Source organism: Saccharibacillus brassicae (assembly GCF_006542275.1).
GTDB classification, from domain to species: domain Bacteria; phylum Bacillota; class Bacilli; order Paenibacillales; family Paenibacillaceae; genus Saccharibacillus; species Saccharibacillus brassicae.
This window is the reverse complement of the sequence record NZ_CP041217.1, coordinates 2013313-2070983: the sequence shown is the minus strand read 5'-3', so window position 1 is coordinate 2070983 and position 57671 is coordinate 2013313. Positions and strand designations below refer to the sequence as shown.

The window sequence follows — 57671 nt, the reverse complement described above, 5'->3', positions numbered from 1 at the left end:
CTTCGTCAGGATCGCCCATCGATTTCGCTTCCGGCACCTTGTCCCACGCTTGGCGCAGTTCGGTCTCGCCGCCTTTTTTCCAAGTGTAGCCTTTGAACGCCGAAGCGTAACCGACGTACGGCTTCTGCTGGTCGGGGTACCGCTTGACCTGAATAATACGGTCTTCGAGCACTTGGCCGGCCCATTCGTTCGGCGAGCAGGCGGTGAGCGCCAGCAGGCAGACGGCCGCGGGCATCCACGCTTTTTTTCTGGACACAGTCTTCCCCTCCTTGTTGATCCGAGGTGTCGGGCAATCCCGGGTATGCAGAGTAGACGTTCGGGCCGGCAAAAAAGTTGGATAAAAAAGGCATTAAATAAAAAAAGGCATTAAATCAAAAAAAGGCCCCGGGTCGTAAAAAGAGGCGGACATAACAAATTAGCCTTCACAAGTCCGGGGGAAGGAGCTTGTGAAGGCTAATTTTCGGGAGTGGTCCATGATATGGCAGCAGGAACAGCTTATGAAGGGGACATCATTTACTGCCTAATTGCCAATGCTTTTTAATACCCCGTAGTCCGCCGCATTGAAACACTGCCGCACCCGATCGGACAAAATATTTTGCGGACAAATTATGCTACAATAAAGGCCGGCAAGAAATTACGATTCGAACACCGAAAGGAGCCGTCCGTCATGAACATGACCGAACGGCCGAGCGGCGTCTTTCCGGCAGTCTGCCCGCTTGACTGCCCGGACGCCTGCGGCCTGCTGCTGCACAAGGAAAACGGCAAAATCGTCAAAGTCACGGGCAATCCCGCGCATCCCGAGACCAAGGGAGCGATCTGCAACAAAGTGAGAAACATGGCCGAGCGGGTGCATCATCCGCAGCGCCTTCTATATCCGATGCGGCGTTCCGGCCCCAAAGGGTCCGGGGAATTTGTCCGCATCTCCTGGCCGGAAGCGATTTCGGAAATCGCGGACCGGTTCCAGGCATTGTCCGCGGAGCACGGACCGCAGAGCATCCTGCCCTACAGTTTCTACGGCAATATGGGCGTGCTCAACGCCGAAGGCATGGACCGCCGCTTTTTCGGGCGCCTCGGCGCTTCGAAGCTCGAGTATACGATCTGCAATTCGGCGGGCAATGCCGGCTGGCGCTACACGATGGGCTTCGGCGGCGGATCAAGCCCGCAGGACACGCTGAACGCGAAGCTGTTCATCGTCTGGGGCGGCAACATCGTCAGCACGAGCATGCACCAGGCCGTGCTTATGGAGCAGGCCCGCAAGAACGGCGCGACCGTCGTCGTGATCGACGTGCACAAGAACCTGACCGGGCGCCGCGCGGACTGGTTCGTTCCGCTGCATCCGGGCACCGATACGGCGCTCGCGCTCGGCTTGATGCACGTGCTGTTCGAACGCGGGCTGACCGACGTGGATTTCCTGCGGGAGCATACGGTCGGGCACGCGGAACTGCGCGAGCACGTGCGGGCGTATACGCCGGAGCGGGTCTCGCGCATTACGGGCGTGCCGGCCGAAGACATCGTCCGGCTCGCGCTGATGTACGGCGAGACCTCCCCGAGCCATATCCATATCGGCAACGGGCTTCAGCACCACGACAACGGCGGCATGGCCGTGCGGACCGTATCCTGCCTGCCGGCGCTGACCGGCCAGTGGAGCCGGGGCGGCGGCGCGTTCAAGTCCAACGGCGCCTATGCGTCGCTGAACGACGACGCGCTTCAGCGGCCCGATCTGCGCCCCGATCCGGGCGTGCGGAAGATCAATATGAACGCTCTGGCCGACGCGCTGCTCACGCTTGAGCCCAAAGTGCGCGGACTGTTCGTGTTCGGCAGCAATCCGGCCGTCGTGGCGCCCGAATCGGGCCGCGTGCGCGAAGGGCTCCGGCGCGAAGATCTGTTCACGGTCGTGCACGAGCTGTTCCTGACCGATACGGCCAAATATGCCGATATCGTGCTGCCGGCCACGTCGAGCTTCGAGAATACCGATCTGTACACCTCGTATTGGCACCATTACGTCCAGCTTCAGCAGCCGGTAATCGAGCCGGCCGGCGAGAGCAAAAGCAATTTCGATACGTTCAAGCTGCTCGCCGAAGCGATGGGCTTCGAAGAAGAAGCGTTCCGCGAGAGCGAAGAGGCGGTCATCGCGGCCGCGCTGGACAATCCGGACAATCCGTACCTGAACGGGGTCACGCTGGAACGTCTCGAACAGGAACGGTTCGTCGAACTCGATATGGCGCCCAAAGCCGATTACCTCAAGCGCCTGACGACGCCTTCGGGCAAGATCGAGCTGTATTCGCGGCAGCTTCAAGACCTCGGCCTGCCGGCGCTGCCGACGTACCTGCCGCTTGAAGAAGGCTTCGACGGCGAGAACAGACCGGAGCGGCAGGGCCGTTATCCGCTCATGTTCATCAGTCCGCCCAACCATAACTTCCTCAACTCTACGTTCGCGAACGTCGGCAAGCATCAGGCGATGGAAAAGGAGCCTCTGCTCCAGATCCATCCCGTCGACGCCGAGCGGCGCGGGATCGAAGACGGCGAGGTCGTCGAAGCGTATAACGACCGCGGCGTCTACCGGCTCAAAGCGGTCGTGACCGACCTCATGCTGCCGGGCACGGTCGTCAGCCAGGGGCTGTGGTGGGCCGGGCCGGACAGCCCGGGCGCAGCCGGACATTCGAAACGGCTGGCCAATGCGCTGACCTCTTCGCGGATCGCCGACATGGGCGGCGGCGCGACGTTCTTCTCGACGACGGTCGAGATCAGGCGGGCCGAAGCGGCAGCCGATTCAACATCCCCGACCGGGGCAACGAAAGAAGGATAAGGAACCTCATGAGTTGGCTTCACAGATATCCCAAAGAAATCCAGGCGCTGCTGCTGGCGAGTCTCATCAACTCGACCGGCAGCGCGCTCATGTGGCCGCTGACGACGATGTACGTCTTCGGCGAACTCGGCCGCAGCATGCAGGATGCCGGTCTGGTCATCCTGCTGCAATCGCTCGGCGGCATCGGCGGACAGCTGGTCGGCGGGGCGATGTATCACCGCATCGGCGTCAAAAAGCTGCTGGTCGGCTCGCTGCTGATCAATGCGCTGTCGCTGTTCGCGCTGCCGGTCGTCAGCTCGCACTGGCATCTCTACATGCTGACGATGCTCGTCGTCGGCTTCAGCAACGCCATGACGCTGCCGGCGATCCAGGCGTTTATCGGCTTCCGCTTCGCGGCAAGGCGCGGCGAGATCTTCAATACGATCTACGTCGGCAACAATATCGGCGTGGCGCTCGGGACGGCGATCAGCGGACCGCTGGCGGATCTGTCGTTTCCGCTGACGTTCGTGCTGAACGGCGTAACCTGCCTGCTGTTCGCCGGATACTTCTTCGTCTACCTGAACCGGGTAGACCGCTCCGGCGGCCTGCAGATCGAAGCGAAGACGTCGAAGCGGCAGCAGAAGGCGCTGCCGCTGCTTCTGAATACGCGCGTGTATCTCTACATGGGCCTCGGCGCGCTGTTTCTGTGGCTGGGCAACTGCATCTGGAACGGGGGCGTCTCGCCGTCCATTTTGTCGGAAGGCCAGCCGGCTTCGCATTACAGCATTTTGTGGACGATGAACGGCGTCCTGATCTTCGCGCTGCAGCCGCTCATCTCGTGGATGAAGCGGACGTTCGCCCGCAAGCCGGAGACGCAGATGACGGCGGGCAGCCTGTTCTATCTGGCGGGGTACACCGTGATTCTGCTGTTCCCGCAGTACGGGGCGATGGTCGCGGCGATGTTTCTGGCGACGATCGGCGAAATTTTGTTCCAGCCGGCGATGCCGGCTTTCATCTCCGAGCGGACGAGCGCCAACGCGCCGTTCTATCTCGGGGTATCGGGCGGGATCGGGCAGGGCGGACGGGTGATCGGACCTTATATCATGGGCATTTTGTACGACCGCGGCGGCCTTGAGCCGGTCGCGTGGCTTGCGGTGGCGGCGGCCGTCCTGTCGTTCGGGTTCTTCGCTCTCAATCACCGGCTCCAGCGTTCTCGCAACGCCGGAGACGGAGCGGCGGGCGAAGCGTAGACCGGCAGGGCGATCGCGCGAAAAAGAACGACGGGCCGAGGAGGAGCGAGAATGAAGCGGGTGATCGAAAACGAAGTGGTGATTCGGGAATCGCAGATCAAAGATGCCAAGCCGCTCATGAAGATCGACAAACTGGTCTGGAACGCGCGCAACTCGCCGCAGATTCCGGTCTGGAAATCACGCACGCATTATTTGCGCAGCTGTCCGCCGGACAACCAGCTCGTGGCCGAATGCGACGGGATCGTCGTCGGCTGCGTCGGTTGGCGTCCGCCGACGATGATGTTCGCGAACGCGCACGCGGCCGAGATCTACGTCGCCGTGCACCCGGCCTACCAGGGGCTCGGCGTCGGCCGCAAGTTGATCGAGAGCGTCAAGCTGCATACGCGGCGCCGGGGGATCAAAAAGCTGCGGCTGCGCGTGCTGTCGACCAACGAGCGGGCGATCGCTTTCTATGTGCGCTGCGGCTTCAAGCAGGAAGGCTGCCTGGAGCGCGAGTATTATATCGAAGACCGCTACGTCGACGATATTCTGATGGGCTTCTGGCTGCTGTAGCCGCGCAGGCGCGTGGACGCGCAAGGAGTCTACAGCAGCGGCCGCTTGGCGCTCCATTCTTCCGAGAGCATGCCGTAGACGGCATGGTCGACGTAGCCGTCGTCCAGCTTCTCGGCCTGCCTCAGCACGCCTTCGAGTACGAAGCCCATCCGCTCCGGCACGGCGCGGCTGCGGCGGTTCGGGGTAGCGCAGCGGATCTCGATGCGGTTGAGATCCAGTTCGATGAAGGCATAGTCGACGAAAGCCCGAACGGCGAGCGACATGATGCCCCGGCCTTCAAAAGACGCGCCGAGCCAGTAGCCGATCTGCGCGGAGCGGCTGCGCCAGTTGATCTCGTGGAAGCCGATAACGCCGGCGAGCCGTTCGCCTTCCCACAGACCGGCGGTGACGGCGTCGTTGTCGGCGTACAGCCGGGCGGCCGTGGCGATGAATTCCTCGGCGTCGGCCGTGCTTTGCATCTGCGCGGTCCAGGGCATCCACGGGCGCAGGGTCGGGCGCGAATGTTCGATCAGCTCGAACAATTCCGGGGCATGGCCGCTGCGCAGCGGTTTCAGGATGAGGGAGTCTTTTAACGGGAAAACGAACATGGGGACACGCTCCTTTTTCGGCGGGATGATGGACTTTATGCTACCCGATCGCAGGCAGGCCGTCAAAAGGCGGATAAGACGCCTTGGATGCGCGCCGGCAGAGCCGTTTCGATTGAACGGTTGTGCCGCTTGCGTTATATTTAGAAGCAGAAGGTTTGACGAGGAACGACGCTTTTGGAATGCGAATCACAGAATCTGGGAATAACGAAAGGTTGATATCCGTGGACAATGCCAAGACCCCACCGAATTTTATCAAAACGATTATTGAAGAAGACCTCAAGAGCGGCAAAGTCAAAGAGGTCGTCACGCGCTTCCCTCCGGAGCCGAACGGCTATATGCATATCGGCCACGTGCGCGCGATCTTTATCGATTTCGCGCTGGCGGACGAATTCGGCGGACGCACCAACCTGCGCTTCGACGACACGAACCCGGTGAAGGAAGACGTCGAATACGTCAACTCGATCAAGGAAGACATCAAATGGCTCGGCTTCGAATGGGACAACCAATATTACGCTTCGGATTATTTCGACGAAATGTATAACCGCGCCGTGCTGCTCATCAACAAAGGTCTCGCGTACGTCGACGACCAATCGGCCGACGAGATTCGCGAGAACCGCGGCACGCTGACGGAACCCGGCCATAACAGCCCGTACCGCGACCGTTCCGTCGAAGAAAATCTCGATTTGTTCACGCGTATGAGAGACGGCGAGTTCAAGAACGGCGAACGCGTGCTGCGCGCGAAGATCGACATGGCTTCGCCCAACATCAATCTGCGCGATCCGGTTATCTACCGTATTTCGCATACGACGCACCACAACACGGGCGACAAATGGTGCATCTACCCGATGTACACGTTCGCGCATCCGCTCGAAGACGCCATCGAAGGCGTGACCCACTCCCTCTGCTCGCTGGAGTTCGAAGATCAGCGTCCGTTCTACGACTGGGTCGTCAGCCAATGCGAGATGGAGGCACAGCCGCGCCAGTACGAATTCGGCCGCCTGAACGTGTCCACGATGGTGACGAGCAAGCGCAAACTGCGCAAGCTGGTCGAAGAGAATCTGGTCGACGGCTGGGACGATCCCCGCATGCCGACGATTTCCGGACTGCGCCGCCGCGGCTATACGCCGGACGCGATCAAGGATTTCATCTATGAGACGGGCATTTCGAGAAGCCAGGGGCTGGTCGATATCCAGACGCTGGAGCATTTCGTCCGCGAAGACCTGAAGATGAAAGCGATGAGAACGATGGCCGTGCTGCGTCCGCTCAAAGTCGTCATCACGAACTACCCGGAAGGCGAGAGCGAGCTGCTGCCGGCCGAGAACAATACGGAGAACGAAGAAATGGGCGTTCGCCAAATTCCGTTCTCGCGCGAGATCTACATCGAGCAGGACGATTTCATGGAAGAGCCGGTCAGCAAATATTTCCGCCTGTTCCCGGGCAACGAAGTGCGTCTGAAGCACGCGTATTTCATCAAGTGCCATGACTTCATCAAGGACGAGAACGGCGAAGTGGTCGAGATCCACTGCACGTACGATCCGGAGACGAAGAGCGGCAGCGACTTCAACGCCCGCAAAGTCAAAGGCACGATTCACTGGGTGGACGCTTCCGCCGCCGTGCCGGCCGAATTCCGTCTGTACGAGCCGCTGCTCGGCGAAGACGAAGAATCGGAAGAACTGGCGACCGACGAGACGAACGACGTCTCCGCGGACGAAGTGGACGATTTCCTCAAGAAGGTCAACAAAGATTCGCTGGAGATCGTGCAGGGCTTCGTGGAACCGCAGATGAAAGACGCCGCGGCGCAGGACAAATTCCAATTTTTCCGTCACGGGTACTTCAACGTCGATCCGCAGCTGTCGGAGCCGGGCAAGCCGGTATTCGGCCGCATCGTGTCGATGAAGAGTTCGTTCAAAATGCCGAAAAAATAAAACAGGGGCGAATCCCAGCCTCGTTAGCCGACAAACCGCTTCGTTTCGAAGCGGTTTTTTGGTGCGTTCAAACGGCATAAGGAGGGGCTTTTTACCGGGTCAAGACAGGGATTTACAAGGCGAAGATGAGGCAGCCAAGCAGCAAGAAAAAGGAATTTAAGGGGTGTTTAAAACGAAAATAAGAGGTTAAAAATAAAGCGTGGAGAGAGGCGAACCTGACATGCGACGCTATGCAGCGGCGCGAGCAGATCGGAATTTTCGCTTCTCGTCCGAACGTGCGGCAGCGATTTTACTGTGTCTATAAATGGTTTTAGAATCCTTTTTAAGAAATGTTTAACTATTGTCGGATCGGGTAAAATAAAGCTGTAACGCACAGATTTCTCAAAAATATCAGAGGAGTGATTAATCATGGCAAGCAACAATGACAACCAGAACAACAACGGCAAAATGTCCCGCGAAGAAGCTGGTCGAATGGGCGGCGAAGCCACCTCGAACAATCACGACAAAGAATTTTATCAGGAAATCGGCAAAAAAGGCGGCGAAGCGCGCGGCGGTTCGGACTCCGACGACAGCAGCGACGGCAAGATGAGCCGCGAAGAAGCGGGCCGCAAAGGCGGACAAGCCCGCAAAAACGACTAACGAATCGCTCAACGCACGAATGAGCTAACGAACCACCTAAAGAACTGCCTAAAGAACCCTCGGACGCGATTCCGTTTCCCGGCGAATTTTGCGGTTTGCCGAAGCAAGAGCGCGATGAGCATTTGTTGTTCTGAAGCGAATCCACCTGCACAAATACCCCCGATTCTCCGCAGCGTGCGGAGGAACGGGGGTGTTTTTAATATTCGCGCAATGTTCCCTGAGAGCCGGCCGCATAAGATCGGGTCAGGAAACGGCACGCTACGATTTGCCCTGTACCGGGACCGGATCGGGCTGGCGGCTGCGATAAAGCGTATAACCCATCGCGGCGAAGCCGACCGTTCCGATCACCGACAGCGCCGCACCGCTCTGGTACATCATCGGGGCGCCGAAGTTGTCGAACATCCAGCCGCCGACGATGCCCGCGAAGACGCCGGACAAGCCGCTCCAGGAGAGTGTGAACAGCGCCTGTCCCGTGCCGCGGTACGCGTCCGGCACGAACATGCTGGTCATCTGGGTGCCGACGTAGAAGTAGCCCGCGTACGTGACGCTGTGCAGCATCTGGATGTAGACGATATGCATCGGGTCGCTCACGACCGACATCAGGTACCAGCGCAGCGCGAACAGCGCGCTTACGGCGGTCAGGCAGATCATCATGAATCCGAGCCGGCGGCGGAAAAAGCGGTCGAAGATCAGGAAGAAAACGGCTTCGAGAATCGACGCGGAGAAAACCGCCCAACCGACCAGCTCGCGGGAGCCGCCGAGATCCGTAATATACAGCGTCATGAACGTGCCGTTCATCGCGTTCGGGATCGAGACGAGCACGCCGAGCAGCAGAAAAGCGGAGAATGTCGGGTTCGTCAGCACTTTGCGGAAGCCGCCCGGCGCCACGATCGACGTGGCGGTCGCCCGGCGCAGCGAAGGCAGGGCGATCGCACACAGCAGCGTCAGGCCGAGCAGGCCGGTGAACAGCCACGGGACACCCGGCGAAGTGCCGGTACGGTCGATCACGAAGCCGGCCGCGGCCGCCGTCAACGCCCAGCCGAGCGAGCCCCAGAGACGGAATCCGCCGAATTTGCGGCCGCTGCCGTCGATATAGCCGAGAATCATCGTATTGCTCTGCGCGAACATCGGACTCTGGAAAAAGAAAAAGGCGATCATCGCCACATAGATCATGGCGTACGACTGCACGTGGAAAACGAACTGTGCCAGTACCAGCGTACCGGCCAGCATCAGGATCAGCATGCGCCGCGTATTTTCGAGCCGGTCGCCGAGGTACCCCCAGAACGGATTCGCGATCAGCGAAACGAACGGACCGATAGCCATCAACGTTCCGATCGTCAGCTTGTTCATGCCGGCGTCCTGCAAATACAGCGGGAAAAAGCTGGCAAACACCGCGATGGCGCCGTACAGGAAAAAATTGAAGGCTTTGAGCGGGAAGAAGGCTGCGCGGTTCGTATCGGAGGATAACGATTGCGATGGATTGGATGGTCGGTCGGACAATTCGGGCACACCCCTTGCGAGTAGTCGGTCTTTTTTGAAGTAAGGGCTTTCATCTTGTGTGAGATTCTGGCCTTGAAGCCAGCCGGACAGTAGGGTCCTTAATCGACAATATAGTCCTTCCCAAGACAGATTACAACAAAATAATGCACCGCGTTCACGGTAAAAAGAGGAAAAGCGTCTTAAAAGGCTCCTGATCCAAAGGACCCACGAACTGCAACCATTTTGTCACATCGTCCTCCGCAGCGGAGCGGAAACGGCGGTATACTTAGGTTGTAAGCGTAAGCAATCCTGCCGGATGACCCATGGACTTGAGTTGCATCTTTTTCGGCGGCCGGTTTCTCCGTTCGGACGGAACTTCCCGGGCGCCCATTTCCGCAAGGAGGTTCAAGCTGATGACGACCGCGATGATGGAGAAGCAAGGATCGGCCGTGCACGGAGACGAGCACTGGGCGCAGACCCGATTGACGCTGTACCAACTGCTGAGCGAATTTATCATTTATAAACCGAGCGTGCATTTGACGATGAAATGGCGCCGGAAATTGGAACATACCCTTTGGAACGACGGCGCGTTCCTGCGCTTCCGTTCGATCCTTGCGGAACTGGAACCGTCTTCGCTGCGGCCGTACTGCACGGCGCAGGCCCGCGAATACGAGCGTCTAATCTGCCGCCGCCGGGGCAGCGGTATCCCGCTGCGCGAATCGGGCTATGTGCGCGTCGAAGCCGGTCTCGCGGCCTGCCGCGCCGGTGCGGCGTACGACCGGGCGGGCGTCACGCTGAACCGGACGTCCGGGGAAAAAGACGACGAGTTGAGCGTGGAGCTGGAATTCATGGCCGTGCTGGCCGAGCGGATGATCGAAGGCGTGCGCTCCCGCGGGGAACGCGAGCGGCTGGCGCGGATGCAGCTGGAATTCGTGCAGCGGCATCTGCTGACGTGGATTCCTTCGTTCTGCGAAGAAATGCGCGCCGGCACGGTCAGTCCGCTGTACCTGAACCTGTGCGCCATGCTGGAAGCGGTGCTTCTGTTCGACCGCGCGTGGCTGTCGGCCCGGGTCGGGGATTGATTGTTAAGATGAAGCCGGATGCGGATCGAAGCCTCTGTGCATGCCGACGCAAGGGGAAGACCGTATGCCGAGCCGAGCGAAAAAAAGTGAACCGCCGAACCTGTTTTTCCGAGCCGGAAAAACGCGATCGGCTTTTTTTGTTTCGTTTGCCTGCCGACTGTCCAAAAGGGCATAGACCGGGCAAGCTTCGTGTAACGGGGCCCCTGTCCCGAGAGCCGGGCGCAAAGCGAAGGAGGATGCCTTAATGGGACTGTATATCGGACTCGATATCGGCACGACCAGCACCAAAGCCTTTTTATACGATGAAAAAGGACAGATCCGCGGAGGCTCGCAGGCGGCGTACGCGCTGCTGGTGCCGGAAGCGGGCCGGGCCGAACAGCGTCCGGAAGAGCTGATGGACGCGGTGGCGGACGCGATCCGCGGCGCGATGAAGGAAGCGAACGCGCAGGCCGGAGACATCTCGGCCGTCGGGATCAGCGCGGCGATGCACAGCCTGATGGCGGTAGACGGCGAAGGCAAGCCGCTGACGGCCGTCATGACGTGGGCGGACAACCGGAGCATCGGGCAGTCGAACGAACTGCATCGAACCGGCGAAGCGCGGAGGCTGTATGCGGCCACCGGCACGCCCGTGCATCCGATGTCGCCGCTGACGAAGCTGCTCTGGCTCGCCGAGCGCCAGCCGGAGCTGTTCAAGCGGGCGGCCAAGTTCGTCTCGTTCAAGGAATATTTGCTGCACCGGCTGTTCGGCCGCTACGCGATCGACGTCTCGCTCGCTTCGGCGACGGGGATGCTCGATCTGCATACGCTGGACTGGAACGAGTCGGCGCTGCGTTTGATCGGCCTGTCTCCCGATCGGCTCGGCGAGATCGTGCCGATCACCGAGCGCTTCAGCGGCATGGACCGCACGCTTGCGGAGCGGATGGGACTGCATCCCGATACGCCGTGGATCGCGGGCGCAAGCGACGGCGCGCTCGCAAACGTCGGCGTGGGCGCGCTCGAACGCGGCGAGACGGCCGTGACGATCGGCACGAGCGGCGCAGTGCGTTCTTTTGCCGAGGAGCCGAGTACGGACAAAGCGGGCCGGACGTTCTGCTACGCGTTCGAACCGAAGCGCTGGCTGATCGGCGGGCCGACGAATAACGGCGGCATCGCGCTGCGCTGGTATTTGGAGAAGTTCGTGATCGGCGAAGGCGAAAGCGCGGATCTCAAAGAAAAAGAGGCGCTGGACCGCATCATGCAGTTGGCCGATTCGGTGCCGCCGGGTTCGGAAGGCCTGCTGTTCCTGCCGTATCTGAGCGGGGAGCGGGCGCCGTACTGGAACGCGGACGCCCGCGGCACGTACTTCGGGGCGACGCTGCATCACGGGCGGGAGCATTTTGGCCGCGCCACGATGGAAGGCGTGCTGTTCGCCATACGCACGGTGTCGGACGCCTTGACGCAGATCGGCGGCCCGAGCCGTTCGCTGCTGGCGTCGGGTGGATTCGCCAAAAGCGAAATCTGGACGCAGATGCTGGCCGATCTCTCCGGCACGCAGGTCGTCGTGCCCGATACGTACGAAGCGTCCGCTTTCGGCGCGGCCTCTGTCGCCATGCTGGCGACCGGCGCGATCGGCGATCTGGGCGAAGTCAAAGACGCGATCGGTATTCTGCGCACGCACGAACCGGATGCCGGACGCTTCCATACGTACGAACGTTATTATTCGCTGTTCAAGCGGGTGTACGACCAGCTGGAGCCGGTCTTCCCCGAGATCGCGCAGCTTCAGCGCGGAACGGGCATCAACCACGAAGACGAGAGCAAAGAAGGCGAAGCGAAGCCGGAATCGCAAGGGTCTTCGGCTTGAGCGGGGATTTTGACGAATCCGTATCACGCGATTTGCGCTCCAGCACGCTTTTTCGCCTATTAACGAATCGTCAGCACGCTATTTGCTCCAAAATGGCCTCAAACGTCCCAATTCGGCCGGATAAGGCTACGACGATTGGTTAGTTTGCCGAAAAGGCCAAATAGGGGAGAATAGCGATACCAGGGTTCGTTAGACGTGCGGTTAGAAGGGTGAGATTTTTGCAAAAGCTGGGTGGCGAACGAAAAAGTCCTGTACCCTACACAAAAAAGCCGCTCCCCCAAGGGGAGCGGCTTTTTTCCATACTTAGGCCGCAGCAGCGACCGGGCCGCACGGGCGGCCCGATTCTGCCTAGCATGACAGGCTGCGCGGGATTAATCCAGCGGGGTTTCCAGCTTTTCCATTTCGGCGCGGCGGGCGCGCGATTTGGAACTGATCTTCATCAGGAACTCGTACACGACCGGCACGATGACGAGCGTGAGCAGCGTGGAGCTGATCAGGCCGCCGATAACGGTGATGCCGAGACCTTTGGAGATGATGCCGGCGCCGCCTTCCCAGCCCGCGACGAGCGGGATCAGGGCGCCGATTGTCGCAAGCGCCGTCATCAGGATCGGACGCAGACGGGTCGAACCGGCTTCCAGCAGCGCTTCGCGGGTCGACAGTCCTTCGCGCTCTTTGTGAATAACGCGGTCGATGAGGACGATCGCGTTGGTGACGACGATGCCGATCAGCATCAGCACGCCCATGAGCGCCGAGACGCTGAGCGATTCGCCGCCGATCAGCAGGCCGATCAAGGCGCCGATCGCGATAAACGGCAGCGAGAACAGGATGGCGAACGGCGCGAGGCCGCCGCCGAACGTCACGACGAGCACGAAGTAGACGATGGCGATCGCAGCGAGCATCGCAAGGCCGAGCTGCGAGAACGTATCGTTGATCTGCTCGGTCACGCCGCCGAATTCGACGGTGATGCCGTCCGGCAGGTCCAGCGCGTTGATCTTGTCTTCAAGCGTCGTCGAAGCGCCGCCCACGTCGGACGAGACGATATTGGCCGACAGCTGGGCGACGGTCTTGCCGTCCGAACGGGAGATCGTGTCCGGCGCGATGCCTTCCTGCACTTCGACCACGTCCGAGATCGGAACCTGGATGCCGAGCGGCGACGTCAGCTCGGTGTCTTCGATCTCCGACAAAGCGGTGAACGTCTTGCTTTCCGTTTCGATATAGACCTTATGGCTTTGGCCGTCAAGATCGACTTCGGTCAATACCGGACGCTGCGTGACCGGCGCAAGCGCCATCGCGATCTGTCCGGCGGTCAGGCCGTAGGAGCTGAGTTTCTGCTGGTCGGCGACCAGCGTGTACTGGCTGTAGCCTTCTTCGAGGCCGCTCTCGGCTTCCTCGAAGTTCGGGTCGGCCTGGATCAGCTTGAGGATCTGGTCGGCGACCGGCTTCAGGTCTTCGGTGCTGTCGCCGTAGACGCTGACGCTCAGCTGGCTTCCGCCCAGGCCGCCGCCGATGTCCATCTGGCTCCATTCGCCTTCCGGCACGCGTTCCTGGAGACCGGCGAGCAGGTCTTCCTTGACCGTGTCGAAGTTTTCCGTGTCACTGTTGAACTCCGTGTAGAACAGGGCGGAGTTCGCCGAACCGAACCCGAGCGGATTCGATCCGCCGATCGAATACTGCATATTCGTCAGGTTCGGCTGTTCGCGGACGAATTTCTCCGCTTCGAGCATGCGATCCTGCGCCTGCTCGTCGGTGGCGCCGGCTTCCGGCGCGTACGTGAACGTAAACGTTTTGTCTTCCTGCTCCGGCAGGAAGCTCGTTCCCACATAAGGAATCGTGAACAGACTTCCGACAAGCAGGAAGACGGCGATCAGGAACGTGATCAGCTTATGCGACAGCGACCAGTTCAGGATGCGCTTGTACCCTTCGGACATGCGGCCCGGCTTGTCGTGCGACGTTTTCTTCTTGAGGCCGCCGCGGAACAGCGTATGCGCCAGCATCGGCACGATCGTAATCGCGATCAGCAGCGAGGCCAGCAGCGCGAACACCATCGTCAGCGCGAACGGCATGAACAGTTCGCCGACCATGCCGCTGACGAAAGCGAGCGGGACGAATACGGCGAGCGTGACGATCGTCGAAGACATGATCGGCAGGAACATCTCGCGCGTGGCCGCGCTGATCAGCTGGCGGCCGCGCAGCTTCTCGGTATCGAGCGACATGCGCCGGTAGATGTTCTCGATGACGACGATCGAGTCGTCGACGACCCGGCCGATCGCGACGGTCATCGCGCCGAGCGTCATCATGTTCAAGGTGACGTTCATCTGCTTGAGCAGCAGCACCGCGATCAGCAGCGACAGCGGAATCGAGATGATCGAGATGATCGTCGAGCGGAAATCGCGCAGGAACAGCAGGATGATCAGGACGGCGAACAGCGCGCCGAAGATCGCTTTTTCCAGCATGGTCCGGACCGAATCTTCGATCGGCTTGCCCTGGTCGAGCATGACGGTCAGGTTAAGACCGGAATATTGGTCTTCCAGTTCGGCGATGCGGTCTTTGACCGCGTTGACGACGTCGACCGTGTTGGCGTCGTTCGTCTTGACGATCTGGATACCGATCGACTCCAGGCCGTTCGTGCGCGAGACGGACTCGGAGCTGCCGACGACTTCGATCTTGGCGATGTCGCTCAGCTTCACCGTCGGCAGGCCGGCTGCGGCAGCCGCAGCCGCGGCGCCCTCCGTGCCCTGCGCGCCGGCCGCTGCCGCGCCCTGCGCTTCGGCGGCGGACTCGGCGCTGCCTTGCGCGCCTTCGGCATCGGCGGAACCCGCCGCTGCCGCGTCCTGGCCGGCGGCCGTACCGCCGGCCGCCGGCGCTTCCGCGGCTGCGCCCGGCGCTCCGCCCGGCGCATCTGCCGCGCCACCGCCTTCCATGCCGGCACCCGCCGCGCCGGCGCCTGCGGCCGTGCCGCTCTGCGCGGGCACGACCGGGATCTCAAGCGCTTCGAGATCTTCGAGCGTCGTGACGTTGCCGTCCACGACGACCGCGGACTGCGAATCGTCCAGCGTGAACAAGCCGAGCGGCGCGCGAACGGCCGAAGCGTTCACGATGTTCTGCACCGTCTCCTGCGTCAGGCCGGACTGTGCCATCTTCTCCGCGTCGAAGGTCAGCTGTACTTCGCGGACGTATTGGCCGGACAGCTGGACGGAGGCGATGCCTTCGATCTTCTCAAGCTCCGGCAGCACCTGTTCCTGGGCGATCCGGGACAGCTCTTCGAGATCGTCCGTGCCTTCTTTGGCGGACGCGCTCAGCGAGATGACCGGGAACGAGTTCAGGCTGAAGCGGGTAATCTGCGGCCGCTCGACGCCTTCCGGCAGCGTGACCTGGTTCAGGCCTTCGCGAATCTGCGCGGTCGCTTCGTCCAGATTGGCGCCGAAGTCGAGTTCGACGGCGATCGAGGCGACGTTCTCCATCGACGTGGACGTGACGTTCTGCACGCCGGCCACGTTGCGGAGCATCTGCTCCAGCGGAATGGCGACTTCGTTCATGACCGTCTCGGGAGCGGCGCCCGGATCGACGGCGGTGATGCTCAGAAACGGGACGTTGATATCGGGAATCGTTTCCTGCTTCATGGTAAGGCCGGCGTAGATGCCGGCCGCGGTAATGACGATCGTCAGGAACCAGATGGCGAGCTTGTTCCGCAGGGAAAAGCCGATGATACTTTTCATAAAAAGATTCTCCACTCCTCTAAATGGGATAGATCCGTCCGGCGCATCGGCCGCGTTCGGCAGCCTGAACTTTCATGCGGCCCACGCGCGGCGGACTTTCCTTGTCTCTGTAACGGCGATCTGTAACGGCGGGTTGAAGGATTCGGAAAAATAAAGCGTTCGATCGCGTAACCGCTCGGCCGCGCAGCGTTTGGCGCCGGGCGTACGGGCGGCTTCCGTTTCCGCTTCGGCTTATCGGCGGGAATGAAGTTCGTCCAGCCGGTACAGCACGAGCGGGGACAGCTGTTCCAGCGCCCCGTGCAGCACATGCACGTCTTTGAGATTGCCCAGCATGCCCCGGACGACGGAGCGGCGCGGCGCTTCGGCGGACAGTTCTTCTTCCAGCACGTCGAGCGTCTCCAGGGCGTCTTCGCGTTCGCTGCGCCCGATCGGGCTCCAGGCGAGCGTGTCGCGCATTTGGCGCATCAGGATGAACGGGCGCTTGGACGCGGACGGATCTTCCGGAGCGTCTTCGACCCAGGTCGTCCACAGCGCCGGCGCGATCAGCGGTTCGGGCTTGCGATCCAGCACCCGTTCGGCGGTCGCGTCGAGCATCAGTTCGAGATGGCGCAGCGCTTGCGGAATCGGAATCTCCGGCATGCCCCAATCGGTCAGCTGCAAATACGAGAAGACGAGGCCGCCGACGACGATCGCGAAATCGCCGGAATACGGATCGATCTCTGGTCCGTAGATCCCGATCAGGCTGCGGCGGATCTGGACGAACGCCGAAGACAGGATCGGATGGTGTCCCGCGGGCCCGCAGGCCGGGTCTCCGCGGCCGTCGGTGCGTTCTTCGCCGATGCCGCTGAATTCGCGTTCGCGGATCTGCATCATCATGAACGCCTTGAATTCGATCAGCGAGTGCAGCAGCACTTCGATCTGGGCATAGAACGCTTCGCGCGCCGGAAGATTGGCCGAAGCGGCAAGCTCCAGCTTCTCGTGCAGCGTACCGAGCGCATACTGGTGAATCGCGCCGATCAGTTCTTCTTTGGAACGAAAATGCTGGTACAGCGTCCCTTTGGAAAAGCCGCAGCGTTCCGCGATGTCCTGCATGGACGTTTCTTGAATGCCCCGTTCCGAAAACAAACCGAGAGCGACCGTGAAAATGGTTTGTCTGCGTTCCGCGGATTTATCGATCAGCAAGCGAAATCCCCTTTCTTTTTTGACCATTGGGTTCCGTAATCGACTGTAGAGTCAAACGTAGTATAAACGAAAAAAACGGCCGCCTCAACTTTACCGGAAAACCGGGGTCGAAAGCGTCCGTTCGGTGGAGAAAAAGGGTCGAAAAAAGCAGTTGCTTTAGGAAATCAGCTTGAGTCCGACCGCAGCGGCCAAAATCATCGAGATGAAGAGAATGCGCCGGGTCTCTTTCGGCTCGCCGTACAGGAACATGCCGACGAGCGCGCCGCCGACCGTGCCGATGCCGGTCCAGATCGCGTAAGCTGTGCCCATCGGGATATGCTGCATCGCGTAGGTAAGCAGCGAGAAGCTGCCCGCGAAAGCGGCGATCAGCAGAGCGTAGGCCGGCAGTCCTTTGCGCAGCGAGACCTGCTTCAAGCCGATGACGCCGAACACTTCGCAGCATCCGGCCAGAACGAGAGCGATCCACGGCATATTACACCGCCCCCTTTCCATCGATAGCCGGCGGCGTTTCCGCCGGCGAAGCGTCGGTCACGAGCTTCAGGCCGACAACGCCCGACAGCAGCAGCAGAATGAGCAGCGTCTTGGCCAGGCTGAACGGCTCGCCGAACAGCAGCGTCTCGGCCACGACAGTGCCCGCCGTGCCGAGGCCGGTGAAGACGGCGTAGACGCTGCCGATCGGCAGCACTTTCGAAGCGCCGATCATCAGCCGGAAGCTGATGGCGATGCCCATTACCGTCAGCAGCCATTCCCAAATATTCGAGGAGTGCTTGAGCCCGGATACCCAGGCCACTTCGAACACTCCTCCGATCAATACGTACAGCCATCCGCGATTCGTGCGGCTCATGGCGTTCACTCTCCTTGTGTGTGAATCGGTTTGTCCGGCCTCACCGGACGAAGTACGCCGCGGCAGTAGACCGGCCAGACGGCTTCGAAGCGCCGCGCCGCGTTGGCGCGGCTGCTGTAGATCGCTTCGGCGAGCACGCCGTCGAGGATCGTCAGATAGGCAAGTGCCGCTTCGCGTGCGCCGTCCGGATACAGGCGCTCGGCGCTGCCCGGCCGCCGCAGCAGCCGGGTCAGCCCGCGTTCGCCCTGTTCGAAAAACGGATTGACGAGGTCCATCACCCGGTCGTGCAGCGAACTCGGCGGGAAATACGACATGCGCAGCAGGAAACGCGTCTCCGCGTCCTGTTCGTAATCGTCCATCAATCGTTCGGCCAGCCCGCGCAGCACGTCGTCGAACGGATCGGACCGCCGTTCGCCCACGAAGCGAAACAGCGCCCGCTTCTTGCGGCGCAGCGCCTGTTCGAATACGGACAGGAACAGTTCTTCTTTGCTGCGGAAATGGGCATAGATCGAAGGCTTGCGAATACCGACTTCGTCCGCGATCCGGCCGAGCGAAGCGCCTTCGAAGCCTTCGCTTGCGAACAGGTCCAGCGCGATATCTTCAATAGCCGGTTTGCGTGTCATTCGGGGGCCTCCTCTGGCGTGCTCGGTCGATTCGTCGTTTTCATATAAGGAAAAACTAACGATCGGTAGGTTAAAACCTAACATGAAGAGTTCGGAATGTCAATTGCAGGGAGAAGCAGAGCGGAGTACGCCGCGGATTTGCGCAGGAATGAAACCGCGGCGCGCGCGTCGCGTAATGACCGTAACGACAAAGACCGTATGGATGGGCACTTTCGGGTATCCACCCGCATTCCGTCCGGCATTTCGCCGCAAGAGGGGGTTTTGATATGAGACGCGGGTTGATCGTATTTTTGCTCGCCGCACTGCTGTTCGTCTTCTATTATTTCGGCGTCGATTTGTTTGGCACGACCGCCGCCGCTGTCATGAGCATTTTTTCCACCCTGACCGTCGTCTCGATCGCGTTCGTCATCTTTATGGACAACCGCAATCCGTCGAGCACGCTGTCATGGATTCTGGTGCTCGGCCTGCTGCCGGTCGTCGGGCTGATCTTCTATTTCCTGTTCGGGCAAAATTATTTCCGCCGCCGCAAGTACGACAAAAAAGCCCAGTGGGACCGCCGCATCTACGAATGGAGCGAAAAAGACACGCTGGCCGGCATCGAGAACACGGCGCATTTCAGCGACGAACAGCAGCGTATCCTGCGCTTGTCGCGCCGTTTGTCGCTGACGCCGGTCTCGTATTCGAGCCCGACCGCGGTCCTGACGAACGGAGGCAGCACGTTCTCGGCGCTGCTCGACGCGATGCGCGCAGCGCGCCACCATATCCATATGGAATACTACATTTACCGCGCGGACGAGATCGGCACGCAGATCCAGAAGCTGCTGATCCAAAAAGCGCGCGAAGGCGTGGAAGTCCGCTTCATGGTCGACGCCGTCGGCAGCATCCAGCTCCCGCGCAAATTTCTGGACGAGATGCGGGCGGCGGGCGTGAAGGTGGCGCTGTTCGGCGCGACGAAGTTCCTGCTCGCGACGAGCCGGGTCAATTACCGCAACCACCGCAAGATCGTCGTCATCGACAAAAGTATCGGGTTCATCGGCGGGCTGAACGTAGGCGACGAATACCTCAGCCGCAGCAAGACGTACGGGTTCTGGCGCGATACGCATATGCGGATCGAAGGCGACGCGGTCAGCACGCTGCAGCGTATTTTCCTGCGGGACTGGCGGCATATGACGAACGAGCAGCCGACGGGACCGGGTTATTTTCAATCCAAAAGCAAACCCGACCCCGAACTCGGCGCCGTGCAGATCATCGCAAGCGGCCCCGACAACGATCGCCGGACGCTCAAGCATATCTTTTTCACGATGATCACGACGGCCAAACGTTCGGTCTGGATCGCGACGCCGTATTTTATCCCGGACGAAGACATTTTGACCGCGCTGCGCACCGCCGCCTTGTCGGGGCTGGACGTGCGGCTGCTGTTCCCGGCGAAGCCCGACAAAAAGCTGCCGTTTTGGGCGTCGCATTCGTATTTTCCGATCCTGCTCGATGCCGGGGTGAAGATTTACGAATACGAAAAAGGATTCCTGCACTCCAAGCTGCTGATCGTGGACGGGGAGACGGCGAGCATCGGAACGGCGAACATGGACATGCGCAGCTTCCACCTCAACTTCGAAGTCAACGCGCTGCTGATGAACAATGCCAGCGTGGCGCGGATTACGGCCGATTTCGAGCGCGATCTGCTGAACACGACGATGATCGATCCGGCCGCGTTCGGCAGCAAACGAATCGCTTTGCGTTTTATGGAATCGGCCGCGCGTTTGCTGTCTCCCCTGCTGTAAATGGGAGACCTGGCATATCACCGGAAAAAAATTGCAGCTCTCAAAAAGAAGAGGAAGTGCCGCCGCGGCGCGTTCTTTTCTTTTTGCATGCCGGAAAGCCCCGAAAAGACGTTTGTGGGATGATGGTTGCTGTGATAGGCTAAAGAGAGAATCTTAGGCTTTGAAAATTAAAATTTGATACAAAAAGATCGCGTTCGCACCGATTTTACACAATACGCCATTCGCAAAGCGAGAAATTCGGCCGGTTGTTGGGTAATAAAAGACGATGGGGCAAGTCTGAAATGAGGAAAGGTGAATCGGCATGGGGCGAAATGAAAACAGCAAGACCGCAGTGATCGTAGGCGCGGGACCCGGAGGATTGGCCGCGGCGATGCTGCTTGGCGCGAAGGGGTACGAAGTCGACGTGTACGAAAAACAGCCCGTCCCCGGCGGACGTTCCGGCAGGCTGAAGCTCGGCGACTACACGTTTGATCGGGGCGCGACTTTCCTGATGATGCCGCAGCTGCTGGAGGAATTGTTCGAGCAGGCGGGACGTTCCGTGCATAATTACGTGGAACTTCACAAGCTTGACCCGCTGTACGGACTGTACTTCGACCAAGGACGCACCGTGCTGATGCCTTCGAGCGACAACGAAGAGACGGCCAGACGCATCCAGGCGCTGTTCCCGGGAGAAGAAGCCGGATTTTACCGATTTATGACCGATGAGTCAGTCAAGTACGCGCATGTGGAACCGCTGCTGCGCCGGCCTTTCGGCGGCTTCGGCGATTACATGAAAGCGGACGCGATCAAAGCGCTGCCTCACCTGAAAATAACCGATACCGTCTACGGCCAATTGTCCCGTTACTTCAAGGACGAGCGGCTTAAATATGCTTTTACGTTCCAGTCGAAATATTTGGGCATGTCGGCCTGGGAATGTCCGGGTACGTTTACCATTCTCTCGTTCATGGAGCACCGTTACGGCCTGCTGCATCCGAAGGGTGGCATCTCCGCGCTGTGGGACGCGATGGTCCGGGTCGCGGAAGAACACGGCGTGCGCTTCCATCTCGGCACTCCGGTAGAACGCATCCTGACGGAAAAAGGGCGCGCCGTCGGCGTGAGCGTCCAGGGCGGCGAGCGGCGGACGGCCGACCATGTCGTGATCGGGGCGGACTTCGCTACGGCGATGAACGGGCTGTTCGAACCGGGCGTGCTCAAAAAGTATACGCCGGAAAAGCTTGAAGCGAAAAAATATTCGTGCTCGACGGCCATGCTGTATCTGGGCATCGACGGCGAGATCGATCTTCCGCACCACTCGGTCCATTTCGCGAACGACTATCCCAAAAACGTCGAAGAGATCACCGGCAGCCAGAAGCTGTCGGAAGACCCTTCCATCTATGTGCATAACCCGTCCAAGCTCGATCCGACGCTCGCGCCGGCCGGGAAATCGGCGATTTACGTGCTGATGCCGGTGCCGAATCTCAAAGGCGACGCCGATTGGAGCGGCCGCCGCGAGGAACTCAAAGAGTGGATGCTCGACCGGGTAGAGGCGATCGACCAGCTCAAAGGGCTGCGCGGACGCATCGAACAGGAAGCGTTCTTCACGCCGCTGGATTGGCAGGATTCGCTCGACGTCTACCGCGGAGCGACATTCAACCTGTCGCATAACCTCGGGCAGATGATGGCGTTCCGTCCGCACAACAAGTTCGAGGAAGTCGATCGCGTCTGGCTGGTGGGCGGCGGCACGCATCCGGGCAGCGGCCTGCCGACCATTTTCGAATCGGCGCGCATCAGCGTGGACCTGATCGAAAAAACCGATCGCGCCAAGCAGGCCCGACCTGCACCGCAGCCGCTGGGCGCCGCGGGAGGAAGCGAATGAGCCGCGGACCGAAAGTCGCCATCGTGGGCGGCGGCATCGGCGGGCTGACGGCCGCGCTGCTGCTCAGCCGCCAGGGCGCGCAGGTCACGCTGATCGAAGGCCGCGACCGGCTCGGAGGCCGGATCGCGTTCGAGCGCAACGAAGAAGACGGCCGCCGGATCGATCAGGGGCCGACAATCGTGCTGCTGCCGGAGATGCTGCTGTCGATTCTCGAAGAAGGCGGCGTCGAGCGCGAGCGGATCAAGCTGATCGAAGCCGACCCGCTGTACCGGATTCATTATTCGGACGGCCGGACGATGACGAAGCGCCGCAAGCCGGAAGATCAGGCCAAAGAAATCGAACGGCTGTTTCCCGGGGAGTCGGAAGGGTATATCCGGTATATGAACCAAATGCGGGAAATGTATCCGGGCGCCAAAGCTTCGGTGCTGGAGCGGACGTTTCCCCGCAAGCGCGATTTCTTCGCGCCGCGCCAGGTGCGCATGCTCGGCAGGCTGCAGGCGCATCGCAGCGTGCGCGCGGCGGCTTCGCGTTATTTCAAGCACGAAGATTTGATCGACGCGTATTCGCTGCAATCGCTCTATATCGGCGGCCAGCCCGCGGGAACGCCGGGCGTCTATTCGATCCTGCCGTACGCGGAGCACGATTTCGGCATCTGGATGATCGAGGGCGGCTATGCCCGCCTGCCGGTCATCCTGGAACAGGAGCTGCGTTCGCGCGGCATCGAGATCCGCTTGAACACGCGGGTCGAACGTCTGACGGTCGAGCAGGGACGCTGCCGGGGAATCGTGACGGGCGGCATGCCCGAGACGTACGACGCGGTACTGTTCAACGGCGACTTCCCGAACCTGCTGCCGCTGCTCGAAGGACAGCCGGAAGCGAAACGCAAAAATCCGTACCGTCCTTCGTCGGGCTGCGTGATGGTGTATCTCGGCACGTCCAAGCGCTGGACCGATACGGCGGCGCATCAATTCTTTTTGCCGGACAGCCTGACCGACAGCCTGAAGACCGTGTTCGAGCGGGGGATGATTCCCGCCAATCCGTCCTTCTACGTGTTTAACCCGATCGAGCTTGATCCGCAGGCCGCTCCCGAAGGGGAGAGCGTGCTGTATTTCCTTATTCCGGCGCCCGACGCTTCGAGCACGGCCTGGTCCAAGGAAGGCCGCCGGCTGGCGCGCAAAGTGCTTCAGGCCGCCGAACGCCGGGGCTTCCCGGGACTGCGGGAATCGATCAAATGGATCAAGCTTCGAACGCCCGAAGACTCGCGCCAAGACGGCAATTACGTCGGGGGCAGCTTCGGCATCGCGCCGATCCTGACGCAGTCCGGTCCGTACCGGCCGCAGCCGAAGCCGTTCAAAAGTATCGACGGATTGTATGCGGCGGGCGCTTCGGTGCATCCGGGCGGCGGGGTGCCGATCGTGATGCAGGGGGCGAGAATGGCCGTAAATCAGCTTTTGAAGGAGTGGAATCCATGAACGAACATATCATGCAGCAGTGCGAGGATTCGATGCGACGGGGCTCGTCCTCGTTTTACCACGCCTTCCGGGATCTGCCGGAGCCGAGGCGTCACGCGGTCTACGTCATCTACGCGTTCTGCCGGTTGATCGACGACAGCGTCGACGAGCCGGACACGTCGCCGTTCACCATTCACGAGCTGCGCGAGCGCTTCGTCGATCTGGATCGGGCCGACGGCCATTTTATCTGGCCCGCCCTGCGCTGGCTGTTCGACGGCTTCCCGAACCTGGACCGGCAGCCGTTTCTCAACCAGATGGACGGCCAGCTGTCCGATCTGACCCTGCTGCACTACGATACGATGGAGCAGCTTGAGCGGTACTGCTATCTCGTGGCCGGCACGGTCGGCGAGATGCTGCTGCCCGTTCTGCGCGACGACCTGCACGCCGAAGCGGCCGAAGCCGGCATCGCTCTCGGCAAGGGGATGCAGATCGTCAATATCATCCGCGACGTCGGCGAAGACCTGGGCCGGGGCCGCCGGTACATTCCGGCGGAACTGATGCTGCGCCACGGCTATACGGACGAAGATCTGTCCCGCGGCGTCATCGACGCGCGGTTCGTCGCGATGATCGACGAACTGCACGCGCAGGCCGCGATCTGGCTGGAGCAGGGCTTGTCGAATCTCGACAGCTACCCGAAGCGCAGCGGGTTGTCGGTCGCGCTTGCCGCGGCGTTCTACGGCGCGATCTTCGATCAGGTGCGCCGCAACGGCTACGACGTGTTCGGCCGCCGCGCGATCGTGCCGGACGAAGAAAAAGGCGTGCTGCTGCGGCACGTGCTGGCTCAATTCGGCGCGCCGGGCGACTCGGCGGACAACGCCGCCGTGTCTTAACCGGCCCGGCCGGCGCTCCCGGGCAGAGGCTGCGCACGGAATTTTGCTTCTGCGTACGGAACTTTGCTTTAATGAACATACACTTAACAATAGGCTGAAGAATACGATCCGATTCGTCGAAAAGGGAGGACGGCACGTTGATTCTGACTTGGATCTTGACGACCGTCTGCGTGCTGCTCGCCGCGCAGTTGGTCTTCGCGCTGATGAACGGACGCTCGCTGCCGGTCCCCGGCCGGCGCACGCGCACGATCGAGAATCGTCCGCTGGTATCGGTGCTCATTCCGGCCCGCGACGAAGAGCGCAATATCGCGGACTGTCTGCGGCATGTGCTGGACTCCGACGATTCGGAATACCGGCTTGAGGTCATCGTCTACGACGACGATTCAAGCGACGATACCGGCGGCATCGTGCGCCGGATGGCGATGGAAGACCATCGCATCCGGCTGATGCACGGCGACGAACTGCCCGAAGGGTGGCAGGGCAAATGCTACGCCTGCCACCGTCTGGCCGAACAGGCTAACGGCAGCTGGTATCTGATGCTCGATGCCGACGTCAAGCTCGGTAGACTGGCGATTCGCGACACGCTGCGTTCCGCGATGAAGAAAAAGGTCGGCCTGCTGACCGGATTTCCGAAGCAGGTGACCGTGACGTGGATGGAGAAGCTGGTCGTGCCGATGATGGAATTCGCCATCTTGTGCCACGTGCCGATTCCGCTCGTGTATCGCGCGCGCAAAAGCATGTTCGTCACGGCGCACGGCGCCTATATGCTGATCAAGCGTTCCGCCTACGAATCCGTCGGCGGCTACGAAGCGGTCAAAAACGAGATGGTGGACGATATCGCGATGGCCCGCGCGGTCAAAAAAGCCGGCTACAAAATGATGCTGGCCGATATGAGCAAACATGCCGAAATGCGGATGTACCACGGCACCCGCGAAGTGTGGGAAGGCTTCAGCAAGAACCTGTTCGCAGGGCTCGGCCGCAATTACGCGCTGCTGCTGTTGCTGCTGGCGTGGTATACGGCGCTGTACGTGCTGCCGCCGATCGCGCTGCTGATCGGGCTATTCGGCGGCAATCCGCATCTGGCGGCGTTCAGCGCTCTGGCGATGCTGATCGGCATGGCTATTAAAGCGGTCTGCGGAGCCAGAGGCGGCCAGCCGGCCTGGCACGGCGTGTTCGTGTTCGCGACGATCGTCTGCACGATCGCGATCGCGCTGTCCAGCGCGTTCGGCAGTCTGAGCGGCAAAGGCTCGGCCTGGAAAGGCCGGCATTACGGGTAAAGAAATCAAGATGCAGCCGCCGAAGCCGCCGGAATTCGCCGCCTAAAGAGCGGGGCTCGGGGGCAAGCTGAAGCGCGTGGGCAAATCGCGCTATCGGTCTGATCGCAGACCGGGCGCGATCGCGGGGCTCCATGCGTTCCGGCGTGCATTCGAGGGCGCAAGCAGTTTGAAGGAGAAGAGGGGAGCGGCCATGACGGAACAAATCAAACGGCCCGGTCCGTCGACCGGAGACCGCAAAAGCGAGCATGTCCGCCTGTGTCTCGAAGAGCAGGTGGCGGGGGTAGGCGTCACGACCGGATTCGAACGGTACGCGTTCCGCCACAACGCGCTGCCGGAAATCGATTTTGAACAGATCGAGCTGGGCACGTCTTTTCTCGGGCGGGCGCTGCGGGCGCCGCTGCTGATCAGCTCGATGACCGGCGGCAGCGCCGGCACGGGCCGGATCAATGAACGTCTGGCCGAAGCGGCGCAGGCGCGCGGCTGGGCGATGGGGCTCGGTTCGGTCCGCGCCGCTGTCGAGCGGGGGGAACTGGCGGAGACGTTCAAAGTCCGGCACAAGGCGCCGGACATTCCGGTTATCGCCAATCTGGGTGCGGTCCAGCTGAACTACGGGTTCGGCGCGGACGAGTGCCGGCGCGCGGTGGACATCGCGGAAGCCGACGCGCTGGTGCTGCACCTGAACAGCCTGCAGGAAGTGTTCCAGCCCGAAGGCAACACGAACTTTGCCGGCCTGCTGCCGAAGATCGCGCGGCTGTGCCGCGATCTGGACGTGCCGGTCGGGGTGAAGGAAGTCGGCTGGGGCATCGACGGCGAGACGGCGGCGCGGCTTGCGGACGCCGGCATCGCGTTTATCGACGCGGCGGGCGCGGGCGGCACGTCGTGGAGCCAGGTCGAGAAGTTCCGCAGCTCGGACGCCATGCGCCGGGCGGCGGCCGAAGCGTTCGCCGGCTGGGGCACCGGCACGGCGGACTGCATCGCGGAGATCCGCCGCGAACTGCCGGACCTGCCGCTGATCGGCAGCGGCGGCCTGACCGGCGGCGTCGACGCGGCCAAAGCGATCGCGCTGGGCGCGGACCTGGCCGGCTTCGGCCGCGCGCTGCTGGGCCCGGCCGTCGATTCGGCCGAAAGCGCGGCGCAGGCCATGGAACAGGCCGAGTTCGAACTGCGCACGGTCATGTTCGGGATCGGCGTCGGCAGCTTGGGGGAACTTCAGGGTACGGAGCGTTTGGTTCGCCGATAGGCGGGCTGGACGCTTTTTTTGTTTGCAAATCAAGCGGGAAGGTTTAGAATAAGTTTAGTATAAGTTCAAAAAAGGTTGTTGAAATAATCAAAAAAGGAAGAGGTGACGTCATGATTTCTCAACAACTCGAAAAACAGCTCAGGGAAATCGCGGAAGGTCCGGCGGAAGCCGCTGCCGAAAAGTTGAAAGCTTTGTTGGACGAACAAGGGAGTACAGCAGGCGGAAAATGGGAAGATTCTATCCATGTTCGGATTTCGCTTGCGGCATCCCCGCGTTTTTCGAACGCGTTTCGGCGCGGCACGCCGATCATCTCCCGCCGCCTTTCGGCGACGGCAAGCGCGCAGAGCCGCTTGTCTCGAAAAGACGTTCGATACGAGCTGCCGCGGGACGAAGCTTATTATACGATCAAGGAAGTGTCCGAACTTTTTCATGTAACGCCACAGGCGGTTCACAAGTGGATTGATGCGGGCAAAATCGAATATGTGTCTCCCGAACAAGGCAGACGCAAAGGCTACCTCATTCCCAAAGCACAATTCAAGCCTAAAACGAATCAAATTGAAGCGTTTTTGGAGCGCCGGACCACGTTGTTTGGCAAAGATAGGCTTGAGTTGGAAAACTCTACTGAAGTGTTTCGGGATGGGGAACACGATTGAAGAAGAGTACGGATGGACAGATGCGGGGCGGGCTTACATGGAAAATCGTTTATTGCATTCGCCCGAAACGCTGGGGCTGCGCGACGAAGATGATTTTCCCATTATGGCGGCCGCTCTTGTTCACGGTATCGACCTTCTTATTACGAATAATATGAAAGACTTCATCGACCCGCTTGGAAAAATTCGTGTCTTAAGTCTGGAATCCGCTGCCGTGTTCGATCATTTTTCGCTGCATTTTCCTTACTCCATCTGGGATGATGCTATCGATTGAACGCTGCATAAAGAGTTCCCCGGCCTCCCGTATCGCTCCCGATGATTTCCTGTTATAATATGCGGTGATGCTTATTTTAAGGGAGTCATCTCCTTCTTTTTTCGTACGGACACGTTATTTTAAGATCAAACTCAGAGGAGTTGTGTATTCATATGGCATTGAAAGCCGGTATCGTAGGACTGCCGAACGTCGGCAAGTCCACGTTGTTCAACGCAATCACGCAGGCGGGCGCGGAGTCCGCCAACTATCCGTTTTGTACGATCGACCCGAACGTCGGGATCGTCGAAGTACCGGACGAGCGCCTCGATAAGCTGACCGAAATGGTCGTGCCGAAGAAGACCGTACCGACGGCATTCGAATTCGTCGATATTGCCGGTCTCGTGCGCGGCGCGAGCAAAGGCGAAGGTCTGGGCAACAAATTCCTGGCGCATATCCGCGAAGTGGACGCGATCGTGCACGTCGTTCGCTGCTTCGTCGACGAGAACATTACGCACGTCGACGGCAAGATCGATCCCGTGAGCGATATCCAGACGATCAACCTGGAGCTGATTCTCGCCGACATCGAGAGCGTCGACAAAAGAATCGAACGCTCCAAGAAGAATCTCAAAGGCGGCAACAAACAGTCCGCGCAGGAAGTCGAAGTGCTGGAGAAGGTCAAGGAAGCGCTGTACAACGACCAACCTGCCCGCAGCATCGACCTGACGGAAGACGAGCTTCAGATCATCCGCGAACTGCATCTGCTGACGCTGAAGCCTGTACTGTACGCGGCCAACGTGGCCGAACACGAGATCGCCGACGTGGCGAACAACGCTTACGTACAGCAGGTACGCGATTTCGCGGCGGCCGAGAATGCGGAAGTCGTTCCGGTCAGCGCAAAAGTCGAAGAAGAAATCGCGGAGCTTGAAGGCGAAGACAAGCAGATGTTCCTCGAAGAACTGGGCATCGAAGAGTCGGGCCTCAACCTGCTGATCAAAGCGGCTTACAAGCTGCTCGGCCTGTACACGTACTTCACGGCCGGCGTGCAGGAAGTGCGCGCCTGGACGATTCGCAGAGGCACCAAGGCGCCGGGCGCCGCAGGCGTGATCCACTCCGACTTCGAACGCGGCTTTATCCGCGCCGAAGTGGTGGGCTACGACGACCTCGTGAACGCGGGTTCGATGAACGGAGCCAAAGAGCGCGGCCAACTGCGCCTCGAAGGCAAAGAATACCTCGTGCAGGACGGCGACGTCATGCATTTCCGTTTCAACGTCTAAAAGCTTTCTTCGCATAAAAAAATCGCCGCCGGCACACGTCGCTTCGGCAGCCCGCATCCGGCCTGCCGAACGCGATCCGCGTTCCGTGCGCCTATAAGCAAGACCCCGATTCCGCCTGGGCGGAATCGGGGTCTTTTTGCTGCGGGAGCGTCGTCAACGCACCGGCTTTCAGCGTAACCGTCGGCCGTCTTGTCGGCCGTTATTGACTCGGCGGGCGATTGTAGCCGCGCTCTCCGTAAGGCCGCAGCTCGGCCAGCCATCTCGATTCCAGTTCGGCGAGCTGCTCCTTGAGCGTCACGTAGACGTTCTCGGACGGTTCCAGCACTTCAAGCACTTCGAATTCGAAAGCGTCCTCGCCGTATTCGTTCCAATCCTGCTGCAGGCCGGAATTGCGGAAGCTGCCGTTGTTCAGCTCGAAGCGCCGTCCGCTGATCGATTTGAGATTGGGCAGCGCGGCGACGTAACATTTGCCGCTGCGCGTGTGGACGATGCGATATACGCCGGCTTCCGGCTTGATTTCTTTGTACATCTGCTGCAGTTCTTTTTTTCGGTTCACGGGAAGATCCTCCTGTTCGGGATTGGGCTCGCGCTTGCGTTCCGCCGTCGGTCGTCCGCCGCGCGTCGTCCAGTAGGCGCTGCCGCCGGGTTCGCGGTCCAGAAAACCGTATTCGATCAGGAAACGGCGCAGGATCGCGTAATCGGCATAGATCGGTTCGAGCTTGGCGTTGACTTCTTTTTCGCTGTACAGGATTCCGTCCCCGAAACGGCGCACGATCTGCCGCAGAACGGCGAGCCGCTGCTTTTCCCGCAGGTCGAACGTCTTCAGCGGGCCGTCCGGACCGTCCGGGAACACGTGGCGCACGATCGCTGCTTCTTCCTCCGCCGTCATGTTGTAGCGATCGTCGACCAGGCGGGCCTGCGGATGCGGATCGATCACGGCCGGCGCCCGCGTATCCTGCTCTTTCAGCAGTTCCATCAGCGCGAGGAAGATCCGGGCCTGCCGCTCTTTTTCCTTGAGGGCGAAGCGGTGGTTGCGAATCGTCGAAGCGCTGCCGATACCGAGTTCATCCTTGATCTGCGTATCGCTTTTGTGCGCATAAAAAAGCCGCAGCAGCGCGTTCTGGTGATCGGTCAGGCCGGTCGCCTTCTTGCCGAGAGCGATCAACGCGCCGAACGGCGAAGCGTGCGACGCTTCGATATGGCGCTGCATGAACTTGCGCGCTTCGTAAAACACGCCGTCTTCCGCATACACGATGCCCGTCTCCGCCGAAGTTCCACAGAACAGGCAGGTCAATATTTCATTTTGTTCGATATAGCCCCGCTTCAGTTCTTCGACCGAAGCGGTCGCCAAGAGATCAGTCCAGCTCATGAATAGACACTTCCTTCTTTTGTTTGCTTGCGCACAGACAAGATGATTTTTATCTATATATAAACACATCACACTTTTGTTTGTCAAAAGCTAAACGATATTGTATTTTGTTTGTTTGGCGGAAAAGCGGATATGCAAAAAGCCCCCTGCCCGCACGAAGGCGGTCAGGAGGCGGGAAGCGCGAGAAGAAGGACAAGCGAAGAACGGCCCGCGAACGGTACCGCTCTCGGCGGTATTCGGAAAAGCTTACTTGTTAAGTGTGTTCATCCCGGATTCCGGATAGCGCAGGCCGGCGGCCGAGCCCTGCGGCGCGGCTTCGTCGATCCGCCGAAGGTCTTCCGCGGTCAGCGAGACGTCCAACGCTCCGACGTTTTCCAGCAGGTATTTGATTTTCTTCGTCCCGGGAATCGGCACGATATCGTCGCCCTGGGCGAGCAGCCAGGATAGCGCGAGCTGGGACGGCGCGCAGTTCTTCTCGCCGGCGATCTGCTTGATCCGCTCGACGAGTTCAAGGTTCCTGGCGAAGTTCTCGCCCTGAAAGCGCGGGGAGTGGCGGCGGAAGTCGTCCGCGGCGAAATCTTCCGGCGATTGGATCTGTCCGGTCAGGAAGCCGCGTCCGAGCGGGCTGTACGGAACGAAGCCGATACCGAGTTCCCGGCAGATCGGCAGAATCCCGTCTTCGACGTCGCGGCTCCAGAGCGAATATTCGGTCTGAAGCGCCGAGATCGGATGGACGGCGTACGCGCGGCGGATCGTCTCCGGCGCCGCTTCGGACAGGCCGAGGTAGCGGACTTTGCCTTCTTCGACGAGCCGGCTCATGGCGCCGACCGTTTCTTCGATCGGCGTATCGGGATCGACCCTGTGCTGGTAATACAGGTCGATCGTCTCCACGCCGAGGCGGCGCAGACTGTTCTCGCACGCTTCGCGCACGTATTCCGGGCGTCCGCTGATGCCGAGGTATTCTCCGTTCGGACCGCGGCGGTTGCCAAATTTGGTAGCGAGCACCACTTGATCCCGGTTTTTTTGCACAAAAGGCCCGATCAGTTCTTCGTTGCGCCCGCTGCCGTACATGTCCGCCGTGTCGTAGAACGTGATGCCGCTCTCCAGCGCCCGGTCCAGCACGCGCCGCGATTCCTGTTCGTCGGTCTCGCCGTAGAATTCGGACATGCCCATGCAGCCCAGGCCGAGCGCCGATACTTCAAGTCCCTGCGTTCCCAGCTTGCGGTTTGCCATTTGCGGAAGCCTCCTCGTCGTTTGCGTTTCACCGCTTAATACCCGATTTCGCCCTGGCTCTAACCGGCTCCGTCGAAAGGGCCACGTCCCGCGCCGCTCGCGGAATTCGGGATATGAAAAAGTGGGAATTCATGCTATAATTATGAGTCGTCACCACAGTCTTGTGTGAACGGCTTTTTGATCTAGACCAAGGGTTCCTATTCTTCTTCAGACAAACACTATTATCGATAAAGAGGTGAACGGCCTTGTTGGATAAATTGCAAGCCCTGGTAGACCGTTACGACAAACTGAGCGAACTGCTGTGCGACCCCGACGTAGCCAGCGACTCCAAGAAGCTGCGCGACTACTCCAAAGAGCAGTCCGATCTGCAGCCGTCGTACGAAGCCTACACCGAATACAAACGAGTCGTCGCAGACCTCGAAGCCGCCAAGGAAATGCAGGGCGAAAAGCTGGACGACGAGATGCGCGAAATGGTCAAAATGGAAATCGACGAACTGTCGACGCGCCGCAACGAGCTGGAAGAGATGATTCGCGTCCTGCTGCTGCCGAAAGATCCGAACGACGAGAAGAACGTCATCGTCGAGATCCGCGGCGCGGCCGGCGGCGACGAAGCGGCGCTGTTCGCGGCGGACCTGTACCGCATGTACAGCCGCTATGCCGACACGCAGGGCTGGAAAGTCGAGCTGATGGACGTGAACGAAAGCGATCTGGGCGGCTTCAAGGAAGTCATCTTCATGATCAACGGACGCGGCGCCTACAGCAAAATGAAATACGAGAGCGGCGCGCACCGCGTCCAGCGGATTCCGGCGACGGAATCGGGCGGCCGTATCCATACGTCGACCTCGACGGTAGCCGTGCTGCCGGAAGTCGAAGCGGTAGACATCATCATCAGCGACAAAGACATCCGCGTCGATACGTTCTGCTCCAGCGGAGCGGGCGGCCAGTCCGTCAACACGACCAAATCGGCCGTGCGCGTCACGCACGTGCCGACCGGCATCGTGGCGACGTGCCAGGACGGCAAATCGCAGAACTCAAACAAGGAAAAAGCGCTTCAGGTGCTTCGCTCGCGGATCTACGACGTGATGCGCCAGGAAGAAGAAGCGAAATATGCCGGCGAACGCAAAAGCAAAGTCGGAACGGGCGACCGCAGCGAACGCATCCGGACCTATAACTTCCCGCAAAGCCGCGTCACCGACCACCGCATCGGCCTGACCATGCACAAGCTCGACCAGATCATGAACGGCGACATCCAGGAGATCGTATCCGCGCTGACGATCGCCGAACAGACCGACCTGATCGACGAAAAGGGAGTTTGATTCTGTTGAACAGGGTACGTTCGGGCCGGGGCGGCTTTCATTTGCGCGAAGGCTTGACGCTCCGGGAAGCCTTTGCGGGGGCTTCTTCTTTTTTGCGGGAACGGGGCGTGGAAGAAGCCGACGACAATACGCGGCTGCTGTTGAAGGAAATATTGGGCCTGTCGGGCGCGCAGTACGTCATGGCGCTGCGCGATCCGTTCCCGTACGAATTCGGGGAACGCTGCGAGAACGCGATTACCCGCAAAGGCGACGGCGAGCCGGCGCAGTACATTTTGGGCGATCAGGAATTTTACGGCTTTACGTTCGAAGTGACGCCGGAAGTGCTTATTCCGCGCCCGGAAACGGAATTGCTCGTCGAAGCGGTGCTGACCCGGGCCAAGGCGCTGTGGCCGCAAGGTTCGCCTGCGGTGCTCGACGTCGGCACGGGCAGCGGCGCGATCGCAATCAGCCTGAAGCTGCTGCGGCCGGAGCTCGTCGTCACGGCGAGCGATATTTCCGAAGGGGCGCTGGGCGTGGCGCAGCGCAACGCCCAGCGGCTGGGCGCGGACGTGGAATTCCGCGAAGGCAGCCTGCTGGAGCCGTTCGCGGGCCGGGCTTTCGATATTCTGGTGTCGAATCCGCCGTACATTCCGGCGGCCGACATCGAGGAACTTCAGCCGGAAGTGCGGGACTTCGAACCGCGCGGCGCGCTGGACGGCGGTCCGGACGGACTGTGGCCGTACCGCGAGATCATGAAGCAGCTCGGCCTGCTGGAGCGCGATCCGAAGCTGATCGCGTTTGAGCTGGGCATGGGCCAGGCGGACGCTGTCGAAGAGATGCTGCGATCGCGCGGCAGCTGGCGTACGATCGAGACCGTGTTCGATCTGGCCGGTATCGGCCGGCACGTGATCGGGATCGCCTGACGCCAGGGACGCCGTCCGGGAGCGGCTGGGCCAAGAGGGCGAGGAACGCGAACGGAATGCTTCCGCCGCGCCTCGCCTTCTTGCTGCCGCCGCAGGGGTCGGCAGGCGGGACTTCGTCCACATGACAAGGGGTTTATTATCGCCTACAATATAGAGAAGAATAGAGAAGACGCATATCCATGCGCCGACAGAGGGAATAACCGGCCTTGAACAGGCTTTTCGGAGGAAACGCAAAGCATGCTGACGAAATGGAAACACACCGATTGGACCCTCGTTATCATCTTGATGATGATGATGGGCATCTGCATTCCCGTCGTGCACAGCGCGGTCTCGAACGGCGACAAGTTCGCGGGGCTGGATACGCAGATGATCTTTTATTACATTCTCGGCTTCGGCGTCGTCTTCCTGATGACGCTGGTCGACTACCGCCTCTACACCAAATATTTCTGGGCGGTCTACGCGCTCGGCATGCTGCTGCTTCTGCTGACGCTGACCCCGCTGGGCCAGACGCAGAACGGCGCGCAGGGCTGGCTGAAGCTCGGCCCGGTCGGCATGCAGCCGGCGGAGCTGTTCAAGCTGGCGCTCGTGATTACGATCGCTTCGCTGCTGGCCCGCAAGAACAAAGACAAACTGGGCTTTTTTGCCGACGTCGTCCCGATCGGGCTCGTCGCGTTTGTCCCGTTCGCGGTCGTCATGGCGCAGAACGATCTGGGCAACGCGCTCAGCTACGTCCTGATCCTGCTCGGCCTGCTGTGGATCGGCAACCTGAAGTTCCTGCACGCGTTCATCATCTTCGTGCTCGGCGCGGGTCTGTTGTTCGGCGGCATCAAAGGGTATGTCACCTACCATGACGAAGTCTCGGACTTCATGACGAATACGCTGGACCGTGCCCACTGGCTCGACCGGATCGATCCGTGGCTGATGCCCGAAGAGGCAAGCCGCGACGCTTCGTGGCAGACCAAGAACGGCAAATACGCGATTGCGGGCGGAGGCATGACCGGGCAGGGCTTCAAGCAGGGCGAAATGGTGCAGAACCCGAACGGGTCGCTCGTGCCGTATACGTATTCGGACTCCATCATCGTCGTGATCGGCGAGGAATTCGGCTTCGTCGGCATCTCGCTGCTGCTCGTCCTGTACTTTATTATGATCCATCGGATGATCGTCATCGCGCTGGAATGCCGGAACCGGGTCGGGTCGTACATTATCGTGGGCATCGTGGCGATGTTCATGTACCAGATTTTCGAAAATATCGGCATGTTTATCGGCCTGATGCCGCTGACGGGAATCACGCTGCCGTTTATCAGCTACGGCGGCACGTCGCTGCTGATCAATATGGCGAGCATCGGCGTCGTTATGAGCATCCGGGCGTGCACGCGGGAAGACGCCGCCAAGGACGAGTTCTCGGACATCAAAGATTCCAAAAACGACGACGGCGGCGGCATGCAGGCCATGCGCGGCGCGCTGTCGAGAATGGGACGTTCGGGCAAAGCGTAAGCGCGAAGTCCGCATGACGTGAACGTGCAAGGCGATCAACGGTTCTGAAATCTACCGACACGCGGCGCCCCAACCGGCCCGGGCGTGTTAACGGGGAGGCTGCGGCAATGCTGGGCAAGATCAAAAACATCGATTGGACGATCATCGTCATTCTGCTGATGTTCGCGGGCATTTCGATTGCGGTCATTCACAGTGCGGTCGTGGACTCGTCCGATGCCAATATCGTCAATTCCGCCACCAAAATGGTTCCGTACTACGTGCTAGGCTTCCTGCTCGTGGTCGCGATGACTTTTTTCAATTACCGTCTGTTGATCAAGTACGCGCCTTATTTGTACGTGTTCGGGATTGGCATGCTGATGCTCGTCTGGTCGCCGCTCGGCGTCGTCATCAACGGAGCGCGCGGCTGGATCAACGTCGGGGTCAGCATCCAGCCGGCCGAAGTGTTCAAGCTCGTCCTCATTATCGGTATCGGCGCTTTTCTCGTCCGCAAACAGCGGGAGAAGCTGCGCTTTTGGAAAGACGTCGTGCCGATCGGGCTGGTCGCGCTCATTCCGTTCATGATCGTCATCGTGCAAAACGACCTCGGCAACGCCCTCTGCTACGCGATCATCGTGGCGGCGCTGCTGTGGATCGGCAACGTGAAGTATACGCATGCGCTGATCTTTATCGTGCTGGCCGGAGGCGGTCTGTACGGAGGGACGACGGCGTATCAGACGTACCATGCGGACATCGTGACTTTTATGGAGAAAAACATGCCGGAGCAGAGTCACTACCTGACGCGTCTCGATCCGATTCTGCTGCCCGACGCGGCCGAAGACAGCTACCATGCCAAAAACGCGCTTGAAGCGATTGCGAGCGGAGGCATGCTGGGCAAAGGGTATATGAACGGCGATCTGTCGAAAAAAGTGCCGTATACGTATGCCGATTCCATCATCACGGTGGTCGGCGAAGAGTTCGGCTTTGTCGGCATGGCGTTTCTGCTGCTGCTGTACTTCATCTTGATTCACCGCATGATCGTGATCGCCCTGGAATGCCGCGACCGCGCCGGTCCGTTCATTATCGTGGGCATCGTGGCGATGTTCCTGTATCAGATTTTCGAAAATGTGGGCATGAACATCGGCATCATGCCGATCACCGGTATCACGCTGCCGTTTATCAGCTACGGAGGCACGTCCCTGCTGATCAATATGGCCAGCATGGGCATCGTTATGAGCATTCACGTGCACAACCAGGAAGTGATCGAGATGGAAGACCGGCTGCAGACCGACCATTTGGACGAAGCCGACAAAAAAGCGGGCCGCAAAGAGCGGGGCTTCAAGCTTCCGTCTTTTGGCGCCAACCGTACGAGAGCTTCGCGCGGGGAAAGCGAATAACGCGTTGCGATCCCGATAAGGGCGAGCCGGAGCGAAAATAAAAGCAAAAATAAAAGCAAGGGCCGTCTCCGAAAGGTGCCGGCTTTTGCCTGTTCGAAACGGTTGATTCAAGCGGAAGAAAGAGGTTAAAACATGAACGCAGGCGTTGAAGGACAAGCATATACACGTATTTGGACCGTCGGGCCGGCCGGGCACGGTTCCACGGGGAACAATTCGGCGCAGGAGCAGGCCAGCATCGCGGAAGCCGCGCAGCTGCTGTCAGACGGAGCCCTGATCGCTTTTCCGACCGAGACCGTGTACGGCCTCGGCGCGGACGCCCGGAACACGGCGGCGGTCGAAGGCATCTTCGCCGCCAAAGGGCGCCCGTCGGACAATCCGCTGATCGTGCATATCGCCGACCGCGCGGAACTGGACGCGCTCGTGCTTGAAGTGACCGCAGCGGACTCGAAGCTGATGGACGCGTTCTGGCCGGGGGCGCTGACGCTCGTCCTGCCGGTACGGCCGGGCGCTTTGTCGCCGAAAGTGACGGCGGGGCTCGACACGGTAGCGGTTCGCATGCCGGACCACGGCATCGCCCTGGCGCTGATCCGAGCGTCGGGCTGTCCGCTCGCGGCGCCCAGCGCGAACCGGTCGGGACGCCCGAGCCCGACTCTCGCGAGCCACGTGCGGGAAGATCTGGACGGCCGGATCGACGGCATCGTCGACGGCGGGCCGGCCGGCGTGGGCGTCGAGTCGACCGTCGTGCGGACGAACGCCGCAGGCGGGGCGACCGTGCTGCGCCCGGGCGGCATCCCGGCCGAGGCACTCGGCCGGGTACTCGGCGCGGAAGTGCGCGCCGTGTCCGCGGCCGAAGGCGCGGACATTGACCCGGCGGCTGCGGCCGGGGAGCGTTCCGCCGCGATGGGGCGGGGCGGCGGCGGCGCGGGCGAAAGCGGCGTAGGGCCGGGCGGAGCTGGCGCTGCCGGGAGCGAAGGCGGCGTAGGGCCGGGTCGGGCCGGCGGCGGGAGCGAAGGCAGTGCGGGCGAAAGCGGCGTAGAGCCGGGCGGAGCTGGAGCTGCCGGGCGCGAAGGCAGCGCGGGGCCGGGCGACACGGGAGCCGAAGCGGCGCTCGGCGCCGGGCCGGCGGACCCGTCTGCGGCCGCTTCCGCTGCCGAAGGCGCGGACGAAGCGCCGCGTTCGCCGGGTATGAAGTACGCGCACTACGCGCCGAGCGGCCGGCTCGAACTGGTGCTCGGCGCCGAAAGCGCGGTCGCGGACAAGATCCGCGAGCTACTCGCCGCCGCGCAGGCCCGCGGCGAGCGGACCGGCGTGCTCGTGTTCGACGAGCATCTGGAGCACGTCCGCGACTTCGCGGACGTCGCGCTGACGCTCGGCAGCCGCAGCGACCTGCGGCAGGCCGCCGCGCGGCTGTACGCGGCGCTGCGGCGTTTCGACGACGAAGGCACGACGTACATGCTGGCCGAAGGCTGCGGCGAGGAAGGGATCGGCGCGGCCGTCATGAACCGCATGGAGAAAGCCGCCGGCGGCCGGATTCACCGACTTTAGATTTAGACGTATGCGCCAAACGGCTTGCACTCGATCGAATTTCATTTTCAGGCAAAGGAGACGGTTCCCATGACACATATTTTATTCGTATGCACGGGCAATACGTGCCGCAGTCCGATGGCCGAAGCGCTGCTGCGGCAGATGGCGCGGCAGCGCGGGGTGACAGTCGAAGTGCGTTCGGCGGGCGTGGCCGCCTCGCGGGGCGTTCCGATCTCCCGTCAGGCCGAAGCGGTGCTGCGCGACCACAGTATCGACGACCGGTTGACTTCTTCTCCGCTCGACGCGGATCTGGTGGAGTGGGCCGATCTTATTCTCACGCTGACCGGTTCGCACAAGAGTCACGTACTGCGCCATTTTCCGCACGCGTTCGAACGCACGTTCACGCTCAAAGAATACGTGGAAGACGATCCCAACGTGTTGGGCGATCTCGAAGAGTTCGACAGCCTGACGGCGTCCGCCGAACTGTCCCGTGCGCTCGGGGAAGCTCCGGAAGCTTCGGCGCGCCAGCGGATGATCGAGCTGCGCCAGCGCATTCCGCAGTTCGATATCTCCGATCCGTTCGGCGGCTCACGCGACGAGTACGAATCGACGGCCGCCGAGATCCGCGCGGCGCTCGACCGCCTGCTCGACAAGCTGCAAAACGAAAGCAGGCCGTAACGCGGCAGCCGCCAACCGGCAATCACCAAATGCTAACTGCTAATCGCCGAACGGACAGCCACCAACTGCTTCCTCCAAAGTTCGAGGCGGTCCAACCCGCTCCGACGCCTCCAACAGTACGCCGACAAATCCTAACGAACCCTCAGCGCGCTATTTGAGGGTTTTTGGCGTTTTTCCGATTTTAACGAATCCTAGTCACGCTATTTGGGCGCAAAACAGGTTTTTGCAGCCGATAACGCCGAATAACAGTCTGACGATTCGTTAGAAATCGAGAAGAGCGAAAAACGACCCTTTAGCGTGCTGACGATTCGTTAGCTTTAGGGAAATCAGGTTTCGCCCCGCCCCTCGGGCCCGCGGCTTCTCGCGCTCTGCCCGCGGCTCCCCCAACGCCCGGCCGCCGCGCTCCCCGCTGCGCCGCCCTTCGCGCTCTCCCTTCCGCGCTTCGCCCGCCCCTCGGACCCGCCGCTCTCTCGCGCTCCCTCTAACGCTCACCCCACTCCCGAACACCCCCGCGCCTCCGGCGTTTTTCGTCCGGGTTTCGCGCAAGTTTAAGTTGATTTTTGCCGGTTGTTGCCTTATGATGAATTTAAATTTACAGATCCGGTGTAACTGGCGACAAATGTGGGTTCAACCACGATGGAGCACCGGAGTTATCGGCCGGTCGCCTGGGCAAAGAGCAGCTTCGCGTTTTTCGCGCGAGGTCGCTCTTTTTGTTTTTTTGCCGGCTTTCCTTTGTTTCCGTTCGGCGTTATGATCGTTAGAGGAACGCCGATATTGCGGCGAACGAGACTCAGCGAAGGAGAGTGGGCAGAATGGAACGTGCAGATCAGATTCAAGAGCAGGCGGAGCAGGCGATCAGGGAACTGGCGCAGACGGCAGGGCTGAAGGCCGGCAAAGTGCTGGTCGTTGGCACGAGCACCAGCGAAGTGGCCGGCCGCCATATCGGGACGTCGGGCGCGCTGGACGTCGCGCAGTCGCTGCTCGCCGGCATCCGCAGCGTGCAGCGGGAGTTCGGCTTCGACGTCGCTTACCAGTGCTGCGAGCACCTCAACCGTGCGCTCGTGCTGGAACGGACAGTGCTCGAACGGTTGAACCTGCGCGAAGTATCGGCGGTGCCGGTACCGAAAGCGGGCGGCTCGATGGCTTCCGCCGCGTACCGCGGCATGGACGAACCGGCGCTGGCCGAGACTATCGAGGCGCATGCCGGAATCGATATCGGGGAGACGCTGATCGGCATGCATCTGCGCCGCGTCGCGGTTCCGCTGCGGCTGTCCGTGCGCCAGATCGGCGAAGCGCGCGTCAATGCCGCTTTGACCCGTCCGCCGCTGATCGGCGGGGAACGGGCGCAATACCGTATCGCGGAAGAAGAAGATTCGACGTTTTGCGAGTAGTCGAATCCGGTCCGGGCAAGTTCGGCGCAGAATTTGCCCGGAAGATTTCCGCAAGTCTGGAGACAGGCTGCGAGACAAGTCCCTATAAGCGCTTCGCCGCGACGCGGCAATGAAGCGAAGTGAGCAAGGTCCGATTTTGTCCGCGTTTGCCCGATTTTTGCCTCATGCGAATACAGACGATATTTTTCAAACCCAGGGAGGAACACGTAAACATGGAGAACTTGAGAAAAAGCGACCCGGCCGTATTGAAAGCAATGGGATTGGAACTGGACCGTCAAAAAGCGAACATCGAACTGATCGCATCCGAGAACATCGTCAGCGAAGCCGTTATCGAAGCGATGGGCTCGGTGCTGACCAATAAATATGCCGAAGGTTATCCGGGCAAACGCTACTATGGCGGCTGCGAGCACGTCGATATCGTCGAAGATCTGGCGCGCGACCGCGCCAAGCAGCTGTTCGGCGCGGAGCACGTCAACGTGCAGCCGCACTCCGGCGCGCAGGCCAATCTGGGCGTATATCTGGCCGCGCTCAAAGCGGGCGATACCGTCCTCGGCATGAATCTGGCCCACGGCGGCCACCTGACGCACGGCAGCCCGGTCAACGCTTCCGGCATCCTGTACAACTTCGTGGCGTACGGCGTACGCGAAGACAACTTCCGCATCGACTACGACGAAGTGCGCAAAGCGGCGTTCAAGCATCGCCCTCGCATGCTCGTAGCCGGCGCCAGCGCTTATCCGCGCACGATCGATTTCGAAGCGATGGCTTCGATCGCGAACGACGTGGGCGCGCTGTTCATGGTCGACATGGCGCATATCGCCGGCCTCGTCGCGGCCGACCTGCATCCGTCGCCGGTGCCGCATGCCCACTTCGTGACGACGACGACGCACAAGACGCTGCGCGGACCGCGCGGCGGCATGATCCTGTGCAAGAAGCCTTGGGCGCAGGCGATCGACAAAGCGATGTTCCCGGGCACGCAGGGCGGACCGCTCATGCACGTGATCGCGTCCAAAGCCGTCGCGTTCGGCGAAGCGCTGGACCCTTCGTTCAAAGTGTACGCGCAGAACGTCATCGACAATGCCCGCGTATTGGCCGAGACTCTGGTCGCGGAAGGCCTGGAGATCGTGTCGGGCGGTACCGACAACCATCTGATGCTGATCGACACGCGCGGCGTGGGCATTACGGGCAAAGAAGCCGAGCACGTGCTCGACTCTGTCGGCATCACGGTTAACAAGAACGCGATTCCTTTCGATACGACGAGCCCGTTCATTACGAGCGGGATCCGCATCGGCACGCCGGCCGCCACTTCGCGCGGTATGGACCAAGACGCGATGAAGTCGATCGGACGTATCATCGCTTCCGTCCTGAAATCGCCAAAAGACGAGACCGTCCTGTCCAAAGCGAGCGCGGAAGTCAAAGAACTGACCGACCGCTTCCCGCTGTACCCGGACCTGCAATACTAGGATTCCGTTTTCCGTTCGTTGTTCGAACGGACCTGCACCGCTGTTCACCCGGCTCTTTCCGAGCCGGGTTTTTTGTCGTTTTCCGCTGCGATTTCCGCTTTTTCCTCGCTGTATCGTTCTTTGCCTTGTGTTCCGTTTCGCTCTCCGCCTCGCTTTTCCTCCCCGTTTTCCGTTCGGCAATCGGCATGAGAGCTGACGGGTATTTACGGATATTGAACCCATATGACGGAAAACGGCCGAAACGGGGTATATAGACAGAGAGCGTTTTTTATCGCTGGATCGCTTACATACTGGAGACAACGAACCAAGGAGGGATTACGTTGAACCGAAAAAAACTTTCGCAGCTGACACAGCAGCTCGTATTCGTGGGACCGACGACGATCTTTTTCGTAATGATCGTCCTCATCCCGTTCCTGCTCGGCATCTATTATTCGATGACGAACTGGAACGGGGTCTCGCAGAATCTGGAATTCGTCGGACTGAACAATTACGTTCACGTCTTTACGGCGGACCCGGAATTCCGCAACGCTTTCTGGTTTACGGTACGCTTCACGGTGGTGGCCGTGCTGGCGACCAACCTGCTCGGCTTTTTCCTCGCGTATTTCCTGACCAAGCCGCTCAAGAGCAAAAACGTGCTGCGGACCGTCTTTTTCATGCCGAACATGATCGGAGGCCTGCTGCTCGGGTTTATTTGGCAGTTCATCTTCGTGCGCGGGTTTGCCGCGATCGGCGAAGCGACGGGCATCGGATTTTTCAACCTTCCGTGGCTGGGCAACGAACCGACCGCTTTCTGGGGCATCGTTATCGTGTTCGTCTGGCAGTACGCCGGCTACCTGATGGTCATCTATATCGCTTCGCTGAGCAACGTCTCCAAAGACGTGCTGGAATCGGCGCAGATCGACGGAGCGAACCGGACGCAGGTGCTGTGGAAAATCATTTTCCCGCTCGTCATGCCGGCCGTTACGGTCTGCCTGTTCCTGACGATCTCGTGGTCGTTCAAAATGTTCGACCTGAACCTGGCCCTGACGAACGGCGGACCGTTCAACGCGACCCGCTCCGTGGCGCTCGACATCTACCGCGAAGCGTTCACGAACAGCCGCCTCGGCCTCGGGACCGCCAAAGCGGTCATCTTCTTCGTCATCGTCGCGATCATTACCGCCATTCAGGTCCGCGCGACCAAAAGCAGGGAGGTTGAAGCGTAATGGAACAAGATTCGAGATACCGGGTGCAGACGCTGATCCTCGAAGTCGTGCTCGTACTGGTCGGCCTGCTGTTCCTCGTGCCGTTTTATTTCCTGCTCTCGAACTCGCTCAAGACGTTCGGCGAGATTCTGTCCGACGCCGCGGCTCTGCCGGGCTCGCTGCAGTGGGCGAACTACAAGGCGGGCTGGGAAGCGATCAACTTCCCGTCCGCGTTCAAAAACTCGCTTATCATCACGGTCGTCAGCAATCTGCTGCTCGTCCTGCTCAGTTCGATGGCCGCTTACCAGATGGTACGCCGTCCTTCGCTGTTCAACCGGATTCTGTTCGGCGTCTTCGTGGCGGCGATGGTCATTCCGTTCCAGTCGATCATGCTTCCGCTGACGGACATCACGAGCCGGTTCGGCCTGAGCGACAGCCTGTGGGGGCTTATCATTTGCTATATCGGGTTCGGCGCGCCGCTGTCGGTGTTCCTGTTCCAGGGCAGCATGAAAGCCATTCCGCTCGAAATCGAACAGGCGGCCCGCGTGGACGGGGCAGGGACGTACGGCGTCTTTTTCCGGATCGTGTACCCGATGATGCGTCCGATGTACGTGACGGTCATTATCTTGAACACGCTCTGGATCTGGAACGATTATCTGCTGCCTTCCCTGATCCTGACGAGCGAAAATTTGCAGACGATTCCGATCGCCACCTACATGCTGTTCGGGCAGTACACGAAGCAGTGGGATTTGGCGCTTCCGGCTCTGGTGCTCGGCATCCTGCCGGTCATCATCTTTTTCCTGGCTATGCAAAAATACATCGTGTCCGGCATCGCGGCCGGCGCCGTGAAAGGGTAAGGGGGACGTATTCGATGTCGATCAAAAAACGCATGCTGCTGCCCGCTCTCGCCCTGGCCTTGACCACCGCGCTTTCCGGGTGTGCGCAGGGTGGAAGTACCGGCGAGGCCGGAACCAAAGTCATCAATATTTATCAGGGCAAAGTCGAGATCTCCGACCAACTGCAGGAGATGAAGCAGCTGTACGAAGAATCTCATCCCGGCGTGACGCTCAATATTCAATCGGTCGGCGGCGGCACGGACTACGCGGCTTCGCTCAAATCCCGCTTTTCCGCCGGCGCCAAGCCCGATATTTTCACGATCAGCGGGTTCCAGGAGCGCGATCTGTGGCTGGAATATCTGGAAGATCTGTCGGATCAACCGTGGGTCGCGAACATGGATCAGGTATCCAAAGACCCGATGAGCGCGGACGGCAAACTGTACGGCTTCCCGCTGAACTACGAAGGGTACGGCTTCCTGTACAACAAAGATATTTTCAAAAAAGCGGGCGTGACCGAAATTCCGAAGACGCTGTCCCAACTGGAAAAAGCGGCCCAAAAAATCGAGAAAGCCGGCTACACGCCGTTCGTAAACGCCTACGCGGAATGGTGGGTGCTCGGCAACCATAACGTCAACGTGCCGTTTGCCCGGCAGAAAGATCCCGAAGCGTTTATGCAGGCGCTCGACGACGGCAACGCGGATATCGTCAACAACGAGGTGTTCGACGGCTGGCTCGACCTGCTCGATTTGACGCTCAAGTACGGCGGCGCCAATCCGCTGACGACGGACTACAATACGCAGATGTCCACATTCGCGAACGGCGAAGCGGCGATGACGCAGCAGGGCAACTGGGTGCAGCCGACGCTCGACGGCATCAATCCCGACTTGAACGTGGGGATGATGCCGATGCCGATCAGCGAGAACGCGGGAGAGAACGACAAGCTGTTCGTCGGCGTGCCGACCTATTGGGTCATCAACAAAGATTCGCCGGTCAAGGAAGAAGCGAAAGAGCTGCTCGACTGGATGGCGGGCACGCCGGAAGGCCAGCAGTTCCTGACCGAGAAGTTCCAGTTTATCCCGGCGTTCACGAACATCGAAGCCGATCCGGAAGACATGGGGCCGCTCGGTACAGATCTGACCACATATATCGACGAAGGCAAAGCGCTCAACTGGTATTTCCAGCAGCTTCCGATCGGAACGCCCCAGGATTACGCCAATCTGATGCAGTCGTATATTGCGGGACGCGACACGCGCGAACAGCTGCAGGAGAACCTTCAGGCTTCCTATGACAATCTCAAAGTACGCTAAATCAGGCAGTAGCCGCGCAGCGCCCCCGGTCGGCATTCCGGTCGGGGGCTTTTTGCGTGCGCAAAAGAACCGGCGCGAAACGGGGGAAAGGAAACGTTTTTGTGTCGGACCGTTCAATGCGGATGCACAAGGGGCTTCGTAATGCTATAATGGACAAGATTTACGGGGCTTTGGGCGCAGCATCAAGCTGTGCCAAGAACCCGGAACGGAATTCGAGACGAATTTCCCGAAAACGGACATCGCCGGTTTTTGCGCGCGTTTGCGGCAGGAACCGGCGATGCCGAACATTGTACGGAGGGACGAACCTTATGAGTAAACTGGTGATCTGCGATCATCCCCTGATCCAGCACAAACTGACTTTTATCCGAGACGTTAACACGAACACGAAAGACTTCCGAGAGCTTGTCGACGAAGTCGCGACGCTGATGGCGTACGAAATCACGCGCGAAATCCCGCTGGAATCCATTCCGGTAGAGACGCCGGTCACGCAGACCGAAGGCAAAGTCATCTCCGGGCGCATGCTCGGCCTCGTGCCGATTCTGCGCGCGGGCCTCGGCATGCTCGACGGCGTGCTGAAGCTGCTTCCGGCCGCCAAAGTCGGCCACGTGGGCCTGTTCCGCGATCCGAATACGCTCCAGCCGGTCGAGTATTACGTGAAGCTGCCGACGGACGTGCAGGAGCGCGAGCTGATCGTTATCGATCCGATGCTGGCGACCGGCGGTTCCGCGATCGCGGCGATCGACGTGCTCAAGAAGCGCGGCTGCACGCAGATCAAGATGATGAACCTGATCGCGGCGCCGGAAGGTGTGAAAGCGGTACAGGACGCGCATCCGGACGTGGACATTTACGTGGCCGCGCTGGACGAGCGCCTCGACGATCACGGTTATATCGTGCCGGGACTCGGCGATGCGGGCGACCGTCTGTACGGAACGAAGTAAACGACGGACGAGCCTGCCCGCTTTGCCGGACCGGTCCGACGATTTTTCGGGAGACAGTTGGCGGCGGGCGGTAAGTTCGGGCGCAGCGGCGCGGGATTTTCCTGTTTTGCCGCTTCTTTTTTATTTTGCCCTGTTTCTTATTTAATGAAGGAATCCATTTGAGCAACCCACGGTTCGGCTTCGGAAATGGCCGGATGCCGGGCGGAAAGCGAGCGAATATACCGATGAAAAAAATTAAAGTCATGACGATTTTCGGCGTTCGGCCGGAAGCGATCAAGATGGCCCCGCTCATTCTTGAGCTGGAGAAGCACCCCGAAGAGATCGAGTCGATCGTCTGCGTCACGGCCCAGCATCGCCAGATGCTCGATCAGGTGCTCGAAGTATTCAAGATTACGCCGGATTACGATCTGGACGTTATGAAAGATCGCCAGACGCTGAACGAAATTTCGATCCGCGTCCTGCAGGGCCTTGAGCCCGTGCTGCGGGAAGTCCAGCCGGACATCGTGCTCGTGCACGGCGACACGCTGACGACGTTCCTGGCCAGCTACGCTTCGTTCATGCAGCAGATCAAAGTCGGTCACGTGGAAGCGGGGCTGCGCACCTGGAACAAGCTGTCGCCTTACCCGGAAGAGATGAACCGCCAACTGACCGGCGTTCTGGCCGACCTGCATTTTGCTCCGACTTCGTGGTCGGGAGGCAACCTGGCCAAAGAGAACAAATCGAAGTCAAGCGTTTATGTCACAGGCAACACGGTCACGGATGTGTTTCAATATACCGTGCAGCCCGATTACAGCCACCCGGTACTCGATTGGGCCAAAGGCAAGCGGCTGATCCTGATGACGGCGCACCGCCGCGAATCGCAGGGCGAACCGCACCGCAACATTTTCCGCGCGGTCAAGCGGATCGCCGACGAATTCGAAGACGTGGCGATCGTGTATCCCGTCCATCCGAGTCCGGCCGTCAAAGAGCCTGCCCACGAAATTCTCGGCAATCATCCGCGCATTTCGCTGATCGATCCGCTCGACGTCGTAGACCTGCACAATTTTTATCCGCATACCCACCTGATCCTGACCGACTCCGGCGGCCTGCAGGAAGAAGCGCCTTCTTTCGGCGTGCCCGTACTCGTCCTGCGCGATACGACGGAACGTCCGGAAGGCATCGAAGCCGGAACGCTGGAACTTGTGGGCACGGAAGAAGAGACGGTGTATGCGCGGACCCAAGCCCTGCTTAGCGACAGCGTTTTGTACGATTCCATGAGCCGGGCTGCCAACCCGTACGGAGACGGCAAAGCGTCGCAGCGTATTGTCAATGCGATTCTGCACAGTTTCGGAGTCAAAACCGAACGGCCGGAAGAATTTCACACAATGGACACAAATGGCCCTGAAGTTGCATTGTGATTGACTAGGTAAACAGTATACAGTATAGCTGTACGGTTGATACGCTTTCAAAAACTTGCCCGTCGCGCTTCGGACGATCGCCCAACGTTTTGCCGGCATGCCGGATTCCGCTTTTTCGCAGGTGAAGACACCTTCTTTCGGGCAGGCCAAAGTCTTGATCGGCAAGGGATTGCGGCACAAAAGGAAAAGTTCGGCGAATTGACAATAACTCTTACTTTTCAGTAAAATGAATGAGGATTATGAGATTGACAAGCGATGGTGAAGCGTATGGCCCCGAACAGAAAAAGCGGCCCCTGGAAAGCGATCGGACTTGTCAGCGCTATCGGTTTCGAGCTTGTTTCGTTTACGCTGCTCGGATTTTTTTTCGGGCGTTGGATCAACGAAAAAACAGGCGGTTCCGGTCTCTGGATCGGACTTGGCGTGTTGGTCGGATTGGCCGTGGGAGCGTTTGGCGTAGTCGTGCTCGTCCGTAAAGTTTTGGAGGGAAGCGATGACTAGCGAATTACCGAAATACATGCGGTGGCTTACACGCGTTACATATACACTCCTGGCGATCGGCGCCTGTTGGATGCTGATCGCTCCCCATCATCACCCGGTGGTATTGGGCATCGTTTTCGGAGCAAGCGTAAGCTGTATGAGCGCGTATTATTTGGGTCACCGGGTTCGTAAGATTACGGACGCGGTGTCGGAAGGAAGAAAGGCTCGGGGCGGTCTGGGCTTTGCCTGGAGAGCGATTGCGGCGATTGCGGCTCTTGTCGTCGCTATCGAATTTCCGCATGAGGTCAATTTGATCGCGCTGATGGCAAGCCTGGTTGCAGCCCCGATTATCCTGCTGATCGTAGGCATTTTGATCACGCACAAGGATACCAAGGCAGAAGCCCTCTACTTTGAGCAAAAGCGGAGGGAGAAAGAGAAACTGGCTGAAGAAAGGGGTGAAAAAAATGCATGAAGCTCCAATAATTATGCTCGGAGGGATGCGCTTCGATCTTTCGATCATCCTGATGTTGATCGTAAGCTGTACGGTCGTGTTCCTGATTGCCAAGCTGGCAACCCGTAACATGTCCGTCGAAAATCCGGGCAAGCTCCAGAACTTCATGGAATGGGTCATCGAATTCGTTCAGAATCAGGTGGCCGGAACGATGGACATGAAGAAAGGCAGACCTTTCGTAACGCTGGCCGTGACGCTGATCATGTTTATCTTCGTCAGCAACATGCTGGGCCTTCCGTTCGGTATCGTAATGCATCCGCACAGCGCGGAAGAAGCGACAATCTTCGGCCAACCGATCATTACCGCCGTGGAAGCGTTCAACTCGGCAGCCGCCGCAGGACAGGAACCGCACGTGGAGATCGCGTTCTGGAAATCGCCTACCGCCGACGTTTCCGTCGCCATGGCGCTGGCCGCGATGATTTTCATCCTGGTCCACTTCCTGGGCATCACGAAAAATACCAAGGCTTATTTCAAGCACTACTTCGAGCCGTATCCGGTATTCTTCCCGATCAACTTGATCGAGCAGTTCTCCAGTCTCCTGACGCACGGCATGCGTCTCTACGGCAATATCTTTGCCGGCGAGGTTCTGATCAGCGTGATCCTGAAGCTGGCAGCCGTCAACGTCGTAGGCATGATCGCTTCCATTCCGCTGATGGCGATCTGGCAAGGATTCAGTATTTTCGTAGGCGCGATCCAGGCTTTCGTCTTTACGATTCTGGCACTGGTCTACATTTCCCAAAAGGTCGAAACGCACGACGAGCATTAGCCTGATTCCACAGGTTCACCGCTTTACGGGTCCAACGCAAGGATAAGGGGTACATAACCGCTGTCCAAGCTGGCTATATAAACAATTATTTTTCTAATACTTAAGGAGGCTTACACAAATGGGTTTGGGAGCTATGGCATTGATTGCCGCTGCAATTGCAGTCGGTTTGGGCGCACTCGGCGCAGGTATTGGTAACGGTCTGATCATCAGCAAAACGGTTGAGGGTATCGCACGTCAGCCGGAAGCAAAATCGACGCTGCAAACGACAATGTTTATCGGTGTCGGTCTGGTCGAAGCACTGCCGATCATCGGCGTGGTCCTGGCGTTCATTTTCTACGCCGCGGCATAACTTAAAACTAGTAGGGCGGGGATGGCACAGCCTCCGCGCCTTCTTTTTGGAATGAGTACTTTTTACGTATTGAAATAAACTTATCTATGTTCCGTTCATTGAACTGGGAAGGAGTGACTCAGATGGATATTGTATGGTCTTCAATATGGATTACGCTGCTCGCGTTTCTGATTCTCTACTGGCTGCTCAGCCGCTATGCAATCGGACCCCTGATGTCCGTCATGGAGAAGCGCCGGGAATTGGTGCTTGGCCAGTTGAACGAGGCATCGGCGACGCGCGAAGAAGCGGCCGCTTACGTGGAACAGCAAAAAGAAGCGCTCCAGCAAGCACGCAAAGACGCTTACGACATCATTGAACAATCGAGACAGACGAGCGGCAAGCAGGCCGATCAACTGATCGCGCAGGCCAAAGAAGAATCCGTGCGCCTGAAAGACGAAGCGCTCCGCGATATCGAGAGCGAGAAGAACAAAGCCATGGCTGCCCTGCGCGGCGAAGTGGGACGCGTCTCCGTACAGATCGCTTCCAAGCTGATCGAAAAAGAGATCGACGAAAAATCGAACGAAGGCCTGGTCGATCAGTATCTGAAAGACGTAGGAACGAAGTCGTGAGCCGCGATACGCGGGTCGCGAAACGTTATGCGCGCGCGCTTTTCGAAGTGACTTTCGCCGAAGGCAAAGTCGCCGAGACTCAGGCCGAGCTGCGTGCCATCGCCGAAGCTTTCGCGTCTGATCCGGCTCTGAACAAGTTCGTGTCTTCGCCCGGCGTATCCGCCGAAGGCAAGCAAAAAGTGCTGAACGGCGCTTTTGCGGGCCGTGTCTCCGCACCGGTCATCCGCACGGTCGAACTGTTGATCGCACGCGGACGGACCCAGCTGTTCGGCGAACTGCGCGAAAGTTACGAACAGATTTCCAATGAAGCGCTCGGCGTGGCCGATGCCACCGTATACAGCGCGTTTCCTTTGACCGAAGAAGAGAAAGCCGCAGCCGTCGAACGTTTCGGCATGCTGACCGGCAAAAAAATTACGATATACAACGTGATAGACAAAAGCGTGCTTGGCGGCGCCAAAGTCGTGATCGGCAATACGCTGTACGACGGAAGCCTGGCGGGCAAGCTTGCCCGTCTCGAAAAGTCTTTCGAAAGACAAGCATAGTGACAGGGGGGAAACCACTTGAGTATCAGACCTGATGAAATCAGCACGCTGATTAAGAGCCAGATTGAACAGTATCAAAACGAAATCGAAGTTGCCGAAGTGGGAACCGTTATTCAAATCGGCGACGGTATCGCCCGCGCGCACGGACTCGATAACGTTATGTCGGGCGAACTGCTTGAATTCTCCAACGGCGTAATGGGCATGGCCCTCAACCTGGAAGAAGACAACGTAGGTATCGTTATCTTGGGTCCTTACACGGACATCCGCGAAGGCGACCAGGTCAAGCGTACGGGACGCATCATGGAAGTTCCGGTCGGCGAAGCGCTGCTCGGACGCGTCGTCAATCCGCTCGGACAGCCTGTCGACGGCAAAGGTCCGATCGATACGACCCATTTCCGCCCTGTAGAAGGATCGGCACCGGGCGTTATCGACCGGAAGTCCGTACATGAACCGATGCAGACCGGTATCAAAGCCATCGACTCGATGGTTCCGATCGGCCGCGGACAGCGCGAACTGATCATCGGCGACCGTCAAACGGGTAAAACGACGATCGCGATCGATACCATCCTTAACCAAAAAGGCAACAACGTGAAGTGCGTGTACGTCGCGATCGGACAGAAACAGTCCACCGTGGCCCAGGTCGTAGAAACGCTGCGTCGTACCGGCGCCCTGGAATACACGATCGTCGTGACGGCTTCCGCTTCGGACCCGGCTCCGCTTCAGTACATCTCGGCTTACGCCGGCTGCGCGATGGGCGAGTACTTCATGTACAAAGGCGAGCACGCGCTCGTCATCTACGATGACTTGTCCAAACAAGCCGCGGCTTACCGCGAATTGTCCCTGCTGCTCCGCCGTCCTCCGGGTCGGGAAGCTTATCCGGGCGACGTCTTCTACCTGCACTCCCGTCTGCTCGAACGCGCAGCCAAGCTGAGCGACGCTCGCGGCGGCGGCTCGCTGACGGCTCTGCCGTTCATCGAAACGCAGGCTTCGGACGTATCGGCATACATCCCGACGAACGTGATCTCGATCACCGACGGACAGATCTTCCTGGAATCGGACCTGTTCTATTCGGGTCAGCGTCCGGCGATCAACGTCGGTATCTCGGTATCCCGGGTCGGCGGCTCCGCGCAGATCAAAGCGATGAAGAAAGTCGCCGGTACACTGCGTCTGGATCTGGCCCAATACCGCGAGCTGCAGGCGTTCTCGCAGTTCGGTTCCGACCTCGACAAATCGACGCTGTCGCGCCTCAACCGCGGCGCGCGCATGATGGAAATCCTCAAACAGGGCGTTAACCAACCGTTGTCGGTCGAACAGCAGGTCGTAAGCTTGTACACGGCCGTAAAAGGCATGCTCGACGATATTCCGGTTGCCGACGTTCGCCGTTTCGAGCGCGAATTCCTCGCTTACATGACGACCGAGCATCAAGCGATTCTCGATTCGATCATCCAAACGAAGGATCTGACTTCCGACAACGAAAAAGCGTTGGTAGCCGCGATCGACCAATTCAAAAAAGGATTTGCGACGACGGCTTAATCGTCCAAGCGCATCTCTTCAACAGAAGCCTTCGGGGCTGCGAATGGGTAAAGCCGCGTCCTTTCCGTAAGGGAAGAGCGGCTTTGCGCATAAGCTCCGCCGGACCGGCTTCGCGACATAGAGACAGACACGATTTTTTTGGAATACATGCTTACGAGGTGACTTTGCTTCGCAAAGTCTTGCAGTAGATGCTTACGAAGTGACTTTGCTTCGCAAAGTCTGGAGGTGAACAAAATGGCAAAAGGAATACGCGAGATCAAGCGTCAGATCAAGAGTACCCAGAACACCCGTCAGATCACCAAGGCGATGGAGATGGTAGCGGCTTCGAAGCTGCGCCGCGCGCAGGAGAAGACCGAAGCGGCTCGTCCGTACTCCGAGAAACTGCGGGAAGTGGTAGCGAGCATCGCTTCCGCCAGTACGGGGATCCGTCATCCGATGCTGGAGAAGCGGGAAGTGCGCAAAACGGCTTATCTCGTCATCACTTCGGACCGCGGCCTGGCCGGCGGTTACAATGCGAATATCCTGCGCCGCGTATCCAACGAACTGCGCGACCGGCATACTTCGCCGGACCAATACGTGCTGTACGTAATCGGACGAAAAGGACGCGACTATTTCCGCAGACGCGGCATCGAGATCGCCGAGACGGTAACGGAATTGTCCGATTCGCCTTCTTTTGCGGATATCAAAGCGGTCGCGGCACGTGCCGTACAGGATTACGAGTTGGGACATACCGACGCGCTGTACTTATGTTATAACCAGTTCGTCAACGCGCTTACCCAGATTCCGCAGGTCGACGCGCTGCTGCCGATGGAGCCGGTCTCCTTCGACGGGGCGACGCAGGCCTACGAATTCGAGCCTTCGGCGGAAGCCGTACTCGGCGAACTGCTGCCGCGTTACGCGGAAACGCTGATCTACAAAGCGGTGCTCGAAGGCAAAGCGAGCGAACTCGGCGCGAAGATGACCGCCATGGGATCCGCGACCAAGAACGCTTCGAAGTTGATCAACGAATATACGCTTACTTACAACCGGGCGCGTCAGGCGGCCATTACCCAGGAAATTACCGAAATCGTGGCGGGCGCGAGTGCCGCACAAAGCTGAAGCTTGTAGGAGGGAAAACCAAGCATGAATACAGGACGCATCATCAGCATCACGGGTCCGGTTGTCGACGTGGAATTCGAACGCGGTCAGCTTCCGGAAATCCTGAATGCGCTCAAGATCCAAAAAGCGACGGAAAACGGCGAAACCATCGAACTGACTCTGGAAGTTTCCAACCATCTGGGCGACAACACGGTGCGCTGCATCGCGATGTCTTCCACCGACGGCTTGACGCGCGGAAGCGTGGTCATCGACACGGGCGCCCCAATTTCCGTGCCGGTCGGCGACATTACGCTGGGACGCGTATTTAACGTTCTCGGCGAGCCGATCGACGAAGCGGGCGAAGTCGTATCCACGATCAAAAACCCGATTCACCGTCAGCCTCCTACGTTCGACGAACTGTCGACGCAGGCGGAAATGCTCGAAACCGGCATCAAGGTTATCGACCTGCTCGCTCCTTACGCAAAAGGCGGCAAAATCGGCCTGTTCGGCGGCGCCGGCGTAGGCAAGACGGTTACGATCCAGGAACTGATCAACAACATTGCACAGGAACACGGCGGTATCTCCGTATTCGCGGGCGTCGGCGAACGCACGCGCGAAGGTAACGACTTGTACCACGAGATGAGAGAATCCGGCGTTATCAGCAAAACGGCCATGGTATTCGGTCAGATGAACGAGCCTCCGGGCGCGCGTTTGCGCGTAGCGTTGACCGGTCTGACGATGGCAGAGTATTTCCGCGATCAGGAAGGCCGCGACGTACTGCTGTTCGTCGACAACATCTTCCGCTTCACCCAAGCCGGTTCGGAAGTATCCGCCCTGCTGGGTCGTATGCCTTCGGCCGTAGGTTACCAGCCTACGCTGGCTACCGAAATGGGTCAGCTGCAGGAACGGATCACTTCGACCAAGACCGGTTCCGTAACGTCGATCCAGGCGATCTACGTACCGGCGGACGATTATACCGACCCGGCTCCGGCGACGACTTTCGCCCACTTGGACGCAACGACCAACCTGGAGCGTAAGATCTCCGAAATGGGTATTTTCCCGGCCGTCGATCCGCTCGCTTCGAGTTCGCGGATTCTGGCTCCGGACGTCGTGGGCGAAGAGCACTACGACGTTGCCCAAGGCGTCAAGCAGCTGCTGGCCCGCTACCGCGAGCTGCAGGACATCATCGCGATCCTCGGTATGGACGAGCTGAGCGAGGACGACAAAGTAATCGTATCGCGTGCACGTAAAATCCAGCGCTTCCTGTCGCAGCCGTTCCACGTTGCCGAAGCCTTCACGGGCCTCAAAGGCCGTTACGTTCCGGTCAAGGAAACGATCCGCAGCTTCCGCGAAATCCTCGACGGCAAGCACGACAATCTGCCGGAAGCGGCATTCCTCTTTGTCGGCACGATCGAAGAAGCCGTCGAGAAAGCGAAAACCCTGTAAGCTGCCAAGCTTTGGGTGAGGAGGGATAGAAGTGAGCACCTTTTTGCTTGAAATCGTTACGCCGGAGCGCCTTATCTACTCCGGCGACGTCAGCCGCATCATCGCCAAAAGCGTCGAAGGCGACATGGGCGTGCTGCCGGGACACATCCCGACAGTCGCTCCGCTTCAGATCGGCGCGCTCACGGTCCAGCATGACGGCAAGCGCTCGCACATTGCCGTGCACGGCGGCTTCCTTGAAGTTCGCCGCGACAAGGTCGTCGTGTTGGCCGAAAGCGCCGAACTGCCGGAGAGCATCGACATCGACCGCGCACGCGCGGCGAGAGAAAGAGCCGAGATGCGTCTCGAAAGCGGAAAAATGCACCAGGACGAAGTCGATTACATGCGTGCGGAGTTTGCGCTCAAACGGGCGCTTACCCGTCTCGACGTAACCAACATGGACATCGTGAACAAATAACGCAAACCGATCTCTCCGGAGATCGGTTTTTTGCATCTTTCGCTTATTTCCCCGGAAATAATTTTCGGCAAAGTCTAATGAAAAAAATCCGTATGCCGATAAATCAAAAAGACCTGTCGGACAAGCCTTTCCCAATGAAACGCTTACACGTTTTAAGCGGGCAAGCAAAACCCAATTAATCGGCTGCGAAGGAAAGTAATGGTCGCTTTTTTGCAAAATTTGTTCGAAATGTGCTGGATTCTTCGGCCACTTCCCCGTATTATAGAGGAGTCCGCAAAAATATCGTTATGCGGATCGGAGCACGACCGGACGAACGAAAGGAGTGAGGGACGATGGGTGAAAACGCCCTGGCATCTTTCTCGCAAACCGGAGTTTTCGGTATTTTGTCCATGGTCATATCGCTGGGCTGTATCCTCTTGTCCTGGTGGGCGCTGCAGAATTTGAAGCTCGATCTGATCATCCGTCATCCGCAGAGCCCGCAGGGGAAAATGCTGCATGTGCTGCTGGCGATAGTGCTCGGGCATTTCGTCGCAAAATTCATGTTGGATTATATCGGATGGTCCCAACTGCTTAGAATGGGATTCTAAAGAACGAAATTGTTTTAAGTCGGAGTGCTTGGGTTAATCACTGATTAGGCCTATTTGCCCTCATGACTCACAAGACGAACCGACCTTCAAGTCGGCATGTGCACAATACCACAAACAAACACACAATTAAACGCAAATTAAACGCGCGGAGGGAATACGTAGATGAGCAAATTTATCGTCCGCGGCGGCAAACGATTGACCGGAACCGTGAAAGTTAGCGGAGCCAAAAATTCGGTGCTTCCTATCATCGCTGCCAGTCTGTTGGGACAAGAAGGAGAGAGCATCATTTCGGATGCGCCTCCTCTTGACGACGTCATGACCATCAATAAAGTTTTGGAATCGCTAGGAGCGGGCATTACATACCAGGATGAAGTCATCCGCGTAGATGCACGAAACCTGACTTCATCTGAAGCGCCTTACGAATGGGTGAGCAAGATGCGCGCCTCCTTCCTCGTAATGGGGCCTTTGCTTGCGCGCTTGGGCTCTACCCGCATCTCGATGCCGGGCGGATGCGCCATCGGTACGCGCCCGATCGACCTGCACCTGAAAGGGTTCGAGGCGATGGGAGCGACTGTCACGCTGGGCGAAGGATACGTCGAAGCGAAAAGCGACGGCAGACTCCGCGGCGCGAAAATCTATCTCGACGTAGCCAGCGTGGGCGCTACCGAGAACATCATGATGGCAGCCACGATGGCTGACGGCACGACGACGATCGAGAACGCGGCGAAAGAGCCGGAAATCGTCGACTTGGCCAACTATCTGAACGCCATGGGCGCGGTTGTTCGCGGCGCCGGTACGGGCACGATCCGGATCGAAGGCGTCGAGAAGCTGATCGGCGCTCCGCACACCGTCATTCCCGACCGGATCGAAGCGGGCACCTACATGGTAGCCGCAGCGATCACGGGCGGCGACGTGTACGTCGAAGGCGCGATTGCCGACCACCTCGGTCCGGTCGTAGCCAAGATGGAAGAGATGGGCGTAACGGTACTGCCGGACGAAAACGGCATTCGCGTTATCGCCGACAAGCCTCTGCGCGCCGTTGACATCAAAACGCTGCCTTACCCGGGCTTCCCGACGGACATGCAGTCGCAGATGATGGCGCTGCTGCTCAGCGCGACCGGAACGAGCGTCGTGACCGAGACGGTGTTCGAGAACCGCTTCATGCACGTCGATCAGTTCAGCCTGATGAACGCCGAGATCAAAGTCGAAGGCCGTTCTTCGTTCGTGACGGGCAACACCAAATTCGTGGGCGCCAAAGTAACGGCGACCGATCTTCGCGCGGGCGCGGCGCTGATCTGTGCCGGCCTCGTAGCGGAAGGCACGACCGAAGTAGGCGGTACGCACCATATCGACCGTGGCTACGTCAACCTGACGGAGAAGCTGGTCGGTCTGGGCGCAGACATCTGGCGCGTTTCGATGCCGGAAGCGGCAGCTGAGACGTCCGCCGCGGCGGAAACGTCCGTGCGTACAGAAACTCCGATGTTTAACGTTCAGCCGACCTGGGCCTAAGCCCGGGAAGACGCGGACACCGTTCCAAAACCCAAGTTCATTCGAACTTGGGTTTTTTGCGCTTCAGAGCGGGATTTCCCTTGAATTTCCGTTGATGTAGAGCCTATAAATATGGTATGTTAAAAGCTGGTAGTTTGCAGGGCGCCGACGGAAGCGCGCAGTAAAAAAAGCCGAATAACAAGGATGCTGGAGGCCGCGAAAAGACATGTTGAGCAAGGATATCGGAATCGACCTGGGCACG

Annotated in this window: 52 protein-coding genes and 1 riboswitch (2 of these 53 only partly in view); of the genes, 42 read left to right on the top strand and 10 right to left on the bottom strand. The window is 59.5% G+C overall.

Features of this window, described 5'->3' with window-relative positions:
- Positions 1–256 carry the 5' end (the start) of a hypothetical protein gene (locus FFV09_RS08710; protein WP_141447472.1) on the bottom strand. It extends 563 nt beyond the left edge of the window, so only the first 256 of its 819 coding nucleotides appear in the window; it begins with the start codon at positions 254–256; its stop codon lies off the left edge, out of view.
- A 417-nt stretch (positions 257–673) separates the two neighbouring features.
- Here FFV09_RS08710 and FFV09_RS08705 point away from each other — a divergent pair, with 417 nt between their 5' ends.
- The 3 genes from FFV09_RS08705 to FFV09_RS08695 are packed head-to-tail and all read left to right on the top strand — an operon-like array spanning position 674 to position 4587.
- Positions 674–2806, top strand: coding sequence for a molybdopterin-containing oxidoreductase family protein (locus FFV09_RS08705; RefSeq protein ID WP_170315140.1), 2133 nt, complete (start codon positions 674–676; stop codon positions 2804–2806).
- Between the two features lie 8 nt (positions 2807–2814).
- Positions 2815–4035: an MFS transporter gene (locus FFV09_RS08700; protein ID WP_141447470.1), complete on the top strand. Its 1221-nt coding sequence runs from the start codon at positions 2815–2817 to the stop codon at positions 4033–4035.
- 51 nt (positions 4036–4086) lie between these two features.
- Positions 4087–4587: a GNAT family N-acetyltransferase gene (locus tag FFV09_RS08695; protein ID WP_141447469.1), complete on the top strand. Its 501-nt coding sequence runs from the start codon at positions 4087–4089 to the stop codon at positions 4585–4587.
- A 29-nt stretch (positions 4588–4616) separates the two neighbouring features.
- On the opposite strand, the gene FFV09_RS08690 is transcribed toward FFV09_RS08695, so the two are convergent.
- Positions 4617–5174 (bottom strand): GNAT family N-acetyltransferase, encoded by a 558-nt coding sequence (locus FFV09_RS08690; RefSeq protein WP_141447468.1) that lies wholly within the window; start codon positions 5172–5174, stop codon positions 4617–4619.
- 179 nt (positions 5175–5353) lie between these two features.
- Between FFV09_RS08690 and FFV09_RS08685 the strand changes: the two genes are divergently transcribed.
- Together FFV09_RS08685 and FFV09_RS08680 are read left to right on the top strand one after the other, a co-directional pair.
- Positions 5354–7099: a glutamine--tRNA ligase/YqeY domain fusion protein gene (locus FFV09_RS08685; RefSeq protein ID WP_141447467.1), complete on the top strand. Its 1746-nt coding sequence runs from the start codon at positions 5354–5356 to the stop codon at positions 7097–7099.
- 408 nt (positions 7100–7507) lie between these two features.
- The gene (locus FFV09_RS08680) at positions 7508–7738 is read left to right on the top strand and encodes a KGG domain-containing protein (RefSeq protein WP_141447466.1); all 231 of its coding nucleotides are present in this window, start codon (positions 7508–7510) and stop codon (positions 7736–7738) included.
- A gap of 258 nt (positions 7739–7996) precedes the next feature.
- Here FFV09_RS08680 and FFV09_RS08675 read toward each other — a convergent pair whose 3' ends face one another.
- Positions 7997–9238, bottom strand: a complete 1242-nt coding sequence (locus FFV09_RS08675) for an MFS transporter (protein WP_141447465.1) — start codon at positions 9236–9238, stop codon at positions 7997–7999.
- Between the two features lie 392 nt (positions 9239–9630).
- On the opposite strand from FFV09_RS08675, the gene FFV09_RS08670 reads away from it, so the two are divergent.
- Positions 9631–10299: a TorD/DmsD family molecular chaperone gene (locus FFV09_RS08670; protein WP_170314969.1), complete on the top strand. Its 669-nt coding sequence runs from the start codon at positions 9631–9633 to the stop codon at positions 10297–10299.
- A 244-nt stretch (positions 10300–10543) separates the two neighbouring features.
- Complete coding sequence (locus tag FFV09_RS08665) at positions 10544–12139, top strand: gluconokinase (RefSeq protein ID WP_141447463.1); 1596 nt, start codon at positions 10544–10546, stop codon at positions 12137–12139.
- A 371-nt stretch (positions 12140–12510) separates the two neighbouring features.
- Here FFV09_RS08665 and FFV09_RS08660 read toward each other — a convergent pair whose 3' ends face one another.
- The 5 genes from FFV09_RS08660 to FFV09_RS08640 all read right to left on the bottom strand — a co-directional run bounded on the left by FFV09_RS08660 (position 12511) and on the right by FFV09_RS08640 (position 18504).
- Complete coding sequence (locus FFV09_RS08660) at positions 12511–15855, bottom strand: efflux RND transporter permease subunit (RefSeq protein ID WP_141447462.1); 3345 nt, start codon at positions 15853–15855, stop codon at positions 12511–12513.
- 231 nt (positions 15856–16086) lie between these two features.
- On the bottom strand, positions 16087–17037 hold the full coding sequence (locus FFV09_RS08655) for a TetR/AcrR family transcriptional regulator (protein WP_212635462.1): 951 nt from the start codon (positions 17035–17037) through the stop codon (positions 16087–16089).
- Between the two features lie 156 nt (positions 17038–17193).
- Positions 17194–17508 carry a DMT family transporter gene (locus tag FFV09_RS08650; RefSeq protein ID WP_141447460.1) on the bottom strand — a complete coding sequence of 105 codons (315 nt, stop codon included), beginning with the start codon at positions 17506–17508 and terminating at the stop codon, positions 17194–17196.
- A gap of 1 nt (position 17509) precedes the next feature.
- A complete protein-coding gene (locus FFV09_RS08645; protein WP_141447459.1) occupies positions 17510–17881 on the bottom strand; it encodes a DMT family transporter in 372 nt (123 codons plus the stop codon).
- 5 nt (positions 17882–17886) lie between these two features.
- Positions 17887–18504, bottom strand: coding sequence for a TetR/AcrR family transcriptional regulator (locus FFV09_RS08640; RefSeq protein WP_170314968.1), 618 nt, complete (start codon positions 18502–18504; stop codon positions 17887–17889).
- 266 nt (positions 18505–18770) lie between these two features.
- Between FFV09_RS08640 and cls the strand changes: the two genes are divergently transcribed.
- The 9 genes from cls (at position 18771) to ychF (ending at position 29172) form a co-directional block, all read left to right on the top strand.
- Complete coding sequence (gene cls, locus FFV09_RS08635) at positions 18771–20282, top strand: cardiolipin synthase (RefSeq protein ID WP_141447457.1); 1512 nt, start codon at positions 18771–18773, stop codon at positions 20280–20282.
- Between the two features lie 301 nt (positions 20283–20583).
- Positions 20584–22137 carry a phytoene desaturase family protein gene (locus FFV09_RS08630; protein ID WP_141447456.1) on the top strand — a complete coding sequence of 518 codons (1554 nt, stop codon included), beginning with the start codon at positions 20584–20586 and terminating at the stop codon, positions 22135–22137.
- The gene (locus FFV09_RS08625; protein WP_141447455.1) at positions 22134–23609 is read left to right on the top strand and encodes a phytoene desaturase family protein; all 1476 of its coding nucleotides are present in this window, start codon (positions 22134–22136) and stop codon (positions 23607–23609) included. Before FFV09_RS08630 ends, FFV09_RS08625 begins: the two co-directional genes overlap by 4 nt.
- Positions 23606–24478: a phytoene/squalene synthase family protein gene (locus FFV09_RS08620; protein ID WP_141447454.1), complete on the top strand. Its 873-nt coding sequence runs from the start codon at positions 23606–23608 to the stop codon at positions 24476–24478. The genes FFV09_RS08625 and FFV09_RS08620 overlap by 4 nt, the downstream gene beginning before the upstream one ends.
- A 137-nt stretch (positions 24479–24615) precedes the next feature.
- Positions 24616–25755, top strand: a complete 1140-nt coding sequence (locus FFV09_RS08615; RefSeq protein ID WP_141447453.1) for a glycosyltransferase family 2 protein — start codon at positions 24616–24618, stop codon at positions 25753–25755.
- Between the two features lie 190 nt (positions 25756–25945).
- The gene (fni, locus tag FFV09_RS08610; protein ID WP_141447452.1) at positions 25946–26995 is read left to right on the top strand and encodes a type 2 isopentenyl-diphosphate Delta-isomerase; all 1050 of its coding nucleotides are present in this window, start codon (positions 25946–25948) and stop codon (positions 26993–26995) included.
- Between the two features lie 110 nt (positions 26996–27105).
- Entirely contained in the window at positions 27106–27648 is a 543-nt protein-coding gene (locus FFV09_RS08605) for a helix-turn-helix domain-containing protein (RefSeq protein ID WP_141447451.1), read from the top strand.
- Entirely contained in the window at positions 27632–27919 is a 288-nt protein-coding gene (locus FFV09_RS08600; protein WP_141447450.1) for a PIN domain-containing protein, read from the top strand. Before FFV09_RS08605 ends, FFV09_RS08600 begins: the two co-directional genes overlap by 17 nt.
- A 152-nt stretch (positions 27920–28071) precedes the next feature.
- Positions 28072–29172, top strand: a complete 1101-nt coding sequence (ychF, locus tag FFV09_RS08595) for a redox-regulated ATPase YchF (RefSeq protein WP_141447449.1) — start codon at positions 28072–28074, stop codon at positions 29170–29172.
- Between the two features lie 199 nt (positions 29173–29371).
- Here ychF and FFV09_RS08590 read toward each other — a convergent pair whose 3' ends face one another.
- Positions 29372–30541 carry a DUF2087 domain-containing protein gene (locus FFV09_RS08590; RefSeq protein WP_141447448.1) on the bottom strand — a complete coding sequence of 390 codons (1170 nt, stop codon included), beginning with the start codon at positions 30539–30541 and terminating at the stop codon, positions 29372–29374.
- 246 nt (positions 30542–30787) lie between these two features.
- Entirely contained in the window at positions 30788–31774 is a 987-nt protein-coding gene (locus FFV09_RS08585) for an aldo/keto reductase (RefSeq protein WP_141447447.1), read from the bottom strand.
- A gap of 245 nt (positions 31775–32019) precedes the next feature.
- On the opposite strand from FFV09_RS08585, the gene prfA reads away from it, so the two are divergent.
- The 26 genes from prfA to mreB all read left to right on the top strand — a co-directional run.
- Positions 32020–33090 (top strand): peptide chain release factor 1, encoded by a 1071-nt coding sequence (gene prfA, locus FFV09_RS08580; protein ID WP_141447446.1) that lies wholly within the window; start codon positions 32020–32022, stop codon positions 33088–33090.
- A gap of 5 nt (positions 33091–33095) precedes the next feature.
- Positions 33096–33992 carry a peptide chain release factor N(5)-glutamine methyltransferase gene (gene prmC, locus FFV09_RS08575; protein WP_141447445.1) on the top strand — a complete coding sequence of 299 codons (897 nt, stop codon included), beginning with the start codon at positions 33096–33098 and terminating at the stop codon, positions 33990–33992.
- Between the two features lie 237 nt (positions 33993–34229).
- Positions 34230–35486 (top strand): FtsW/RodA/SpoVE family cell cycle protein, encoded by a 1257-nt coding sequence (locus tag FFV09_RS08570; protein WP_141447444.1) that lies wholly within the window; start codon positions 34230–34232, stop codon positions 35484–35486.
- A 107-nt stretch (positions 35487–35593) separates the two neighbouring features.
- On the top strand, positions 35594–36859 hold the full coding sequence (locus FFV09_RS08565; RefSeq protein ID WP_141447443.1) for an FtsW/RodA/SpoVE family cell cycle protein: 1266 nt from the start codon (positions 35594–35596) through the stop codon (positions 36857–36859).
- Between the two features lie 132 nt (positions 36860–36991).
- Entirely contained in the window at positions 36992–38404 is a 1413-nt protein-coding gene (locus FFV09_RS24105; RefSeq protein ID WP_246098506.1) for an L-threonylcarbamoyladenylate synthase, read from the top strand.
- 69 nt (positions 38405–38473) lie between these two features.
- Positions 38474–39061, top strand: coding sequence for a low molecular weight protein arginine phosphatase (locus FFV09_RS08550; RefSeq protein ID WP_141447442.1), 588 nt, complete (start codon positions 38474–38476; stop codon positions 39059–39061).
- A 595-nt stretch (positions 39062–39656) separates the two neighbouring features.
- Positions 39657–39739, top strand: a riboswitch (ZMP/ZTP riboswitch).
- A 134-nt stretch (positions 39740–39873) separates the two neighbouring features.
- The gene (locus FFV09_RS08545; RefSeq protein WP_141447441.1) at positions 39874–40452 is read left to right on the top strand and encodes a TIGR01440 family protein; all 579 of its coding nucleotides are present in this window, start codon (positions 39874–39876) and stop codon (positions 40450–40452) included.
- A 212-nt stretch (positions 40453–40664) separates the two neighbouring features.
- Positions 40665–41912, top strand: a complete 1248-nt coding sequence (locus tag FFV09_RS08540) for a serine hydroxymethyltransferase (RefSeq protein WP_141447440.1) — start codon at positions 40665–40667, stop codon at positions 41910–41912.
- 320 nt (positions 41913–42232) lie between these two features.
- Positions 42233–43114, top strand: coding sequence for a carbohydrate ABC transporter permease (locus FFV09_RS08535; protein WP_141447439.1), 882 nt, complete (start codon positions 42233–42235; stop codon positions 43112–43114).
- Positions 43114–43950 carry a carbohydrate ABC transporter permease gene (locus FFV09_RS08530; RefSeq protein WP_141447438.1) on the top strand — a complete coding sequence of 279 codons (837 nt, stop codon included), beginning with the start codon at positions 43114–43116 and terminating at the stop codon, positions 43948–43950. The genes FFV09_RS08535 and FFV09_RS08530 overlap by 1 nt, the downstream gene beginning before the upstream one ends.
- A 14-nt stretch (positions 43951–43964) precedes the next feature.
- Positions 43965–45236, top strand: coding sequence for an ABC transporter substrate-binding protein (locus FFV09_RS08525; RefSeq protein ID WP_141447437.1), 1272 nt, complete (start codon positions 43965–43967; stop codon positions 45234–45236).
- Positions 45237–45544: 308 nt separating this feature from the next.
- Positions 45545–46174 (top strand): uracil phosphoribosyltransferase, encoded by a 630-nt coding sequence (gene upp / locus FFV09_RS08520; RefSeq protein WP_087798616.1) that lies wholly within the window; start codon positions 45545–45547, stop codon positions 46172–46174.
- A gap of 224 nt (positions 46175–46398) precedes the next feature.
- Positions 46399–47571, top strand: a complete 1173-nt coding sequence (wecB, locus tag FFV09_RS08515) for a non-hydrolyzing UDP-N-acetylglucosamine 2-epimerase (RefSeq protein ID WP_141447436.1) — start codon at positions 46399–46401, stop codon at positions 47569–47571.
- A 255-nt stretch (positions 47572–47826) separates the two neighbouring features.
- Positions 47827–48069 carry an AtpZ/AtpI family protein gene (locus tag FFV09_RS08510; protein WP_141447435.1) on the top strand — a complete coding sequence of 81 codons (243 nt, stop codon included), beginning with the start codon at positions 47827–47829 and terminating at the stop codon, positions 48067–48069.
- Positions 48062–48520, top strand: coding sequence for an ATP synthase subunit I (locus tag FFV09_RS08505; protein WP_141447434.1), 459 nt, complete (start codon positions 48062–48064; stop codon positions 48518–48520). Before FFV09_RS08510 ends, FFV09_RS08505 begins: the two co-directional genes overlap by 8 nt.
- Positions 48513–49325 carry a F0F1 ATP synthase subunit A gene (gene atpB, locus FFV09_RS08500; RefSeq protein WP_141447433.1) on the top strand — a complete coding sequence of 271 codons (813 nt, stop codon included), beginning with the start codon at positions 48513–48515 and terminating at the stop codon, positions 49323–49325. Before FFV09_RS08505 ends, atpB begins: the two co-directional genes overlap by 8 nt.
- A 124-nt stretch (positions 49326–49449) precedes the next feature.
- Complete coding sequence (gene atpE, locus FFV09_RS08495) at positions 49450–49674, top strand: F0F1 ATP synthase subunit C (RefSeq protein ID WP_087798618.1); 225 nt, start codon at positions 49450–49452, stop codon at positions 49672–49674.
- A gap of 122 nt (positions 49675–49796) precedes the next feature.
- Positions 49797–50282, top strand: a complete 486-nt coding sequence (gene atpF, locus FFV09_RS08490; RefSeq protein WP_141447431.1) for a F0F1 ATP synthase subunit B — start codon at positions 49797–49799, stop codon at positions 50280–50282.
- The gene (locus FFV09_RS08485; protein WP_141447430.1) at positions 50279–50824 is read left to right on the top strand and encodes a F0F1 ATP synthase subunit delta; all 546 of its coding nucleotides are present in this window, start codon (positions 50279–50281) and stop codon (positions 50822–50824) included. Before atpF ends, FFV09_RS08485 begins: the two co-directional genes overlap by 4 nt.
- Before the next feature lie 18 nt (positions 50825–50842).
- Positions 50843–52357 carry a F0F1 ATP synthase subunit alpha gene (gene atpA, locus FFV09_RS08480; RefSeq protein WP_141447429.1) on the top strand — a complete coding sequence of 505 codons (1515 nt, stop codon included), beginning with the start codon at positions 50843–50845 and terminating at the stop codon, positions 52355–52357.
- Between the two features lie 234 nt (positions 52358–52591).
- The gene (gene atpG, locus FFV09_RS08475) at positions 52592–53455 is read left to right on the top strand and encodes an ATP synthase F1 subunit gamma (RefSeq protein WP_141447428.1); all 864 of its coding nucleotides are present in this window, start codon (positions 52592–52594) and stop codon (positions 53453–53455) included.
- 24 nt (positions 53456–53479) lie between these two features.
- Positions 53480–54880, top strand: a complete 1401-nt coding sequence (gene atpD / locus FFV09_RS08470) for a F0F1 ATP synthase subunit beta (protein WP_141447427.1) — start codon at positions 53480–53482, stop codon at positions 54878–54880.
- Between the two features lie 31 nt (positions 54881–54911).
- Positions 54912–55334, top strand: coding sequence for a F0F1 ATP synthase subunit epsilon (locus FFV09_RS08465; RefSeq protein WP_141447426.1), 423 nt, complete (start codon positions 54912–54914; stop codon positions 55332–55334).
- Positions 55335–55666: 332 nt separating this feature from the next.
- Positions 55667–55921: a DUF1146 family protein gene (locus FFV09_RS08460; RefSeq protein WP_141447425.1), complete on the top strand. Its 255-nt coding sequence runs from the start codon at positions 55667–55669 to the stop codon at positions 55919–55921.
- 162 nt (positions 55922–56083) lie between these two features.
- A complete protein-coding gene (gene murA / locus FFV09_RS08455; protein ID WP_141447424.1) occupies positions 56084–57430 on the top strand; it encodes a UDP-N-acetylglucosamine 1-carboxyvinyltransferase in 1347 nt (448 codons plus the stop codon).
- 205 nt (positions 57431–57635) lie between these two features.
- Positions 57636–57671, top strand: the beginning of a protein-coding gene (gene mreB, locus FFV09_RS08450) for a rod shape-determining protein (protein WP_141447423.1). 963 nt of this gene lie beyond the right edge of the window; only the first 36 of its 999 coding nucleotides appear in the window; its start codon is at positions 57636–57638; its stop codon lies off the right edge, out of view.

Excerpts from the sequence above, each read along its gene's own strand:
- FFV09_RS08645 (WP_141447459.1), bottom strand. The coding sequence starts at position 17,881 with ATGAGCCGCACGAATCGCGGATGGCTGTACGTATTGATCGGAGGAGTG.
- FFV09_RS08510 (WP_141447435.1), top strand. The coding sequence starts at position 47,827 with ATGGTGAAGCGTATGGCCCCGAACAGAAAAAGCGGCCCCTGGAAAGCG.
- FFV09_RS08600 (WP_141447450.1), top strand. The coding sequence starts at position 27,632 with ATGGGGAACACGATTGAAGAAGAGTACGGATGGACAGATGCGGGGCGG.
- FFV09_RS08685 (WP_141447467.1), top strand. The coding sequence starts at position 5,354 with ATGCGAATCACAGAATCTGGGAATAACGAAAGGTTGATATCCGTGGAC.
- FFV09_RS08540 (WP_141447440.1), top strand. The coding sequence starts at position 40,665 with ATGGAGAACTTGAGAAAAAGCGACCCGGCCGTATTGAAAGCAATGGGA.
- FFV09_RS08680 (WP_141447466.1), top strand. The coding sequence starts at position 7,508 with ATGGCAAGCAACAATGACAACCAGAACAACAACGGCAAAATGTCCCGC.
- FFV09_RS08620 (WP_141447454.1), top strand. The coding sequence starts at position 23,606 with ATGAACGAACATATCATGCAGCAGTGCGAGGATTCGATGCGACGGGGC.
- FFV09_RS08665 (WP_141447463.1), top strand. The coding sequence starts at position 10,544 with ATGGGACTGTATATCGGACTCGATATCGGCACGACCAGCACCAAAGCC.
- FFV09_RS08585 (WP_141447447.1), bottom strand. The coding sequence starts at position 31,774 with ATGGCAAACCGCAAGCTGGGAACGCAGGGACTTGAAGTATCGGCGCTC.
- FFV09_RS08630 (WP_141447456.1), top strand. The coding sequence starts at position 20,584 with ATGGGGCGAAATGAAAACAGCAAGACCGCAGTGATCGTAGGCGCGGGA.
- cls (WP_141447457.1), top strand. The coding sequence starts at position 18,771 with ATGAGACGCGGGTTGATCGTATTTTTGCTCGCCGCACTGCTGTTCGTC.
- FFV09_RS08545 (WP_141447441.1), top strand. The coding sequence starts at position 39,874 with ATGGAACGTGCAGATCAGATTCAAGAGCAGGCGGAGCAGGCGATCAGG.
- FFV09_RS08660 (WP_141447462.1), bottom strand. The coding sequence starts at position 15,855 with ATGAAAAGTATCATCGGCTTTTCCCTGCGGAACAAGCTCGCCATCTGG.
- FFV09_RS08570 (WP_141447444.1), top strand. The coding sequence starts at position 34,230 with ATGCTGACGAAATGGAAACACACCGATTGGACCCTCGTTATCATCTTG.
- FFV09_RS08650 (WP_141447460.1), bottom strand. The coding sequence starts at position 17,508 with ATGCCGTGGATCGCTCTCGTTCTGGCCGGATGCTGCGAAGTGTTCGGC.
- FFV09_RS08460 (WP_141447425.1), top strand. The coding sequence starts at position 55,667 with ATGGGTGAAAACGCCCTGGCATCTTTCTCGCAAACCGGAGTTTTCGGT.
- FFV09_RS08505 (WP_141447434.1), top strand. The coding sequence starts at position 48,062 with ATGACTAGCGAATTACCGAAATACATGCGGTGGCTTACACGCGTTACA.
- atpF (WP_141447431.1), top strand. The coding sequence starts at position 49,797 with ATGGATATTGTATGGTCTTCAATATGGATTACGCTGCTCGCGTTTCTG.
- murA (WP_141447424.1), top strand. The coding sequence starts at position 56,084 with ATGAGCAAATTTATCGTCCGCGGCGGCAAACGATTGACCGGAACCGTG.
- atpG (WP_141447428.1), top strand. The coding sequence starts at position 52,592 with ATGGCAAAAGGAATACGCGAGATCAAGCGTCAGATCAAGAGTACCCAG.
- FFV09_RS08690 (WP_141447468.1), bottom strand. The coding sequence starts at position 5,174 with ATGTTCGTTTTCCCGTTAAAAGACTCCCTCATCCTGAAACCGCTGCGC.
- FFV09_RS08525 (WP_141447437.1), top strand. The coding sequence starts at position 43,965 with ATGTCGATCAAAAAACGCATGCTGCTGCCCGCTCTCGCCCTGGCCTTG.
- FFV09_RS08530 (WP_141447438.1), top strand. The coding sequence starts at position 43,114 with ATGGAACAAGATTCGAGATACCGGGTGCAGACGCTGATCCTCGAAGTC.
- FFV09_RS08625 (WP_141447455.1), top strand. The coding sequence starts at position 22,134 with ATGAGCCGCGGACCGAAAGTCGCCATCGTGGGCGGCGGCATCGGCGGG.
- atpB (WP_141447433.1), top strand. The coding sequence starts at position 48,513 with ATGCATGAAGCTCCAATAATTATGCTCGGAGGGATGCGCTTCGATCTT.
- upp (WP_087798616.1), top strand. The coding sequence starts at position 45,545 with ATGAGTAAACTGGTGATCTGCGATCATCCCCTGATCCAGCACAAACTG.
- FFV09_RS08670 (WP_170314969.1), top strand. The coding sequence starts at position 9,631 with ATGACGACCGCGATGATGGAGAAGCAAGGATCGGCCGTGCACGGAGAC.
- FFV09_RS08565 (WP_141447443.1), top strand. The coding sequence starts at position 35,594 with ATGCTGGGCAAGATCAAAAACATCGATTGGACGATCATCGTCATTCTG.
- FFV09_RS08700 (WP_141447470.1), top strand. The coding sequence starts at position 2,815 with ATGAGTTGGCTTCACAGATATCCCAAAGAAATCCAGGCGCTGCTGCTG.
- wecB (WP_141447436.1), top strand. The coding sequence starts at position 46,399 with ATGAAAAAAATTAAAGTCATGACGATTTTCGGCGTTCGGCCGGAAGCG.
- fni (WP_141447452.1), top strand. The coding sequence starts at position 25,946 with ATGACGGAACAAATCAAACGGCCCGGTCCGTCGACCGGAGACCGCAAA.
- FFV09_RS08695 (WP_141447469.1), top strand. The coding sequence starts at position 4,087 with ATGAAGCGGGTGATCGAAAACGAAGTGGTGATTCGGGAATCGCAGATC.
- FFV09_RS24105 (WP_246098506.1), top strand. The coding sequence starts at position 36,992 with ATGAACGCAGGCGTTGAAGGACAAGCATATACACGTATTTGGACCGTC.
- FFV09_RS08640 (WP_170314968.1), bottom strand. The coding sequence starts at position 18,504 with ATGACACGCAAACCGGCTATTGAAGATATCGCGCTGGACCTGTTCGCA.
- FFV09_RS08590 (WP_141447448.1), bottom strand. The coding sequence starts at position 30,541 with ATGAGCTGGACTGATCTCTTGGCGACCGCTTCGGTCGAAGAACTGAAG.
- ychF (WP_141447449.1), top strand. The coding sequence starts at position 28,072 with ATGGCATTGAAAGCCGGTATCGTAGGACTGCCGAACGTCGGCAAGTCC.
- FFV09_RS08605 (WP_141447451.1), top strand. The coding sequence starts at position 27,106 with ATGATTTCTCAACAACTCGAAAAACAGCTCAGGGAAATCGCGGAAGGT.
- FFV09_RS08705 (WP_170315140.1), top strand. The coding sequence starts at position 674 with ATGACCGAACGGCCGAGCGGCGTCTTTCCGGCAGTCTGCCCGCTTGAC.
- atpD (WP_141447427.1), top strand. The coding sequence starts at position 53,480 with ATGAATACAGGACGCATCATCAGCATCACGGGTCCGGTTGTCGACGTG.
- FFV09_RS08550 (WP_141447442.1), top strand. The coding sequence starts at position 38,474 with ATGACACATATTTTATTCGTATGCACGGGCAATACGTGCCGCAGTCCG.